Raw genomic sequence first — 55,864 nt, forward strand, 5'->3', positions numbered from 1 at the left:
TTGAGCCACCAGCTGCAGGGTCAGGAAGAAGATCACCAGCACGGTGTTCAGCCCCCAGGCCACGGTCAGCCCGCGCGCGGCCACGCCCAGGTTGGGGTTGTGCGCGGAGGGCGCCGCCCGCCATACCGCCGGGATGATCCAGCCGGTATAGAGCAGCAGTAAGGCAAACACCCCCAGCAGCAGCGGGGTGCGCTGGTTGGCCAGCGCCCAGAGAGCCACGGCCCACAGAATGTTGCTGGGAATGACGCCCTGCAGCCAGAACACACTCCAGAGGCGGGAACGGCCCTGGGCGTCGGGGGTTGGGTGCACGGAAGCGGTGGCGGTCATAAGTCTCCTTCTGGTTAGGAAACGTGCCGGACCAGCCTGCGCTTGGTGGCTGGGAACGTCAACCCGAGTCGCACGTCACGCTTTGGCCTCGGTGCGGCCCAGCCATGCTCGACTCAGACTTGCGCGGAGCCTGTCGCCATCGCCCTTCCCCACCCGCGCCCTTCCCTCCCCCAACCTCGACACCTGTCGCAGATTGCACGGTGCGGGCGGATCACCGCGCCAGCCAGCGCTGGCGGTGCTTAACAGCGTGGGAGAATGCCGAAAGCGTCTCCAATCGAGTGATGTTTGCAACTCTTCTGATTGGCATTGCACAGCGCCACGGGCTCAGATGGCGTGCCACCGGAAAAGGGTGGCCGGGCTTCGAACACCCGAGTTGATGTTGATGTATGCGCTTGCCAGCCGGTGTCACCTTAGTGTGGCGCCGGCTGGCAATCCGTCTGCCGGCTATGGCGGGCGGTACGTGGGGGCTTTCGGGCCCGCCGGACTGACATCAACCCGGTGTTCGAACCACGTACCGTCCGCCACTTTTATGGGTGGCGGCTACCGATTGTCCTGCACGGAGCCTTGCCATGAACGAATCGGAATTCCCCCATCTGCACGCCTACCGCAGCACTGCCCACGAGGACGGTCCGCCACAGACTGCGCCCGCAGTGGACAGGAACACCTTCATTGCCAACCTCAACCGCATCGGCTCCGGTGCGGCGGCCGATGGCCAACCCTGGCCGGAGCGGCATCAGCTGCCCGGGCGCTGCCTGGCCCTGGCCGATGCCGATTGCGCGTTGAGCGGGTTGCGGGTAGTGCTGGAAATGCTGCTGGCGGCGGAGCGCACCCGGCAGAACGGCGAACCGGAGCAGTACGTGGGCGACCGGGTGATGGAGGGGTTGGTCATGGCTTGCCAGTCGTTGTGCGCGCAGGCGGAGGGGCGGTTGCAGCCCGAAGGGTGAACGCCAGGCGCAACGGCCTTCAGCGAGGAACGCTTTCAGCAGGCGTCAATGCTCGCTGAAAGCGCTTCTCAGATCGACGCCGATGATCGGAGAGAAGTCCACCTTGCACAGCTCCAGCTCGAAGAGTTGATCGTGATTATCCAGGCACAGGGTGACTCTCACCGGCACGCCGTCGGCATCGGCAAGCATGGCAGTGGCAATATCACTGCCGAAAAGCTGGGTCGTGCTGGACAGGAACACCACGCCCCCGAATCCGACGACCTCCACGTCCTCCACCTGGGCGAGCGCCAGATCCTTCAACAACCGTTCGGACAGTTCGGTCGTCTCAGGCAGCAGCCTGTGGATGAGAGAGACCTCGTCGGGGGTGAGGAATCTGGGCACGGGATGTCCTTCAGGGCACTGCACCCGCCATCGGCAGATGCTCGATCCGCCATGTCCTGGCGTAGATGAGAATGACGCTTCCGGTCGAGCTGGTCTCGAGACGGAAACACTTCAGGCCGGACAGCGGATAGCCGACCGCCTTCCAACGATCAAGAAGATCAGCAAGTCCCGGCTCGTTATCGTCAACCCTGGCGAACTCAATTCGCTCTTCACCCAGTAAAACTGGCAGAGCGTTCTGCGCGAGCAGACATCCTGTGCAGCATGAGCCGGATAGGAAACAGCCATGACAACGCATCGATGGAGAAGTTCTTCCAGCGACAGTAGCGGGAACATACAAAGCAGAGGATCTAAAGCAATCACGACGAGACACGCGCAAACGTCGCCCTGCACATCGAGATGTTCTAGAACCCAAGACAGCGCCACGGCTCCAGCGACGAGCCGCCCCAATAAAGTTCGAGACGCAGCAGGCACTTGGCGGCTGATGGCTACCCGGGAAACACTGGACGATTAACCTTTGGATCAGGCCCCGCCCAGCTTCTTAACATTCTTCTCCTTCACCACGTCCAGCATCGATTTGACCGCCTCAATTCCATGATTCAGGGCCACTATTAGAGAATCGCAAAGTTTCAGATCATGATCATCCAACGCCGGGACTAGTTCCTTCAGCAACTTCAGCGCTAGATCCGTCTTCCCCAATAGCGCCAATGCAGTTGCATGATTGATATGAGCGTGAGCACCTCTCAAGCCCCGCGTCTCAAGAAATGATGCAAATTCCATCAAGGTCATTGAAGACTTCGCTTCAATAACGTTTCGCAGCTCGATCGATGAAAGAATGCTCTCAACCACATCATCGTCTGCCATTTGATCCCTTCCGATAAACGGCCGATCCGCGATTCGGCTGCTGTAGGAAAGATGCGGCCCAAAGGAGTCAAACAATGGAAATACAAAATTCCATACATAGAGTCCCCTTGGGACGAACTCCAGAACAATTCCTTGTGCCACATAGTCATAGTCACTTCGGAAAAAATATCCGCTTGACCCGCCGATCAGGCCGGACCTTTTCCGCAGAAGGCTGCAAATGTATCGCTTGTTCATCTTATCAACGGCCTTCAGGCTTAAGTTCCACCACGAGAGTTCCCTCGGGGAGATTCTTGACGTACTTATTGTACTGATCCCAGGAGATGTAAGCCCAACCAGTCTTCAGATCGAAGATGGCTTGAGGTGCATCAACTTGGCCGTACACAGCGTCCGCCCGTGAGGACCCCGGGTACCCATACCTAACAACCCTACGGCCAGCGTAGCTCACCTCAGTCGCATACTGAGACGTCGGGCATGTGGTATCCACCAGGCGCTTGAACTCACTATGGATGAGCGTTCCGCGTATCCAAGGCAGTGAGCAACGCCATCCACAGGTGGCGTCAATGGTGGACGCTGCTTGGTTTGCCAGCCTCTGGAGCCGATTTCCGACCGCCTGCAACTCCGGTGAAACAGGTACGGCCTGAGGTATGTATTTTTTATCGGCCAAGCCTAGCGGATCGACACGGCCAGTGGGATCTCCGCTTCCATACGCGAACGAGTTCAGTCCACCCATCAACCCAATCGGATCGCTCTGGGTATACCGCCCCACTGCCGGGTCGTATTCCCTCCGATAGTTGTAGAACAGCCCACTCGCATCCGTCGCCTGTTGGCCCGGGAATCGCAGCGCCAACTCGAATGCCACGCCATCGCCGTCCGGGTCGGTACTCGGAATCTGGTTGCCGAACACCTCGCTCTTGTTGCTCCACTCCCAGATCGCCACATCGCGCGCCGGGTCGATCACCACGCGCGGCGTACCCAGATGATCCGGCTGCACGTAGGCAAGTTCCGGCACGCCGGTAGCCGGCACATTGATCAGCGCCACCGGGTAGTTGTCCAGCCAGATGGCCTGCTGCTGCACTTGGCCCGTGGCCGAGTAGTTGCCCAGCCACTGCCCTGCTTCGTCGTACAAGGTGATCTGCGCTGCGCCGCCGGCCGGGGCGCGCAGCACGCGCTCGCCGCGATGGTTGTAACCGTAGCTTTCCAGCACCGCACTGCCCTGCTTCACCGCGTCCATGCGGCTGGCATCGCTGCAGGTAAACGATCTCCTGCCAGAGCGTGGTATTCCCTGCTGCGTTAGGGCTGCGCGCAGCGCGACGATTCGCTACCGTCCACCGCCCCAGGAACTGCCGCCGACTAATCGAGCCGTCTGAACAGACCACGTCTCCAGAAGATGCTGTGCGCCCGATTCACCACCATTCTTCAGTACAGAACGAATCGCATCCAATCTACTTTGAATAGCATTGGACATTGGGAACTTCAAAAGCGTCTTCAGCGTCGCATCCGCTGCCACGAAATCGCCAAGCCGGATGGCCGATATGTATTTTACCCATTCTGAATAGTCGCTTGTGAAGTCAAGGCTGTCGACATAGAGCAACAAGTCTGCGGCCGTCCTCATTGTCTCAAGCTTTTTGGCATACGCCTCATGCATTCCACAGAAAAAAGCTTTATCCAATTCCGCGCTTGCAATTCTCTGGCCTAGAGACATGTGCAGGTAGGGCAAATCATCATATGTCGGAATTACGAAGGTCCATATATAGGTAGAGGATGGCGCAGGATCCAGCGTGAAGCCTGAGATAACATCGCGCGTATGAAATGCAATCAAAAAGTTGCCAACAACTCGCAGACCACTCCTCTTGGCCTCGCGCTTCATTCTCCAAAGTGCAATGGATTTCATGCTAGGGCACCGACCTTTCCAGAACACCGCAAAGTATAGTTCCCCTCGGCAGATGTGTGTAGTAATTGCGAATTTCTGCTGCGGTCAGACCAGCCGCCCCCGACTTCAATTCGACCACATACTTCGGGTACGCCCTGGGTCCATATATGCCGTCGGCGCGAACTGATCCTGGAGTCCCATAATCTACAACGATGCCGTTCAAGTAGGAAACCTCGGAATCGTACGGACCACCAAGGGCCTTTACATTAAATGCAAACTGCACATGAATTCGCGTTCCACGCAGCGCACTAAAAGGCCATATTCTGTCAAGGGGGGAGGACGGATTCGCCAAGTAGGCAGCACGCGCAGCCTCGCTAAATCCTGACATGCCAGGAAGCGTTCGACAAACCGATGTCTGCTCGCAAAGGCCTAGTGAATCCAAGCCAACAAGAGGGTTGCCTCCCACGTAGGGATAGGTGCTAACTCCTCCCAGCAACCCAATCGGATCACTCTGAGAGTAGCGCCCCACGGATGGGTCGTACTCGCGCTGGTAGTTGTAGAACAACCCACTCGCATCCGTCGCTTGCTGCCCCGGGAACCGCAGCGCAAGCTCGAACACCACACCATCACCATCCGGGTCGGTACTCGGAATCTGATTGCCGAACACTTCGCTCTTGTTGCTCCACTCCCAGATCGCGACATTCCGTACCGGATCGATCACCACGCGCGGTGTGCCCAGATGATCCGGCTGCACGTAGGCAAGTTCCGGCACGCCAGTAGCCGGCACATTGATCAGCGCCACCGGGTAGTTGTCCAGCCAGATGGCCTGCTGCTGCACTTGGCCCGTGGCCGAGTAGTTGCCCAGCCACTGCCCGGCCTCATCGTACAGCGTGATCTGAGCTGCGCCACCGGCTGGAGTGCGCAGCACGCGCTCGCCGCGATGGTTGTAACCGTAGCTTTCCAGCACGGCATTGCCCTGCTTCACCGCGTTCATGCGATTGGCATCGTTGTAGGTGAACGTCTTGCTGCCGATGCTGGTGGTGTTGCCCGCTGCGTCATGGGTGCGCGCCTCGCCATCCACCACAGTCAGGCGGTGGCTGGTTGCGGGATAGGTGTAGCTGGCGGTACCTGCCGAGGTGGTCAGCGCGGTGCGATTGCCGGTGGCGTCGTAGGCATAGGTTTCAATCGGCGTGCCGGTCGCACCGTCCTGGGTCTGGGTCAGGCGACCCAGCGCGTCGTAGGCGTACTTGGCCAGTACCGTCGAGCCAGTGCCGTTCTTCAGCTCGGTGATCGAACCGACCGGATCATAGCCGTAGCCCAGCGACAGGCCACCTGCGGCCGGGTCATGTACCGCCTGCGGGCGGTAGTCCAGATCCAGCGGACGCTGCAGCTGGCGGCCATTGCCGTAGGTCCAGCCGGTCGCCGGACCGAAGGCTGCATAGCTCACGTTGTTCACCACGATCTGGCGCGCCTGGCCGGGCCGGGTCAGGCCGATCTGGCTGATGCGGCCCTGGATATCACGCACGTAGTCGGCCACGCTGCCGTCGGGGTAGGTCAACGCAGTCAGACGGCCCGACTTGCTGTAGGCGTAGCGCAGCGTGCTGGCCACACCATTGACGGTCTGCACCTTGCGGGTGACCTGACCGAAGCGGTCATGGCAGTACTGGGTGCTGCCGTTGGCATGCAGCACCTGCCCCAGGCGCCCCTTGGCAAAGCGCTCGTCTGCGGCGCAGGCAGCCGGCGCCACGTCATAGCTGTAGCCCACATCCAGATTGGGGTCCGGATAGGCGACGCCGATCAGGCGGTTGAGTGCATCGTAGTGATAGGTGGCGGTGACGCCACGCGCATCGGTGGCCGTCTTGCGATTGCCGACCGCATCCACGGTGAAGCTGCTGGCGCCACTGTCCGGGCTGACCTGGCCGGTCAGGTCACCGAACCCGTTGTAGGCGTAGGTGGTGTGCAGTCCCTTCGGGTCGGTGATCTGGGTGACCTGGTCCAGCGCGTTGTACTGGCTGCGGATCTCCGCCGCCACGCCGCCGACGTTCCGCAGGGTCTGCGCCAGACGGTTCAGCGGATCGAACTGCTGGCTGGTCACCCGCTGCAGGGCGTCGGTCACCGTCTGCGGGTTGCCATTGGCATCGTAGGCAAAGCCGGTGGCGTGATTACCTGCATCCTTCAGCGCGGTCAGCTGGCCGAGCGTGTTGAACGTCCTTGCCAGGGTACGGCGCAGGGTGCCGCCAGTATCCAGCGTGTCTTCCTTGAGGCGGTTGCCGGCATTGTCCAGCGTGTAGTGGATCGTGTTGCCTGCGTTGTCCTCGATGTCGGTCAAGCGCAGCGCAGCATCGTAGACGTAGGAAACGCTGCTGCCATCCGGCTCGGTGATCTTCTGCACCTGGCCCGTCGGCCAATAGCTCAGCTGGGTGACCCGATCCTCGGCAGTGGTCGCGCCGCGTGCGGTGATCAAGGTCGGCCAGCCGCGAGCATGGTACGTGTAATCGGTGACCACGCCGTTGGCGTCCTTGACCGACAACGGCCGCCCGAACGCGTCGTAGGCCAAGGTCTCGACCGTCTGGCCCAGTGCATTGGTCACGCTGCGCAGGTCGCCCTTGCGATAGCTGCAGGCGCCATTGGCCGCGCATCCCGCATCATCCGCCGGGTAGTAGGCGTAGGTAACGGCATCGACCACATCCGTGCGCGGACCATCCACGCTCTTCAGCAGCCCTTCCACAGGGCAGCTCCCTGCCGCAGCCACGTCCGCAGCTTCGCAATACGTGTAGCTGGTGATGCGCGTCTGACCTGACGCGATGTCGGTCACCGTGTTGGTTGTCGGCTGACGCCGGGTATTGAAGGACGTTCGGGTTTCACGATTGCCGATGCGAGTGGTCAGTACCGCATTGGTTTCGACGTCGCGCGCCGTGGCCACCACCCGCTGTTCGGGCAGGCCGAACGCTTCGGTCACGGTATGGATGCTGACGGCACGACCGCTCACCGGGTCGGTGCCCTGCGCATAGGTGTGCTTGGTCTGGATGCCGCGACGATCAGTGTAGGTATCCAGACGCCGGCGGAAGTCGACACTCTGGTCGTAGTAGGTTCGGCTGACGGTTCCCTGCGAATCACTCAGGCCGGTTACCTTGCGCGACGGCGCGGTGTCGCCGCCGGGTGTCAGGGTGTAGTCGGTCTGCCGCCCAAGCGCGTCAGTCACGACTGCACCGCCGTTGGGGCTGTAGGCGAGCGTCACGCCATCGGCACCACCCGCATGCTGACTGGAGATCACACGACCGATGGAATCATAGGTAAAGGTGCTGTAGCGCCGGCCGTCCTCGGCGGTGATGCCGGTCAGGTGCTGGGGGAAGTCCTGATTCTCATAGTGATACGTGCGCAAACCGCCACCCGCATAGGCCACCGTGGCAACCTGGTTCTGCGGCGTGTAGGTATAGGTGGCGAGCGCAATGCCTTCGACCAGTACCGAACTGATCAGCGCCTCGTAGTCGTTGGACTGGTAAACGAACTCCAGCGTGCGGCCACTGCTGTGGGTGACGGCCGCAAGGCGATCGCTGTCATCGTAGATGTAGGTCAGCGACGTGCCATCCGGGAAGTGCTTGGCGACCAGACGCCCGTCCGGGCCGAAGGTCGAGATGGAGCCCGCCGAATACAGCGTCCAGTTACCGTTCTGGACGAGGCGATCGCCACTGTCGTCGTCCACCTCATAGGCCTGGCCGATCTTCTTGAATGCACGCTGGAAACCGGTGCCTTCAATGATGCCAACGCTGTCAGCACCATCCAGTGCCAGGTGGGCGCCCAGCGAATGGGTCCAGCCATAACCGAAGCCACCGGAGGACGTGGAAATGCCGGAGTGATAGAAACGCGTCAGTGCGATCCAGCCAAGATCGAAGTCCGGCGCAATCTCATACTTCTCGCCCGTTTTAACATCACATGGGTTGCCGACATTGCCGTCGCAGGTACCGCCGTTGGAGGCCGGGTCATTGTCGGGAATCGGACTCATGTTCGCAGCTGTATCGTTGCGGGACATGGGGCAGCTACCGTTGCCGCCGTCCTTGTCGCACTTTTGCGACTTCGAGGTGATGGTCGCAACGAAGTCCTCGTTGACGCAGGCGTTGTGCTTGTTGGACCACTGCGTAAGCGGAACAGGGCAATCAAGGCGGCGCTTGCGGCCGAAGGCCGCCTGACTCACGTGGGGCGTGCAGGGCGATTCGGCCGTGTTCTGCCCAATCATATGCGTGATCTGATAGAACCTGGACTCGACCACCCCCTCCATTTCGGGCACACCCGAGAACCAGTCTCCCTGTGGAGTCACAGCAGCACCCGGACAGACAGGATTGGTGGCCTGGACGCGCGCGAGATAGCTCGCGACCATCGCCTCTTCGGTCGTAAATTCCGCCGTGGCCAGATAGGTCCAGTCTGGATCCGAAGGTTGCGCCTTCCCCATCCAGTAGGTGATCGACGTGTTTCCGTTCAAGTCCACGACTTTCGACTTGATCTTGTCGACAGACTGCCAGCCGAACTGGAACTCCGGCGGGAACGGGCTGGGCGCCGGCAGGTTCTTGATGGCGGCCACCGCCGCCTGTTGGGTCTTGTATTGCGTCGCATCGCCACCGGGCTGCGAAATGCGCCAGGTGATCTTGCTTTCCTGAGCCTGTGCCACCGCAGGGGCGAAGCAGCCGACGGCAACAATGGCCAGCGCGGCACGCGAGAAGCTCTTCAGTCGTTCCAACACCCCTGTTCTCCTTCCTGGACGAACACAGCGCCGGCGGGAACGAGAACGCGGAGGTGTTCCCCACGTCATGCTTCGGATCGTCCCTGGTCCGGAATGCGGCAGTTGCCACATGCCGCCTTTATCGTTGAGGACGCTCGCACATTCAAGTGTGGAGTCGCGTAACCGGTCACAGATTCAAGCATCCGTGGCCATTCAGCGGCCTACGCCCGGCTCCCATGACTTCTTCTACAGGGAGTCCGTGTTCATAGCTCACAACACCACCTGCACAACTGCCGCACACGCCCTGCTCTTCTCGGGATTCACGCGCGGCTCGCACCGCTACCTGGCAACCGGCCACACCCTCCAGCGCGAGGACCCTGCTTCGGTGGTGGCCGCGATTCAATCGGTCTCCGGCATCTTGAAGTAGCCGTTCCAGGCAACGGCTTCCCCGGTTGTTCCCGGCTACTGCCCACGCAGGCGCACCGCAAAGTACCGCGCCGGGGAAAGGCCAAGCGCCTTCTTGAACATGGTGATGAAGGCCGTCACCGACTCATAGCCCAGCGTCTCGGAAACGCGTTGTACCGGTGCACCACCGGCGAGTTCACGAATGGCGATGAGCAGATGCAGCTGCTGCCGCCAGCGCCCGAAGGACAGACCCGTTTCTCGCTCAATGAGCCGGGTCAACGTGCGCTCTCCCAAGGCCAGGCGCATGGCCCACTGGCTGATGGTGCTGCGGTCTGCCGGGTCAGCCGACAGCGCCGCAGCCAGCGCACGCACCTTCGGGTGATGGCTGACGGGCAACGACAGGTGCTCAGCCGGCATTTGTACCAGCTCGTCCAGCAACACCCGCGCCAGCCGGTCGGTATGGCTGCCATGCGGGTAGTCCAGTGGCGCGTCGGCCAGGTGCAGGATCATCTCGCGCAGCATCGGGGAGATCGCCAGCGTCACGCACTGCGCTGGCAGTTCGACGACGCCGGGCTCGACGAACAGGTAGCACAGGCGCGCGTTGGCGGTGGCGCGGTTGCTGTGCGGCATGCCACCCGGAATCCAGACGCCACACTGGGGCGGCACGATCCACAGTGCATTGGCCACTTCGCAGGTCACCGCCCCATGCAACGCAAGAATGAGCTGGCCCTTGCGGTGCTCATGTACGGGAATTTCTGCGTCGTGCTCGGCCACCTGAAGGCGGCTGGCGACCGCCGGGCGATCGGTCTCGTCCGGGTCCAGGTCAAAGCCGGGGAGCGAAATGCGAGCCATTCTCACATTGACCGGTTTTAGCGATTGGTTGTCATTGTAGCGAAATTCGCCAGTGCGACCGATCACTAGCATGAGCCGCATGCACGCCCCCACCCCATTTCGCCCCAACGTGCGCCAGGCATTTGCACGGTTGAAGAGCCCCGCCCTCAGGACCGACCAAGAGGCGGTGCTGTTCTCGCTCAAATGCCTGCTCGCCGCGTCGCTGGGGCTGTATGTCTCTCTAAGGATCGGCCTGAATCGCCCGTTCTGGGTGATCGGCACGGTCTATCTGGTGTCGCAGCCCCTTTCCGGGGCGACGCTCAGCCGCGGCCTGTTCCGCCTGCTCGGTACCGTGGGCGGGGCCATCGCCACCGTCGCGCTGGTGCCACGCTTCGCCAATGCGCCCCTGGTGCTGAGCGCCGCGCTGGCCACGTGGATGGCGCTGTGCCTGTATCTGGCGATGCTCGACCGCACGCCACGTGCGTACGCGTTCCTGCTGGCCGGCTATACCACCAGCCTGATCGGGTTTCCTGCGGTGATGGTGCCGGGAGACGTGTTCACCATCGCCATCACGCGGGTGCAGGAAATCTCCATCGGCATCCTGGCCGCCACCCTGGTACATGCGTTGGTGCTGCCGCGCCGGGTCTCGATGCGCGTGCACGCGCGGGTTGCCGCCGTGCTGGATGATGCGGAACGATGGACACGCGACATGCGCGCCGGTGCATCGGACACGGTGCTGGCGTCGGACCGCTCGAAAGTGGCAGCCGACCTGCTCGAGCTGCATGTACTGTCGATCCACCTGCCCTTCGACAGCGCCCATGGCGTGGCCCAGGTGCAGATCCTGCGTGCCCTGCATGACCGGATGCTGGACGTACTGATGCTCTCCAGCGCGGTGGAAGATTCCCTCGCCCGGCTGCGCTCACCCCAGGCCAGCGCGATGGATGCAACAGGCTGGCGCGATCTGCTGCAGGCCGGCCTCGCCGCGCAACAGGCCGAACTCGACCTCGCCCACGCCGACTGCCGCGTGCTGCAGGCGCAACTGCACACTGCCCGCCCCGACTGGCACCGGCATGTACCTGCTCGCCTTGCGCGACATGCGCAGGGTGCGGTACTTCACCGGGATCATCGGCTTGCCCTGCGCAGCGCGCTGGGCGCGTTCGTCGGCATCCTGCTGAGCTGCGTGCTGTGGATCATTACTGGCTGGCCGGAGGGCGCCACGGCGGTGTCCATCATCGGCACTGCATGCGTCCTGTTCGGCACCCTCGAAGCGCCGGCACCGCATGTCATGCGCTATCTGCTGGGGTCGTTGATTGGCGTTGCCGTCGGCCTGCTCTACGGTCTGCTGATCTTCCCCGCGCTGTCCGATTTCGTCGGCCTGATTGCCGCGCTCGCGCCTGCGCTGCTGCTGTGCGGATCGTTCCTGGCCCGGCCATCCTTCATCATGGCTGCGCTGGGCGTGGTGCTGACGTTTCCGCTCATCGCGGGACTGGGCGCGACCAATACGGTCAACATCGTCGGCGCACTCAACAACAGCGTTGCATTGTTCGTCGGTACGGCAATGGCACTGTGCAGCATGCAGTTGTTCCAGACCGCCGATGCGGGCCGCAACCGCGCACGGCTGGAGCGTTCGATCCGTCGGGACATCGCACGACACGCCGCCGGACAAGGTGATATGACCCGCGCCTGGCTCAGCCGCATGCTGGATCGAATCGGGCTGCTCGCTCCCAGGTTGCAGGGCCGTTCCAACGCAGCACACGACCTGCGAGCGTTGTTTGCGGACGTTCGTGCGGCACGTGCATCCAGCCAATTCCGCACACTGAACAAGTGCCTGGACGACCCGCACGTTCGGGCGCTTCACGCGGCGCTGATCGAACGCGTCACCGCACATTTCAGGATTCGCGCCCACTCACCACGCAGTGTCGACGCCCATCTTCTGGAACTGGTGGACCGCGTGCGCGAGGCAGCGGCAGCCAGCGCCGAGGCCGATCAAGGGTATCTGCTGCACCTGCTCTGCGGGTTGCGCCGCGACCTGCTGGTCCCCCCGCTCGCCCATCGACACTGACAGCATGCTCCCTGATCTTTCCATTGATGGCGTGCTCATTCCCGGCCTGCTCGCCGTGGCCGCCGCTGCGCTGGCGCTGTCGGTGCTGACCTCACGTCTGCTCGCCAGCCTCGGTCTGTACCGGCTGCTCGTCGCGCGGCCGCTGGTGGGCCTGTCCCTGTTCGTGATCCTGGCGGAGCTGATGATCCGGCTCTCGCCCCTGCTCGAGAAATGAAATGAAACACCTGCTTGCTGTCATCGGGCGCTGGAGCGCAACGCTGGGCGTGTGTGCGCTTGCCGCCATTGCCGCGCTCTCCATCTGGAATCGTTACGAAATGCGCCCGTGGACGCGGGATGGGCGGGTGCGCGCCGATGTGGTGCGCGTTGCATCGGACATGGGGGGGCTGGTGACCCAGGTGCTGGTGCACGACAACCAGCGGGTGAGCGCCGGACAGCTGCTGCTGGTACTGGATCAACCGCGCTTCGCTGCCGCGCTTGAGAAGGCCGACGCAGCGGTCAGCAGTGCACGCGCGACGCTGGCGCTGGCCCGCCGCGAATCGACGCGGGACAACGCACTTGGCAACCTGGTCGCCTCGGAAACACGCGAACGCAATGCTGCCAAGGTCGATACCGAGCTGGCTGCGCTGGCGCAGGCACGGGCCGAACAGCGCGTTGCCCAGCTCAACGTGCAACGCACCGAGGTGCGCGCGACCACCGATGGCATCATCACCAACCTGGACCTGCACGCGGGCGACTACCTGCAACCCGGTGCGCAGGCGCTGGCGCTGATCGACACCCGCAGCCTGCGAATCGAGGGCTACTTCGAGGAAACCAAACTGGCCTGCATCACCGAGGGCGATGCCGCCGTGGCCCGACTGATGGGCGACGACCGCGACGTCCGCGGACACGTGGACACCATCGCCGCCGGCATTGCCGACGATCAGCGCTCAAGCACCCACAACCTGCTGCCGGCCGTGGCGTCGACCTACACCTGGGTCAGGTTGGCACAGCGCATCCCGGTACGCATCCATATCGATGATGCTCCGCCGGATACGCGTCTGATCGTGGGTCGCACTGCGAATGTGACCATCACGCCCTCGGCACGGGGAGCCTGCAAGTGAGCGTGCGAACAGTGCGTGGTGGGCTGCTTGCCCTGCTGCTGCCGATGACGGCCTGCGTGTCCGGCCCCGACTATCACCTGCCGGCGAGCGCTGTCGCAGCCTCCCCACGGGCGGCGCGGGCCTTTGTCTCGGGCCAGGAGGCATCGTTCAGCCACGACGCGCCACCGGATCGATGGTGGCAACTATATGGCGACCCCCAGCTAGACGCCCACGTGCGCGAAGCACTGGCGGCCAATACCGACCTGCGCGCCGCCGATGCCAACCTTCGGCGCGCCAGCGCAACCGTGCTGGAGTACCGCGCGCGCGGCTCCGTGCAGGCCGAAGTGGATGCGTCGGGCACGCTCACCCATGCCGGTGGTTACACCCAGGCGTCGGCCGCACCGCAATCCTATGCGCTGGGCCTCCACCTCTCCTATCCGCTGGATCTCGCAGGCGGCATCCGCCGCGGCATCGAGGCCGCCAACGCAGACGCGGAGGCTGTCGCTGCGGCACGGGACCAGGTCCGCGTGGTCGTCGCTGCTGCCGTCACCCGTGCCTACCTCCGGGTGTGCACCAGCAATCACACGCTCACCGCAACCCGGCAAGTGCTGGCGATACAGCGCGCCACGCTGGAGGCAACCCGGCGCCTGGCTGCAGGTGGGCGCGGAACGGACTTCGATGTCAGCCGTGCCGGTGCCGCCGCCAACCGCAGCGCAGCGGGGATACCGCACCTGCTGGCCGAACGCCAGGCCACACTGTTCGAACTGGCCGCATTGATGGGCAGGCTCCCGGCAGACTATCCCAGGGAGGCCGAAGCGTGCCCGCAGCCCCCTGAGCTGGAGCAGGCGCTGCCGGTCGGTGACGGCTGGCAGCTGCTCCAGCGGCGCCCTGACATACGCGCAGCCGAACGCAGCCTGGCCGCCGCAACTGCAATGATCGGCGCCGAGACGGCGGGTCTCTATCCGCAGATCACCCTGGGCGCCTCTTCGGGCGTGGCCGGCACACCGGCGCATCTGCTGTCGGCTGACGGCTTCGGTGCGAGCACCGGCCCCGTGCTGTCATGGCACTGGCCCAACCGCCGCGTGGCGAAGGCCCGCATCGCTGCGGCCGGTGCCAATGCAGATACAGCTCTCGCGTCCTTTGACAGCATTGTGCTGCAGGCATTGCGCCAGACCGAGACCGCACTTTCTGCCTGCACACAGGAGCTCGAACGCGAGCACAGCCTGGCGCAGGCGCGGATGGACGCAGCGCGGGCCGCCGGGCAGGCACAGCAGCTCTACCGATTCGGCAGGATCGATTTTCTCGATGTGCTTTCGGCCCAGGCCGCGCTGGCAGATGCGGAGTCCGCGTTGGCCACCTCGCGCGCGCAGCGCATTGACCGCCAGATGGATCTTTTCCTGTCCTTGGGTGGTGGCTGGGCCACAACGGATTCAGCCTCGGGCGGGGTCCAGTGACCCGTTGCCTGGCAGCGACTGCAGGCCGCGCCGTCTGTTCAGAAAAGTACCGCCTACACCCGTATTCATTCACATGGATTGCCCTATATTCCCGCCACAGCGCCGCATGCTGCGGCCATGACGGAGGCGTCTCCATGAAGACCACACGTTTGCTTGCCATCGCATTGAGCGCAGCCACCGCGTTGACCGCGGCCCCCGCGTTCGCCGATCCGCCGCACCACGCCCGCGGCAACGGCCCGCCCCCGCATGCGGGCGGCCCGCATAACCGTGATGCGCCGCCGCCGGGCTGGCAGAAGAAGGCCTGGCGACGTGGCGAGCGCCTGTCGTGGGCCGAAGTGGACCGCCGCTACTGGGTAGACGATTACGCGCGCTATGACCTGCGCGAGCCGGGCCGCGACCGGCGCTGGGTGCGGCAGTCGGACAACGAGTACTTGTTGGTGGAGATTGCCACCGGGCTGATCATCGATGCGCTGCATCGCTGAAGCGACCTGCAGCGTCCCCACACGGAGCGATTGACTTCGGTGCGGACAACTTACGACCGGGGTCACCCCGGTTGGCGGCGCCTGTGCCCACTGCGCCCAATGTGCTTGCGTGACGGCCCGGCATTCATGCCGGGCCGCAGTGCGCCGTCAAACTCTCCATGAGGTGCAGGATGCGCAATGGAATGGGACCGAAACTGGTGATCGCCTGCCTGGCGCCCTCGCTGTTGCCCCAGCGGCGGCAACAGCGGCCGCAACGCCGGGCGATCGTGGGCAGGACTTCGTGCAGACACAGGCCATCGCAGCGCGCTGCCAAAAGACCCTGCCCGGCCTGGAACTGCAGCTGCAGGAGGGCCGCAAGCACTGGCTGTCGACACTCGACGCTGCCCAACTGCAGGCCGCCGAGGCCTATGCCAGCAGCCAGGAAGGCAAGGCTCTGGAAAAGGGTGTGGAGCAGGATGCCTCCCGGGCCTTCGGTCGCACCCCCCTGTCCGCGGCAGCGACCTGCGTTGGCCTGCTCGCCGAGTACGGCCCGGCCCATCCGCTGCCTGCCGCCACGGCAATGCCGGCCGACCGGGTGCAGCACTACAGCTGCACTTTGCGCCGATGGCGCTGGCCCGGTTGCAGTGCGCCCGCCTGGAGGACATCGACGTGACAGCCCAGCCCGACGGTTCGGAAACCTGGCAGTACCGGGCCTGCGGCCGGACCGAATCCGTTCGCATGGCCCCGCTCGGACAGAACTGGTCGATGAGCGATGCGGACCGCAATCGCCTGTTCGACGCGCTCACCGGGTAGGTTGGACTGCACGCAAGGACGATGTATCCACCCGCCTACGGACGGTGATGCGCCAGCGCCGCCTCCCATCCTCAGGACCCCATGATGCCCAACGCACGTGTACGCTTCGCCGCCCTCGCCCTCTTGCTCCCGGCATGCCTGCCGGCCTACGCCGCACAGAACGCACCCGCCGACGTCAAGGCCATCGAACAGGTGATCGAATCATTCCGCATCTCGCTGATCAACAAGGACAAGCCGACCTACATGGGCCTGTTCTTCTCCGACAAACCCGAAGACATCGGCTGGCAGTACGTTTCCGAAGATGTGCGCCTGCAGGACATCCGCAAGGCCAAGCCCGATGCGATCAAGGCGCGGCGGATTCCTTCCAACAACTTCATTGCGCTGATCGACGGCGTCGTTGCCTCGCCGAAACCGACGGAAGAGAAGTTCTCCAACACGAAGATCGAGACCGATGGCGACGTGGCCTCGGTGTCGTTTGACTACAGCTTCCACGACGATGGCGTGAAGACCAACTGGGGCAAGGAAATGTGGCAGCTGGTCCGCACCGAGCGGGGCTGGAAGATCTTCTCGGTGATCTATTCGATCCGCGATTCACGCAGCCCGGCCGAATAAGTGATCTGTCAGACTGGTGCCCACCGTACACCCACGCCAGCCAGACCCGATGACACGGATTGCAGACCTCAACGCCGACCAGCTCGCCCACCACGCGCTCAACATCTTCATCGCCCAGGGCCGTCACGTGGAAGGCGCACGCGTGATCTACCGGGCGCTGCAACTGGACCCGCATCATCCCGGTGCGCTTCGCTGCCTGAGCGATTTCCTGGCCCACGAGGGCACCGAGCCCTTCGCGGCAGTCACGCTGGAACACGCCCTGTCCGGTGCCGTTCCACTGAATGGCGATGCGCGCCGGACGCTGGATGACCTGCGTTTCCTCGATATCTGGTCGTGGGGCTTCTCCCGCCACAACTCGGGAGAGACGAACCTCAGTGGCGAAGCGTTCAAAAGCCGCGAGGATTTCGTGTTCGATGGCCCGGCCTATGCGGCCTTCCTCAACACGGTTACCGAGCCGGCCGGTTCGTTGCAAGGCGCCTTCCAGGCCGCGGTCCGCATCTGCGGGCTGATGTCCGGCCTGCTGCGCCATGCGGAGAAGGACAATCCGGCGTTCGATGACGTGCTGCGTTCTTCCGACTTCGTCGAGACCGAGGCGTACCCGGCATGGCTGGCCTCGCCGACTGATGAGCTGGACACCCTCGACCAGACCATCCAGGCGCAGCGCCAAGCCGGCTGAAGGAAAATCCAACGGGCGTCCGACGCTTTCCCGACGCCCGCCTGCACATCCTGTCGTGAGGTCAATTCATGGCAGGACCGGCATGCAGCCACCTCACCCCAGGGATAGCGGCAAGTACCCGCACGGCAAGACCGGGATTCGCCGCATCTTCCATACGCTGATCCATTCGCGCGATGGCTTCATCGCCACCTTCCGTGGCGAAGCCGCCTTCCGGCAGCTGTTGCTGCTGCATGCACTGCTGATCGCCACCGCGTTCCTGCTGGACATCAGCCGGGTCGAACGCGCCGTGGTGCTGGCGGTCTGCTTCATCAGCCTGCTGGTGGAACTGCTCAACTCGGCCATCGAAGCGGTGGTCGACCGCATCTCGCTTGACCACCACCCACTGTCCAAGAACGCCAAGGACATGGGCAGCGCCGCACAGACCACCGCACTGCTGATGGTCGGCACGGTGTGGGGCGTGATCCTGCTGGGCTAGCTCACGCCGAGCCGCCGGGCATGACCCGGCGCGCCCCTGGGCGGAGGTATTACTGCGTGGCCAGGGCGAAATCCAGGCCCGCGCACACCGCCGCCACCTGGGCGTCGTTGCATTCCTGCGGATTGGTGCGCGGGCTGTCCGGGTAGACCTCGGTGGTGGTGGCAAAGCGCGCGTCGGTGAAGCCGGCGCAGGCGCCGATCGAGCGCGACTCGCCCCAGACCACGCCCGGCGACTGCAGCGGCAGGCCGACCAGGTTGCCCTCGGCGTCGGCCGGGGCGATGTGGGTGACCGGGGCGACGGCGGTGATCAATGCCTTCTGGAACTCGGCCTGCGGATCTTCGCTGTTGCCGATCACATAGAAGCCATCCGGAATGGTGTCGCGCTCGAACGGCTTGCCGTCGCGGGCGCAGCGCGCCGGATCGAACTCGTGCAGGTCGCTGTCGGTGGTCTCGTGCAGGTCCAGGTGCACCAGCAGGTTCGGCTTGCGCTCGGCCACCCAGCGCATCAGCGCGGCGGCCTCTTCGATCTGGCCGCCGTCACGGAAGCTGCGGTTGGGGTCGATCGCATCCGGGTTCCAGCGCTGGATGCGCTCGTAGCCCCACGGGCTGACGCACGGCGCCACGATCAGATTCAGCCGGCCCAGGTAACGCTCGGCCTGCTGTTCCAGGAACTGCAGCGCGCCGTGCACGCCGCTGGTCTCGTAGCCATGCACGCCACCGGTGATCAGCGCGGTCGGCAGCGCCGGGTTCCAGTCGTGGTTGACCACGGCGAACAGCGGGTAATGGTCAGGTGCATAGTCCAGCTGACCGTACTGGATTACATCGAAGCTGTCGTCCAGGCGTTCAAGGGCGGCCACCACGTCGTCGTGGTAGCTGCGCTGACGCTGCTGGCGCGCCCGCCACTGTGCGCGTTCCGCGTCGCCCCAGGGCTGTCCGGGGGTGCCGATCGGGTAGAACTGCGCAACAGTCATTGGGTACTCCAAGGGTCGAACGGGATGGGTGCAGCCGGTCATTCTAAGCCTTGTCGCGCCTGCGGGTCCCCTCCCCCGGCCCCGCCTTCATCCAGGCCGGGTCATCTGGTTGTAAAATCAACGGTTTTTGGCCCCTCACCCCTTGATGGCGAAAGCAGCGCAGCCGGTCCTGGGTGGACCGGAATTCCTCCGCCTGCTCGCCCGTCTCAGCGACGGCGCGATGCCGGCCAGCAGTCCCGCCCTGACCGATCGCCTCGGCCAGTGGGTGGACTGGAGCCGTGCCGTGGCCCTGTCCGGGGCGCTCGGCGGACGCCTGCCCGAGCCCGGTGAGGCCACCGAAGCGGCCGAGGATGTACTGGACGACTGCGCCCAGGCCCATGCCAGCCTGCTGGCCTCGATCAGTGAGGACGCCGAGGCCGAGCGCCTGCTGGACCTGGCCGAAGCCGCCGCCGCACCCAATTTCGCCTCGCTGCGCCAGCGCTACCGGGTGCTGCAGCAGGCCATCCAGACCGCCACCGGGCGCCTGCGCGGCCGCCTGCGCGACCAGCTGGTGCAGGTTTCGCCCGAGCTGGCACGGCTGGCCGAGGTCGATGCGGTGATGGAACAGACCCTCACCCCGCGCGAGCACAGCCTGCTGGCCACTGCGCCGGCGGTGCTCAGCGCCCGTTTTGAACGCGTGCACGGCCAGCCCGGCTGGCGCGCGGCCTTCCGCCATGACATGCGCACCCTGCTGCTTGCCGAGCTGCAGCTGCGCTTCCACCCGATCGAAGGGCTGCAAGACGCCCTGCGCTCCCACTGACCGGAACACCATGTCCAGAACTGCTTTCCATGTCGTTGTTTTCCTTGTCGGCCTGCTGGCCGTGTGCTGGATCGGCATTGGCTACGTTTCGGTGCATCCGCTGGGTGCAGCGGTGGCGGCGATCATCGCGGCCTGCTACATCGCCGGTGGCGTGGAGCTATACCGCTACCGCCAGGCCAGCAACGGCCTGCGCAGCGCACTGAGTGACCTGTCCAGCGCGAAGGAGAGCCTTGCGCCCTGGCTTGAACGCGTACCGGTGGGCCTGCGCAACCCCGTGCGCCTGCGCGTGGAAGGCGAGCGCACCGCCCTGCCCGCGCCGGTGCTGACCCCGTACCTGGTTGGCCTGCTGGTGCTGCTGGGCATGCTCGGCACCCTGCTGGGCATGATGGACACGCTGCGTGGCACCGGCCTGGCCCTGCAGAGCGCGACCGACATGGCCGCCATCCGCGGCTCGCTTGCCTCGCCGGTGCAGGGTCTGGCGGTGGCATTCGGCACCTCGATCGCCGGTGTGGCCAGCTCGGCCATGCTCGGCCTGCTGGCCGCGCTGCTTCGCCGTGACCGGCTGCAGGCCGTGCAGCAGCTGGACCGCGCCATTGCCGGCGACCTGCATCCGTATTCGCAAGCCTGGCAGCGCGCCGAATCGCTGCGCCTGCTGCAGGCACAGTCCGCCGCGCTGCCGGCGCTGGTCGACCGCCTGCAGGCGATGACCAGCACCTTCGAACAGCACAGTGCGGCCGCCAATGAGCGCCTGCTGGCCGGCCAGGCCGAGTTCCTGACCCAAAGCCAGGCGCTGCAGGAACGCCTGGCCGTCTCGCTGCAGCAATCGCTGCGCGAAGGTGCCGAGGCCAGCGCCGCCGCCATCGGTGGCGCGCTGCAGCCGATGGCCGAGACCACGCTGGCCGGACTGGCCCACCATGGTGAGGCGCTGCATGCCCGTGTCGAACAGGCGGTGCAGCAGCAGTTGTCTGGCCTGAGCGAAGGATTCGAGCGCAGCCGCGTCGCCACCGAAGCCAGCTGGGCCAAGGTGGTGAGCGAGCAGACCCAGGCACAACAGACGCTGGTGAGCGATCTTCGCCAGCACCTGCAGGCCTTCAGCGATGGCCAGGGCACGCATGCCGAAGCACTGGTCGCGCGCATCGGCGAGCGCCTGCAGGCCGATGCCAGCGGCAATGCCGAGGCCTGGCGCGCCGCCGCCGAGCAGCAGCAGGCACTGAACAGCGCGCTGGTCGAACGCCAGCAGCAGGCGTTGCTGGCCGCCAGCGAGCATCTGGACGCGCGTGCGCAGGCGCTGCTGCAGGCACTGGAACAGCACCACAGCACCAGCCAGGCGCTGCTGCAGGATCACGAACTGCAGCGTTCGCAGCAGTGGCACGCCGCGCAGGCCGCCGCCGCGACCGCGCACGCCGAACTGCAGGCCAGCCTGGACAGCCGCGAGCAGCAGCGCCAGGCGCGCTGGGATGCGGTCAGTGCCGAACTGCAGCAGGCCCACGCGGCACTGCAGGCCCAGCTGCAAGCCGGCGACGAACAGCGCCTGCAGCGCTGGAGCGATGCCTTGCAGCATGTTTCCACCGACCTGGCCGAGCGCCTGCAGGCCAACGGCGAACGCCTGGCCGCGCAGCAGCAGCAGGTCTGCGACACGCTGGCCGAGACCGCACAGCAGATTGGCGAGAACGGTCGCGCACAGGCCAGCGCCACGCTGGCCGAAGTGTCTACCCTGCTGCAGACCGCCGCCGCCGCGCCCAAGGCTGCTGCCGACGTCATCAACGAGCTGCGCAGCACGCTGTCCGAGAGTCTTGTGCGTGACAACGCGATGCTGGAAGAACGCGGTCGCCTGCTGGCCACCGTGCAGACCCTGCTGGATGCAATCAACCACGCCTCGCACGAACAGCGCACGGCGGTGGACGCGCTGGTCGGCGGTTCGGCCGAGCTGCTGGAACGCGTCGGCAACCGCTTCACCGACCATATCGCCGCCGAGACCGGCAAGCTGGATGGCATTGCCGCGGCGCTCAATGGCAGCGCCGGTGAAGTGGGCCAGTTGGCCGGCACCTTCGGCGACGCGGTCGCGCAGTTCGGCAATGCCTCCACCGAGCTGTCCGGCCGCCTGGAACAGATCGGCGGTGCGCTGGATGCCTCGCTGGCGCGCAGCGACGAGCAGCTGGCCTACTACGTGGCGCAGGCGCGCGAGGTGGTCGACCTCAGCCTGCTGTCGCAGAAGCAGGTGATGGAAGAACTGCAGCAGCTGGCCACGCGCCGCGGCAAGGCCGGTAGCGCATGAGCGACGAGCTGGAGGTCGATGGCGGCTCGCACGCCCCGATCTGGGCCGCCTTTGGCGACCTGATGTCGGTGCTGTTGGGCGCGTTCGTGCTGATCCTGGTCGGCGTGGTTGCCGTGCAGCTGGAACTGTCGCAGCGGCTGGACCAGGAAGTGAAGCAGCGCCAGGCCGAAGCCAAGCGACTGCAGACGCTGGAACAGGCGCTGGCGGGCCCGCTGGCCGCCGGTCGCGTGACGCTGGTGGATGGCCGCATCGGCATCAGCGGCAGCGTGCTGTTCGCGCTGAACTCCGACCAGCTGCAGCCGGAAGGCCAGGAGCTGCTGCGCAGCCTGGCCGCACCGCTGGCCGCCTACCTGGGCACGCGCGAAGAGATCCTGATGGTCAGCGGCTTCACCGATGACGCGCCGGTACGCGAAGGCAACCGGCGTTTCGCCGACAACTGGGAGCTGTCGGCGCAGCGGTCGCTGACCGTGACCCGCACCCTGATCGCCGACGGCGTTCCAGCCGATGCGGTATTCGCCGCCGCGTTCGGCAGCGAGCAGCCGGTCAGCTCCAATGCGAGCGAGGACGGCCGCGCGCGCAACCGCCGCGTGGAGATCGCGCCGATTCCCAAGCCCAAGGCCCCGGATGCCAAGTAAGCCGCCCGCACTGGAGGGCCTGCGCGCACTGGTGCGCGACCTTGATGCGGGGTCGCGCTCGCTGCCGCATTACCCGCAGGTGCCGATGCTGCAGCAGGTGCAGCGCGAGTGGTCGGAACTGCGCAGCGAACTGCAGGTGCGCCGTTCGCTGCGCACCGAGGCCCCCGCCGATGGCGGCCCGCTGAATTCGGCGGTGCTGGTGCAGCGCATGCTGGACACCATGCAGGCCACCAGCCCCGGTTATCTGCGCCACTTCATTGACTACGTGGATACTTTGTCCTGGCTGCAGGCGCTGCAGGATGGTGCCGCCAGCGGCGGTGATACCGCGAAGCCAAAGCGCACGCGCAAGCCGCGCAACGCGGGTTGATCGCACATTAACGCCGCCCTCGTTCGGCGCTGCCTGAACCGATAGGCCTGACCTGCCCTGGTAGATGCCAACCTTGGTTGGCGCTCCTGCGACAGAGCAGCGCAGCGTCTGTTCGACGCTGCGCATGCCAATCAAGATTGGCATCTACCAATGCATGCGTCCGCATGCCACGCGCATAGCAGTGTCACCAGACAGTCATCTGTCTAGCGCACCATTTTCACGTTGACCCACGGCGTCTGCAACGCCCGCCGGTCGCATCGGTTGTCTCCCCTTTTGAACTCCATGAGCTCCGCGCCCGTGCGGTGGCTCGTGCCTGCCTGAGTGTCCGTAACATGACGAAGACTTTGTTGGCCGCTGCACTGTCCCTGGCGCTCGCTCCCGCGGCCTGGGCGCAGGATGCTGCCCCGACCTCCACTGGCACGTCCGCCACCGACCTCGATGCGGTTTCGGTGATCGGCAGCGGTGAAGCGCGCCAGGTGCAGCGCATCACCCGCGAGAACCTCGACATCCTGCCGCCGGGCACCAGCCTGCAGAAGACACTCAATCTACTGCCGGGCGTCAACGCGCAGTCGGCCGATGCACTGGGCACCAACGAGCAGTCGATGACCCTCAGCCTGCGCGGCTTCAACTCCACCCGCCTCGGTTACACGCTCGACGGCGTGCCGCTGGGCGACGGTGCGTACAACAACTACAACGGCCTGACCATCAACCGTGCGCTGATCAGCGAGAACATGGCCGACGCGGAGCTGGCGGTGGGCATCGGCAGCCTCGGCACGCCGTCCACCAGCAACCTCGGCGGCACTATTTCCTATACCTCCGACCGCCCGGCCAAGGAACTCGGCGGCCGCGTGGTGCAGACCTTCGGCAGCGATGCCAACCGCCGCACCTTCGTGCGCGTGGACAGCGGCGAGTACAACGGTTTCTCCGGCTACGTCTCCGGCATGAATGCCGTCTCCGATCTGTGGAACGACCAGACCGCCTACAACAAATCCATCACCAAGCAGTTCAACGCCAAGGGCGTGTGGAACTTCGGCCGCGGCCAGATCACCGGCTTCGTCGATACCTCGCGCACCACCCAGGCGGACTACTTCTACCTGTCCAAGGACGAGATGTCGCGCGGGCTGGGCTGGGACTGGGGCGGCTACGCGCCGGACTGGAACAAGGCCGTGGCCAAGGCCTACTGCAACACCGCCAGCTTCAATGCGAAGAAGTGCGACAGCAGCGGCCCGGGCAAGGACGCCGATGGCGCCTTCACCGCCGGGCAGATCCTGCGTGACGACAACCTGTACTATCTGGCCGGCGACTTCTTCCTGGCCGATGGCTTCAGCCTGCGCGCCCTGGCCTACCACCACGATGACCGCGGCGAAGGCCACAACTGGAACAGCGGCGCCTGGTCGAACAAAGGCACCGCGCAGGAGATTCCGATCATCTTCCGCAACACCATCTACACCATCGACCGCGATGGCGGCACGCTGTCGTTCGACTGGGAGCTGGGCGCGCACCGCATCGAAGGCGGCGTCTGGTACGAGCGCAACACCAGCAGTGCCGAGCGCTACCAGACCGCCGTGGATGGCCCGCGCGACCTGAGTGGCATGAACACCCTGCCCTCCGATGTGGGCGTGTTCGCCCAGCGCACGCGCTGGAAGACCCATCAGTTCTTCCTGAAGGACACCTGGCGCCTGCTTGATGACCGCCTGACCCTGGAGTTCGGTGCCAAGAGCCCGCACGCCACCTCCGATGCACAGGCACTGCCGGGCGACGCGAAGACGCCGATCTCGCCGACCTCCAACAACCAGTTCGCCACCGGTTCGTTGAAGGCCAGCAAGAATTTCCTGCCCAGCATCGGCGCCAACTTCCGCCTGACCGAGCACCACGAAATCTTCGCCAGCTACGCCGAGAACATCGCCATGTTCCAGGGTGGGTTCAAGCTGGGCCCGCAAGCGGTCAGCCAGGCGACCTGGAACGCTCAGGGCAATCTGAAGCCGGAGGAATCGCGCTCATTCGAAGCCGGCTACCGCTTCGTCACCGATACCCTGCAGGCCTCGATCGCGGCCTACAGCGTGCGCTTCGACAACCGCCTGCTGCAGTACAACCCCTGTGATTCGCGCCAGCCGGTGGGTCCGACCTGCGGCAACCGCTTCTACAACGTAGGCGGCGTCGACAGCCGCGGCGCCGAGCTGACCGTGCTGTGGACCCCGAACAAGCACTTCAGCTGGTACACCTCGGCCTCGCTGAACCGTTCGACCTACGCCTCCAACTACGTGCAGGCCGGTGTCGAGCAGCAGATCAAGGGCAAGATCCAGACCGACACGCCCAAGCAGCTGCTGGCCACCGAGATCACCTGGCGTGACAACGGCTGGTTCGCCAGCCTGCGTGGCAAGTACACGGGCGAACGCTTCTACACCTACACCAACGACCAGGGTTTCGGCGGCTTCACCGTGTTCGATCTGGCCGGTGGCTACGACTTCGGCCAGGTCGGATTCGCCAAGGGCATGCGCCTGTCGTTCAACGTGACCAACCTGACCGACAAGCGCTACGCCAGCAACCTGGATTCGAGCGTGTTCGCACCCAGCGACCCGGCCGGCAAGCTGTACGTGTTCCATGCCTCGGCACCGCGCCAGGTGTTCGGTACGATCGACCTTCGCTTCTGATCGACCGCCCGGAGTCCACCCATGCTCGCGACCGCCCTGCTGCTGGCCACCCTCTCCGCCAGCGGATACTCCGCACCACATGAGGCCAGTGGTGCGCCCCCACGCACCCTGCAGCTGGGTGGTCGTACCTATGTGGACAAGGGCCTGGTCGCGGCCGGGCGGCTGCCGGCAGGCACGGTGGACTTCCTCGGCGACACGCTGGGCTCGTTCTCGTCGCTGGCGGTGCAGCCCGGCACCTGGAAGCGCACCGCCAGCGGCTACGAAGGCGTGCTGTGGACCCTGCCCGACCGCGGTCGCAATGATCCCGAGGCCGGCCTGTTCTACGACTACGCCGGTCGCGTGGAGCGCATGCAGCTGCGCATCGACGTTACCCCGGGCAAGCCTGCGCTTGGCACGCTGAGCATGGTGCCCGACAAGGGCGTGGTACTTAAGGATTTCAACGGCCAGCCCTTCACCGGTGCCGACCCGGGCGACCACACGATCACCCAGCGCGAGGTGGTGTTGCCCTCGCCGGCCAGCGGCGCAGGCGCGGGCAAGGTCTCGCTGGATGCGGAGTCTCTGCAGTTCACCGCCGATGGCCATTTCTACATCGGCGATGAGTACACCGCCAACGTCTACTACTTCGATGCGCAGGGCCAGCTGCAGGGCGTGATCATGGCGCCGCCGGCGATCCGTCCGCAGCGCGATGGCAAGCCCGCCTTCGGTTCGCTGGCGGCGCCGCAGACTGGGCGCCGCAACAACCAGGGCGTGGAAGGCATGGGCCTGTCCCCCGACGGTACCCGCCTGTTCGTGGCCCTGCAGAGCGCGACGCTGCAGGACAGCGCAAAAGGCAACGCGGCCGGGCGCATCAACACCCGCGTGCTGGTCTACGACGTGACGGCCTCGCCGACGCCGCAGCAACCGATCGGCCATTACGTGATGGCCCTGCCCGCCTATGCACACGACGGCAAGGGCAAGCTGGACCGTACCGCCGCGCAGAGCGAGCTGCGTGCACTGGATGCCCACCGCTTCCTGCTGCTGGCCCGCGATGGCAACGGTCTGGGCAAGGACGGCGACGATCCGATCGTCTACAAGTCAGTGTTGCTGGTGGATGTGGCCGATGCCAGCAATCTGGCCGGCAGCACCTACGAAACCGGCACGACCTCGGTACTGGCTGATCCCACCGGTACCACGTTGAGGGCAGGCATCGTGCCCGCACGCAGCGACGAACTGCTGAACCTGCTCGACCGCCCCCAACTTGCGCGTGCCGGGCTGGACCTGGACACGAAGCGCGGCCCACATGCCGGGTTGCTCTCGGAAAAGTGGGAGGCCATGGACGTGCTGCCAGCGCTGGACCCGCAGCATCCGAACGACGTGCTGTTGCTGATCGGCAACGACAATGACTTCATCGCCCGCCACTGCCGCATGCAGGGCCAATCCTGCGACAGCCCGTTCGACAACGACAACCGCGTGCTGGTGTACCGCCTGACCCTGCCCTGACTGCAACGGGTTGTGCCGGCCGCTGGCCGGCAACCGCCATGTTCGAACCCCTGGTAGTGCCGGCCGCTGGCCGGCATCACGTCCAGGCCGACCACGCATGCGGGTACTCGCCAATCTGCTGGGCAATCCCGGCGCGCACCGGATTCGCCAGGATGTATAGGGCTTGCCGCGCCAGCGACTCCTCAGCCCTCACCGCAACCGGTAGTGCCGGCCGCTGGCCGGCATCACAACCAGACCGACCACGCATGCGGGTACTCGCCAATCTGCTGGGCAATCCCGGCGCGCACCGGATTCGCCAGGATGTATAGGGCTTGCCGCGCCAGCGACTCCTCAGCCCTCACCGCAACCGGTAGTGCCGGCCGCTGGCCGGCATCACGCCCATATCGACCACGCATGCGGATACTCGCCAACCTGACGGGCAAGACCGGCGCGTACCGGATTCCCCAGGATGTACAGCGCCTGCCGCGCCAGCGACTCCTCGGCCCTCACGGCGTGGTCGAAGTAGCCAGGCTGCCACACTGTACTTCGACGACCCGCCAGGCGATTCAGGGCAAGCGCGCTCGACGACTTCATTCGGCGCGCAAGGTCTGGAAGATGAGCTGCACGCAGCTCGAACATCCAGTGGACATGATCCGGCATGACGACCCATGCGAGTGACTGTACGAGCCCGCGCTGTTCGATGTAATGAAGCTGGTCGATTACACATGCCACTGCAGCTTCGCTTTCAAAGAGCCGGCGGCGCTGATATGTGGTGGTTGTCAGAACATAGGCCTGGCCGATGATCGAGCGACGGCCCAGGCGGAGGCGATGGCTGCTCATGTGCCATGGTGGGTCCATCATTGGGCGTTGAGAGTCAGGCCAAGCCTCGACGGGTGTTGGGAGATATCTGAATTTGAATGAGGTTGCCGGCCAGCGGCCGGCACTACCAGGGGCATTGGATCGCCAGCCAGCGGCCGGCACTACCGGGGACCATGGGTTGCCGGCCGGCGGACGGCATTAGCAGGAATCACCCGCGCAGGGTGGCGCCGCCGTCCACATACAGATCGCTCATCGCCACGTGCCCGGCCTGCTCGGAGAGCAGGAACATCACCGAGTGCGCGATGTCCTCCGGGGTGGCCAGTTTACGCATCGGGATGCCGGCCTTGTACGTCTCCAGGTTGCCGGCAATCACCCGCTCTGCGCCATGCTCGTCCTGCCACATGCCGGTCTGCATCGGGGTCAGCGTTGAACCCGGGGCGACGATATTGCAGCGGATGCCCAGCGGCGCCAGTTCCAACCCGAGGCAGCGGGTGAACATCGTGGCGGCGGCCTTGGACGCGGCATAGGCGGCCATGCCGTGCCGCGGCACGCCGGCGGCATTCGAACTGACGGCGACGATCGCGCCCTGTCGCCGTGGTGACATCACCCGCGCCAGCGCACGCCCAACATGGAACACGCCATCGGCGTTGACTGCGAACACCCGGCGCCAATCGGCATCCGCGGTCTCCGCAACAGCTCCCACATGCAGAACACCCGCCACACTGGCGGCAAGGCCAATGGCCCCGATGCTGGCTTCCACGCGATCCACCAAGGCGTCCACCGCTGCGCTGTCGGTCACATCGAGGGCAAACGCCTGCACACGTGCATCCGCGACCACGGGCGCCTCGCGATCGGTTGCCACCACCGTGCAGCCGGCCTCGGCCAACAGCCGAACCAGGGCCTCGCCGATGCCGCCGGCGGCGCCGGTCACCAGTGCCACGCGACCTTCAAAGCCGGTCAACTGCATGTTGCGATCTCCTGTTGCTCATCCCAGTGGCGCAGGCGCGCCGACAACCACGGTGCCAGCTGCGCCACCGCATCGCGTCCCGTCAGCTCGGCATGCAGGAACGGTAGTTCCAGCGCCTGCACCTTGCGCGCGTGCGTGCGCCACAGCGCCGACTGCAGCTGCGGCCGCGTCTGATGATCCCGGCCAGCGCGCACGTGCACCAGCGTGCCGTCGAACGGTTGGTGGATGTGTTCGCGGATCAAGCGATTGGTGCCGGTCACCGCACGCACCACGCCATCGAGCACTACATCCGGCAGGCTGCCGAGCGCACTACCACCGCGACGCAGGAAGGCAAGAATGCGTTCACGGCTGTCCAGCTCCGGATGCGCCTCCGGGTCATGGCCGGCAATCGCCAGCAGCGCACGCAGTGCGGCGATGGCATCCGGTTCCGGCTCGGCCCGCCAGCATTCGCTGGGATAGGCGTCGAGCAGCACCAGTTCACCGACTTCACGCCCGATTTCATGCAGGCGCACCGCCATCGCCTGGGCGAGGATGCCCCCCACCGACCAGCCCAGCAGATGCACCGGTCCCTTCGGCTGCAACGTGACCACCCGCTGCACATAGTTATTGGCCATGGCTTCGATGCTGGACGGCAACGGCTGCTTCGGATCCAGCGCGGGCGACTGCAGGCCATATACCGGGCGTGCCGGCTGCAGGGCGCGCGCCAGCGTCCGGTAGTTCCAGGCGATGCCACCGGCCGGGTGCAGCACGAACAACGGAGTGGGCCCATCAGCGTCAGTCGCAGCCAGCGAGATCACCGGGCCCAATGCGTGGTCGGCCAGCGCCGGCGGTTCGGCAATGCGCGTCGCCAATGCGGCCACGGTCGGCTGCGCGAACAAGGCACCGAGGCCGAAGTCACAGCGCCAGCGTTGTTCGATGGCCAGCAGCAGGTGCACCGCGGACAGCGAGTCGCCGCCGAGACTGAAGAAGTCCGCATCCACTGCCACCGCTGCCTCGCGGCCCAGCGCCTGTGCGAACAGCATTGCCAGTTCCTGCTCCAGCGGCGTGCGCGGCGCCAGTCCGGCAATCTCGCTCTGCGGCGGCTTCGGCAAGGCGTTGCGGTCGAGCTTGCCGTTGGCAGTCACCGGCCACTGATCCACGCCAACGAACGCCGACGGCACCATGTAGTCCGGCACGTGCGCGGCCAGGTGGCTGCGCAGCATCACGGCATCGGCAAGCGCCGCTGGCACATAGGCCACCAACCGGGCATCACCGGGGACATCCTGGCGCAGCAGCACCTCCACCCGCTCCATGCCCGGCAGCTCGCGCAATGCCGCTTCAATTTCACCTAGCTCGATGCGCAGGCCGCGCAGCTTTACCTGATGGTCGCTGCGGCCGAGGTACTCGACCGCACCATCGCCGCGCCAACGCCCCACGTCGCCGGTGCGGTAGATGCGCTCCCCTGGCAGGAAGGGATCGGCCAGGAAGCGTTCGGCGGTCAGGTCATCGCGGCCGAGATAGCCGCGTGCCAGCTGCACGCCGCCAAGGTACAGGTCACCAGCCACGCCCACCGGCAGCGGCTGCATCCGCGCGTCCAGCACGTACAGGCGGGTGTTCCAGACCGGGAAGCCGATCGGTACCGGCCGTGAGCGGTCCTGCGCCGACGCCGGCCAGTAGCTGACGTCCACGGCCGCTTCGGTCGGGCCATACAGGTTGTGCAGTTCGGCCTGCACGCGCCCATGGAAACGATCACGCAGCGATGCGTCCAGCGCTTCGCCACTGGTGAACACGCGGCGCAGCTGCAGGTCTTCGGAGGCCGGCGCGGCAAGGAACGCGTCGAGCATCGACGGCACGAAATGCGCGGTGGTGATGGCATGCGCACGGATCAGCCGCGCCAGCTCGGTCGGATCGCGATGCGCGTCCGGGCCCGCCACCACCAGCGTCGCGCCGCACAGCAGCGGCAGGAAGAACTCCCAGACCGAGACGTCGAACGTGGCTGGGGTCTTCTGCAGAACACGGTCATCGGAACGGATGCCGTAGTGCTCGCGCATCCACAGCAGGCGGTTGACGATGGCGCGGTGCTCGATGACCACGCCCTTCGGCTCGCCGGTCGAACCGGAGGTATAGATCACATAGGCTGCATCGCTGGGCGCCGGATCGGCCCACGGTGCTGCGAAACTCAGCGCGGTCCATTGATGGGGGGCAAGCACCGGCACGCCGTTCGTGCGCGCCGATACCTCTGCCGCAGCCAGTACGCACGCCGGCTGCGCCGAGGCGAGAATACGCGCGAGGCGCTCATCGGGATGGGCAAGGTCCAGCGGCAGGTAGGCGGCACCCGCGCGCAGCACCGCCACCAGCGCGATCACCAGCTCCAGCGAACGCGGCAGCGCCACCGCCACCACGCTGCCCGGACCGACCGCCATCGCCCGCAGCTGTGCCGCCAGCGCGAAACTGCGGGCCTCCAGCGTGGCGTGGTCCAGCGCGACGTCACCGAAAACCAGCGCAGGTGCGTGCGGATCACGGTCCATGCCCTGCTGCAGCAGTTCAACCAACGTGGTCGGTGGCAGCGCATGCGCGGTGGCATTGAAAGCATGCACCACCTGCTGCGCCTCTTCGACGGTGGCCAGCGGCACGGCCTCGATCTCTTCAGCCTCCAGCGCCGCCGACACGAAATGAAGCAACCGCGCCGCGTGCGCCTCGACATCCTCGCGACTGTACAGCGCGGGATTGCCCTCGATCTCCAGATCCAGCAGGTACTGGCCGTCACCACGGAAGCCAAGCGTCAGATCATCCACCGGCCCGGTGCACAGCACCTCCAGCGTCGCCTGCACGCCGGTCAGTGCCAGTGGCTTGTAGAACGGCTGCACATTCACCAGCGGACCGTGCAGGCGCTGCTGCGCGCCGACCAGGCCCAGGTCCCGGCGCAACTGCTCACCGCGGTAACGGCCGTGCTTGCGGCCCTGGCTGAGCTGCCGGCCCAGGCCGCGGGTAAAGGCCTCGACGCTGCCCTCACCGGCCGCCACACGCAGCGGCAACACATTCATCACCATCGCCGGCACACGGGCGGACGCGTTGCCAAGCCGCCCCATGTAAGGCACGCCCAGCACGACCTCATCGGTGGCGCTCATTCGTCGCAGATACTCGGCGGCGAGCGCGGCCAGTACATCCGGCCACGGCTGCAACCAGCGCCCCGAGGCCTGCAACAGCTGCTCTCGGAACCCCACATCCAGCGGCTGCACCCAGCGCAGCGCGTCGTCACTGGCCGCGAGCGTACCGGCCAGGCCCGCGCCCGCCGGCGCGCCCTGCATCTGCTCGCGCCACCACTGCCCGGCCTGCGTGCGACGCGGGTCGGCACGATAGGCGGCATCATCGGCCAGCACGCCCGCCAGTCCCGGCAGTGCCTCACCCGCACGACCGGCATACAAGGCGCATACGCGATCAGTGAACAGCGCCATGCCATAGCCATCGGCTGCAAGGTGATGCACACGCAGATACCAGACCCAGCGCTGCCCACCCAGATCGAACAACACCTGCTGGCTTATGCGGTCGCGGGTCGGATCGACCGCGCTGAGCCGGTCGGCCTGCATCACGGCACGCGCCGCCGATGCCGGCTCGGCCTCGACGGATAGATCGCGCAGCGAAAGCAGCGGCACATGTGCCGGGTCATGCCACTGCAGCGGCTGACCATCGCCCCCCTCGGCAAACCGCAGTGCGAAAGCCTCGGTTTCAACCGCGGCCCGGTTGGCAGCCGCCATGAATGCGGCCACGTCCAGCGCACCGTCGATCCACACCGCATGTGCGGTATTGAATGACGGATTGTCCGGTGCCAGCCGCTGCGCGAACCACAGTCCGGCCTGAGCCTCGGTCAGTGCCACCGGCGTGGCCAGCACAGCGACGTTCATGCGTTCTGCGCGGCCTGCAGCTTCTGCACCACACCCCACCACTGGCGCAGCGTGGTGTGCTCGGCCAACTGCGAGAACTCCAGCGGCAACCCGGTGTTGCCCCAGGCCAGGACCAGGCCGAGCATGCGCATCGAGTCCAGGTCCAGGTCGATCAGGTTGTCGTCGTCACCGATCTCGGCCGGCGTGCACTCCAGCACGCGCGCAACGTCGGCACGCATCCGCTCCATATCCAGCGCATCACCCGTGGCAGCCATCACAGCACCTCCAGCAGCTGATCGGTGGTCATCGGCACGCCACAGGTGCGTGCGATCCAGTGCAGCGCCTGATCGTGATCGGCACGCGAGAAGTCCGCCACCGCATCAGCCGCGATGAAGGCCTCGATATCGCGCTGGAAGGCCTCGACCGCCGTCGCGGTGCAGCCGATATGCGCGTACACGCCGGTGACCAGCAGCTGGTCGCGGCCACGTACCCGCATCAGCGTCTCCAGGTTGCTGCGCTGGAACGCGCTGTAGCGGTGCTTCACCAGCACATGCTCGGCCGGCTGCGGTGCCAGCGCCTCGATGATCGGCTCATGATCGGCACTGCGGCGCATACCCGGGCCCCACAGGTCGGCCTGCAGGCCACGGTCACGGCGGTCCTGGTCGCCATGCTGGGCGGTGTAGAACACCGGAATGCCCTGTGCGCGGCAATGCGCCAGCAGGCGCACGATATTGTCCACCGCCGGCCGCAGCGGCGTACTACCGGCGTCGAATGCCGCCAGGAAGTAGCGCTGCATGTCATGCACCAGCAGCGCAATACGATCACGCTGGGGGCGCCACGGGCCACGCGCCTGCGGCAGTTCGGCGGCGGTCGGCAAGGGGTAATCGGTGATACGGGGCAGCGCCATCAGCGCGTTCCTCCTGTCTGTTGCAGATGACGCGCACGCAGCTGCGCGCGCAGTTCGCGGCGGCTGATCTTGCCGACCGCGGTGGTATCGAAACTGTCGACGAACACGACCTGGTCCGGCACCTTGAACGCCGCCAGGCCGCGCGTACGCATCCAGGCCTTCAGTGCCGGCGCCTTGATCGGCTCCCCCTGCTGGATCACGAACGCGCAGCTGCGCTCACCGAGATACTCGTCGGGAATGGAGACCACGGCCGCGTCGAACACACCAGGGTGGGCCAGCAGGTGATCTTCAATCTCCTCGGCGGAGATTTTCTCGCCCGCCCGGTTGATGTGGTCACCGGCACGGCCCTGCACCACCAGATAGCCACCGGCCAGCTGCTGCACGCGGTCACCGGTTCGGTAGAAACCGTCGTCGGTGAACGAGCGCGCGTTGGCCACCGCATCGTTGTGATAGCCACGGATGGTGTACGGGCCGCGGGTCAGCAGATGGCCCACTTCGCCCTCAGCCACCGGCTGGTCGTGGTCATCGACCACGCGCACTTCGTCGTCCGGGCTGATCGGCCGGCCCTGGCAGGCCACGATCAGTTCCTCCGGATCATCCAGCCGGGTGTAGTTGACCAGGCCTTCGGCCATGCCAAACACCTGCTGCAGGGTGCAGCCCAGGCCGTCGATCACTCGCCGCGCAGCTTCCGGCACAAGCTTGGCGCCGCCCACCTGCAGTACCTGCAGGCTGGACAAGTCATGCTTGCTGCTGGCGGCCGCCTGTGCCCACAGCAGCGCCAGCGGCGGCACCAGGCCACAGCAGGTCACGCGCTCGCGGGCGATCAAAGGGAACGCCGCATCCGGGCCGGGGCCGGGGCTGAGCACTACGCGGGCGCCTGCATACAGCGCGCCGAAGAAGCCCGGCGAGCTCATCGGGAAATTGTGCGCGGCCGGCAGCGCGACCAGATACACGCTGTCGCGGTCGATGCCGCAGATGTCATTGCTGGCGCGGAACGAATAGATGTAGTCGTCGTGGGTACGCGGAATCAGCTTGGACAACCCGGTACTGCCACCGGAGATCTGCAGGAACGCCACCGACTGCGGATCCGGATCGGCCGGCAGCTGGCTGCGGTCGCCCTGCAGCGACTCCAGCGCGGTGAACTCCGCTGCATCGCCATCGATGACCACGTGGCGCAGCGCCGGCACCTCGGCCTGCAGCGCCCGCGCCAGCCCGCGATGATCAAAGCTGTCGTGCAGGTCGGCAGTGATGTAGGCACTGGCCTCGGCCTTGTTCGCGAAGTGCACCAGCTCGGTGATGCGGTGCGCAGGCAGCGCGTATACCGGCACCAGTCCGGCCCGGAACAGGCCACAGATCGTAGTGATGAAGCCGGCGGTGTTGCCCAGCTGCACCAGCACCCGCTCACCGGGCTGCAGGCCGAGTGCCAGCAGGCCGGCACCGATGCGACCGGCTTCGTGCCAAAGCTGCGCGTAGCTCAGGCGGACGTCACCGGCGACCACCGCGATGTCATCCGCATAGCGTTCCGCGCGCTCGCGCAGGAACGCCGGGAAGGTCTCGCCACGCCAGTGACCGGCCTCGCGATAGCGCGCAATCAGTTCATCAGGCCATACCTGCTGCAGTGACAGGCGGGAAGAATCAGCGGAGGTAGTCATGCGGCAGGCTCGATGGCGGGCGCCGATTCATGGACGCCCAGCGCGTTCAACAGGGCAGCGAACTTCGCTGCGGTTTCGGCCACCTCGGCCTCGGGTTGCGAATCGGCGACGATGCCGGCGCCTGCGTACAGGCGCAGCTGCGTGCCCTGCAGTCGCGCGCAGCGGATCGCCACGTACCAGTCGCCATCCCCCTGCGCGTCCAACCAGCCCACGGCGCCGGCGTAGAAGCCGCGCGGCACCGGTTCCAGTTCGCGGATGCGCTGCAGTGCCGCCAGCCGCGGCGTACCGCAGACCGCCGGTGTGGGGTGCAGCTGTGCCAGCAGTTCGGCGGCAGACGTCTGCGGATCCTTCAGGGTGGCATGGATGCGGGTGCCCAGGTGCCACATGCTGGCGGTGGCATGCAGCACCGGCCGTGGCTGTGCATCGATGTGGCTGCAGTACGGTGCCAGGCCCTCGACGATGGCGTCCACCACATGGCGATGCTCGTCATGGTCCTTGGTCGAGGCCAGCAGCGCCTGCGCGGCACGCTCGTCCTCGGCAGCATCGGCGCTGCGGCGTGCTGAACCGGCGAGCGGATGCGACAGCAGTTCGGCACCGCGCTTGCGCAGCAGCAGTTCCGGGGTTGCCCCCACCAGCCACGCCGGCGCCTGGCCCAGCTCCACCGGCAACGGCACCGCGTAGGTCGCCACCGACGGATCCGCGCCCAGGCGTGCCAGCAGCACGTCCGGCGACAGCGCCTGGCGGGTGCGTGCCAACAGGCTGCGCGCCAGCACCACCTTGTGCAGGTTCTGCTCGGGCGCACGCAGGACCTGCACCGCCGCGGCAACCGCTGACGCATAGTCCTGCGGCACAGGCTCGGCCCGCAGGGCGCCGTCCAGCGGCGGTGCGGCCTGCGGTTGCAGTGCCAGCGCAGGCAGCAGGCGCTCGGGCTGGTACAACGCATCGTCCGCGCGCGGTTCGAACGGCACCGCGCCAACCAGCAGGCCCGGACCGCCACGCTGCTGGGCAAAGAACGCCGAGACGCGTTCTGCCAATGTCGCCAGTGCACCGGCCGGCAGCGCGGCGCGGCACCCGCGTGCGTGCACGTGCTGGCCCGCATGCTGCAGCAGGAACAGCGACGCGTCGTCGGTGTTCTCCTGCGGCGCTGGCGCAGCCTCCGGCCACGCGCCCTGCATCAGGGAATCGTTCATGGGGTCTCCTTCATCCGATGCGCTGCGGCCAGCGCGCACAGCAACAGCAGCAGCGCGCCGACCAGCAGGTAAGGCAGGCTTGGCCCGCCGCGATACAACAGCGTGCCGAGCATCGGCCCGGCCACCATGCCCAGCCCCTGCGCGGCCGCCACCGTGCCGGCCGCGGCGCCCTGCTCGTGCGCCTCCACCGCATCGGCGGCCAGCGCCTGGAACGAGGGGAATACGAAACCCATGCCGAACGCGGCCAGCGCGTACGCCGCCGGCAACTGCCAGGCCTGCTGCACGCCCGCCACCGAAGCGAAGCCGATGCCGGAAATGAGCGCGCCGAGGACGATCCAGCGGCGTGGATGTACCTCCAGCTTCATCACCAGCGCCTGCGCCAGGATCAGGCCGACGCCAACCGCTGTGAGTGCAATGCCGGCCATGCGCGCGCCCGCAGCTGCATCCAGGCCGAGGCGGTCGATCGCGAAGAAGCCGACCGTGACCTGCGCGATGGTCACCGAGATCATGGCGATGAACGCCGCCAGCTGTGGCAGGCGCAGGCGCGGGTCGAGACGGCTCATCGGCTGGCGGCGTTGCGCAGAAGCGCTCTCCACCGGCGGTGTGGCCGGCAACCGCCACGCCAGCAATGCCAGCGCAAGCAGCGGCAACAATGCGGCCACATACAGCGCCAGCGACAGATTCGTATAGGCCAGCCAGCCAGCCGCCGCCGGCCCCAGCACCATGCCCAGCGCGTTGGCGCTGCCCAGGCGGGCGAGGAATTTCGCACGCTGCCCGGTCGGTGCCTTGTCGGCGATCAGCGCGGCAGCGGTGGGAGGCACGGCGGCGTAGAACAGGCCGATCAGGCCACGCGCACCGACCAGCACCAGCACCGACACCAGCACCGGCGGCACCGCCTGCAGGGCCACGTCGATGAACACCGCCAGCGCGATGTAGACCACGGTGTAAGCACTCATCGCCAGCATCAGCACGCGCTTGCGGCCGATGCGGTCGCTGAGCTGGCCCCACGGGCGCGCGGCCAGCATCCACAACACACCGGCGGCGGTGACCGAGAGGCCGGCATGCCACTCGGACAAGCCGAGCATGCGGACCACCGGGCCGATCACGGCGACGAAGGACATCATCGCCATGGTGCCGATCAGGGCAGCCAACACCAGCGCCGGCAAGCCGGGAACGACGGGACGTGCGTGCATGAAACACCAGCCGTAACAGGAAAGGATGGCCGGGCGCGTCTGTGCGCCCCGCCCGGCACCCGGTCCTACTCAGGACCCGATGCCATCCTTAAATGATAACGGCTCGTATTTGCATTTGATACCCATTCTCTTGAATGGGCATGTAACAGTGGGTTCAGCGCATTGCACGCAGGCCCAGCAGGCCACGGCGCTTGAACCACCACTCCAGCGGCAGCGTCACCAGCGGCGGGATCGCTGCCAGCAGGGCCAGGGCACTGGCCCACCACGGCCAGCGCAGGCGCATTGCCGCGAACAGCGTCACCGCCACATAGACCAGGAACGCCACGCCGTGCAGGGGTCCGAACAGCTTGACCAGTGCCACGTTGGCCATCGGGCCGTACTTCATCCACATGCCGATGAGCAGGCCGGCCCAGGTCACGGCCTCGATGAAAGCGACCGCCGCGAACAGGCGTCCGGCCGGGTGCATGGGGGAACGTTGGGTCACGCGGAGCTCCAGCATCGGGATATCAAATGCGAATGATACGCAGATGCGAACCCCATGTAGAGTCGAGCCGTGCTCGACTGCTGGAACGTGTCCACCAAGGTGGACACCTACCGGAGCACATCCGGCATAACCTGCTCGCCGATCTCGCGCAGCACCGTGTCCATCGGCCGTCCGTTGTCGACCAGATTGAACATCACATGCGCCACGCCCTGCGCATGCACGCGCCGCAGATAGTCGCGCAGCCCGTCGCGGCCGACCTTCAAGCCCAGCGGCAATGGTTCGGCTGGCGCCTGCGGATCCGCCTGCAGGTCCAGCAGCATCGACTGCACGAACGGCTTGCCTGGCCCGCCGCGCTGCACGAGCGCCTGCTGCCACAGGCCGATGCGTCCTTCCTGCGCAACCTCCTCGCGGTGATAGGTGGCCCAGCCTTCGCTTTCACGCGCGATCCATTGCAGGCTCTGCCGCGCAGTACCCACCACCAGCATCGGAATGCGCGTTGCCGGCGCCGGCAACACGTCGAAACCACCGGTCGCCTGCAGTACGGCGGTCCGTTCATCGGCCTCTGGTGACAACGCTGCGCGCAACAACGTCCAGCGCTCACGGAACGCCGCCGCCCTGCCCTCCAGATCCTCACCGAACGCGGCAAATTCTTCCGGACGGTCACCCGAACCCAGGCCCAGCACGAAGCGTCCGCCACTGATCCGGTCCAGGCTCAAGGCCGACTTCGCCACCTGCAGCGGCTGGCGCAATGGCAGCACGATGGCTGCGCTGCCGACCACGATGCGCTCGGTCGCGGCAGCCAGCATGCCCAGCCACAGGAACGGGTCATCCAGCGCACTCGCTGTTGCATCCGGGCCCTGTGGCACCATCAACGGTACATCGCGGGTCCACAGCGCGGCGAAGCCAAGCTCATCGGCCAGCCGCGCGATCCGCCTGGCTTCATGCGGATCGGCCAGCCCATGTGCGGCGACAGGCGTCATCAGGCCCAGGCTCAGACCCTGTTGCGGAAACAAGGCAGCGTAAGCAGGATTGAAATCACTCATGCCGCCAGCTTAGCGCGCAGGCCTGCGGCGACGATGACGCGCCGCCCACCACTGGAAGAACACTGCATGCCGACGATCCGCCCTGCCCACGTCGATGACCTGCCCGCGATCAGCGCGGTGTGCCTGGCTGCGTTCACTGCAGCGGTGGCGCCTTCGCTCAGCGCGGCCGGCATCGCCACCTTCGGCAGTGTCGCTGCAGCCGATGCGTTTGGTGCACGCCTGCAGGGTGACAACCACATCCTGGTGGCCGAGCAGGATGCGCGCGTAATCGGCATGGTCGAACTGAAGGAGGGCCGGCACCTGGCAATGCTGTTCGTCGATCCCGCGTGCCAGGGCCAAGGTATCGGCCATGCCTTGTTCGAAGCCGTGCTGCCGCAGGTACGCGAGCCGGTACTGACGGTGCGCGCCTCGCTCAACGCAGTGCCTACCTACCTGCGCTATGGCTTTGTGCTGGATGGGGAGGTCGGCGAGTTCAACGGGCTGGTGTACCAGCAGATGGTGCGGGCAGCGGCCTGAAGGCATCCGCCGGGCAATGCCCGACGGGCGTCATGCCCTGCGGCACGCCTGTCATAAGCAAACTGAATCAGCAGGCTTCCCGGCGGTTCCTACAATGGCCTGTCACCCTGCCCTTCGAGATGCTGCCGATGCGCGTCGCGCTTTCCGTGTTGCTGCTGGCCTCGGCGCTGAGCGCCTGCACCCCGGCCCCGGTATCCACCGCCAACTCCGCCGAGGCACCCGCGCCGGCGTCCGCCATCGCCTGGCGCCAGGGCGATGTGGACGATGCCTTCGCCGAAGCCGCCGACAGCGGCAAGCCGGTGCTGCTGTACTGGGGCGCGGTCTGGTGCCCGCCGTGCAACCAGCTCAAGGCGGGCCTGTTCAAGGACCCGGCCTTCATCGCGCTGACCAGCAAATTCGTTCCCGTCTACCTGGATGGCGACGAGGAAGGTGCGCAGGCCTGGGGCGAACGCTTCGGCGTACGCGGCTATCCGACCCTGATCGTGCTGGACCCACAGCGCAACGAAATCACCCGCGTGGCCGGTGGCAATGACGCCGCCGAACTGACCCGGGCCCTGACCGTCGCTGCAGGCCGCCGCAGTGCTGTTGCCGCCACCTTGGCCACCGCGCTGGCAACGCCGGACCGGCTGGCCGCCGAAGACTGGCAGGTGCTGGGCGACTATGGCTGGGAAGTGGACGCCAACCGCCTGGCCGGCGAGCGCAGGAGCCAGGATGTGCTGCGCCAGTTGTCCAGGGCGGCACCCGACGCCGCCCTGCAGCGCCGTTTCGCCCTGCTGGCTCTGGCTACAGCCGAAAAGCCCGATACCTCGCCCACCGAAGTGCGCGAGCTGCTGCAGGCCGTACTGGCACAACCGGCGGAAGTGCGCCGCAACCGTGAGTTGCTCGGCTATGCAGGTGTGCAGCTGGTCAAGCAGGCCAGTGCCGGGCCGGCCACGTCCAACACCCTGGGCCAGCAATTGCTGGTCGCACTGGAGCGCGCCGATGCCGAGCGCGGTGATCGCGCCGACGACGCGTTGTCGCGTGCGCTGACCGAAGTATCGCTGGCCCGCCAGCAGCAGCCCAAGGGCGCACTGCCCGCGGCGCTGGTCGAGCGGGTCAAGCAGCGCGTGGCCGCTGCCGATGCCGCCGCCACCGATGCGCATGCACGCCAGGCCACGATCAGCAGCGCGGTGTACGCATTGCGCGAGGTAGGTGACGACGCGGGTGCCGAGGCACTGTTGCTGGCCGAGCTGAAGCGCAGCGAGCAACCGTACTACTACATGCCCGAACTGGCCGAACTGGCCGAGCAGCGCGGCGACACCGCCGGCGCGCTGGAGTGGCTGAAGCGCGCCTACGACGGTGCGCAGGGCCCGGCCACCCGCGTGCAATGGGGCGTGCTGTACGTGGAAGGTCTGCTGAAGCTGGCGCCGGACGATGCACCGCGCATCGAGCAGGCCACCGCCTCGCTGATCGCCGAACTGGAAGCGCAGCCGTCGGGCTACCACCAGCGCACCCGCCAGCGCTTCGAGCGACTTGCCGGGCAGTTGAAGGCGTGGAGCGGCAAGCATCAGGGTGCGGAGACGCTGGCACGGCTGCAGCAGCGGATGCAGCAGGCGTGCGGTGACCAGGTGGATGGCGCCTGTAAGGACTGGTTGAGCTGAGTTGATGAAAGCGCTGGCGGCGGGTTCGCCGGCCGGCGCTTTTGTTGATCCGTGTGGGAGGGGGCGGGGGCAGCGCATCAGCGCGCCGGTGAGGGTTCGGAAAGCGGGTTCTGGTAGTGCCGGCCGCTGGCCGGCAACCCGACCTTCGCTGAATGCCGGCCAGCGGCCGGCACTACCATGCCTCGGCCTTGACCTCTTGATCTCTTGACCTCAACCATTGTTGAGGTGCGATAACAGTCTCCCCACGGCCAGCCCCTCTGGCCTTCCCCACGGAGATTGCTTCGATGTCGTACTCGCTTCCCCCGCTCCCCTACGCCTACGACGCCCTCGAGCCGCACTTCGATGCGCGCACGATGGATATCCACCACAGCAAGCACCACCAGACCTACGTCAACAACCTCAATGCCGCGATCGAGCAGGCCGGCATCGCCGAGCAGCCGGTCGAGGCGCTGATCGCCAACCTCGATGCAGTGCCCGAGGCGCAGCGTGGCGCAGTCCGCAACAACGGCGGTGGCCACGCCAACCACAGCCTGTTCTGGACCGTGCTCAGCGCCAACGGCGGCACGCCCGATGATGAGCTGGCCGCCGCCATCGGCCGCGATCTGGGTGGCTTCGATGCCTTCAAGGAGGCCTTCACCAAGGCCGCGCAGACCCGCTTCGGCAGTGGCTGGGCCTGGCTGACCAGCGATCGCGATGGCCGCCTGCAAGTCGAAAGCAGCGCCAACCAGGACAGCCCGCTGATGGGTGCAACGGTCGGCCTGTCCGGCAATACCCCGATCCTGGCGCTGGACGTCTGGGAACACGCCTACTACCTGCACTACCAGAACCGCCGCCCGGACTACATCGGTGCGTTCTTCAACATCATCAACTGGGCCGAGGTCGGCCGGCGCTACCGCCAGGCCCGGGCCTCATGAGCGGCGAGACACTGCCGTACGCCGGGCCGTGGGCGGGGGTCTTCCCCGCCCCGGCCCCGGTGCCGTCGGTCGAGATGCCGCCGCGTGCCCTACGGCGGCTGCTCGGCCATTTCCCCACCGGCGTGGCCATCGTCTGCGCGCGCGATGCGCAGGGAAAGCCGGTCGGCCTAACCATCAACTCATTCGTGCCGGTGTCATTGCAGCCGCCACTGGTGCTGTGGAACCTGGCGTTGCACGCGCAGAGTCTTTCCACCTTCCAGCGCGCCACCCGCTTTGCGATCAGCGTGCTGGCGGCCGACCAGGAAGCACTGGCCCGGCGCTTTGCCGATCCGCAGGTACGCAACCGCTTCGACGGCCTCGCATTGCTGGATGACGACGAGGACGCCCCGCCACGCATCGCTGGCGCGGTAGCGCATCTCACCTGTACCCGCCACGCACAGTGGCCGGTGGGCGATCACCTGTTGCTGGCCGGCCGCATCATCGAAGTGCACGAGAACGGAGGCGCGCCGCTGCTGTTCCATCGCGGCCGCTTCCAGCCCGGACCGGCCGAGCTGCTGGTGGAGGTGCGATGATGAACATCGAGGCTCTGGAATGCATGCTGGCCAGCGGCAAGGACGGCGCGCTGCTGCGCTTTGGCCTGGGCAAGGGCTGGCTGGATGCCGGCAACCCGGTGCGCGCAGCGACCCATCTGGGCCGTTGCGTGGTCCTTGATCCGCAGTATTCGGCAGCGTGGAAGCTGCTGGGCAAAGCCTGGCTGGCCAGTGGCCAGCCGCAGGCGGCGCGCGAAGCGTGGCAACGCGGTTTGAGCGTGGCCGGCAGCAAGGGCGACCAGCAGGCACGCAAGGAAATGCAGGTATTCCTGCGCCGCCTGGACCGCGAGCAGGCGGACCTGGCGAAGGCGGGCTGAGTCGATCAGCCCGCGTTGGCCGATGCCGGTGCGGACATGATGTCCGACATCGGCAGGCGGCGCGGCTTGCTCGGGAACGCGTGGCGCAGGATGCGCCAGACCACCTGGCCGAACTGGCGCGGCAGCGAGCCGTTGTTGTAGTGCTGGCCGTAGCGACGGCAGATGTCCTTCACTTCCTTGGCGATGGCCGCATAGCGGTTGGCCGGCAGGTCCGGGTAGAAGTGGTGCTCGATCTGGTGGCTGAGGTTGCCCGACAGCACGTTGATCAGGAAGCCGCCGCTGATGTTGGACGAACCGCGCAGCTGGCGCAGGTACCAATGGCCGCGCGACTCATTGCGCAGGCATTCCTTCGGGAAGGTTTCCGATTCGGCGGTGAAGTGGCCGCAGAAGATGATCACGTAGGTCCAGATGTTGCGCAGGCCGTTGGCTACCATGTTGCCCAGCATCACGGTGAGGAAGAACGGGCCGGCCAGCAGCGGGAAGAACACGTAGTCCTTCAGCACCTGACGGGCCATTTTTCGCGCCACCGGGCGGGTCTGCATCCACATCGCACGGCCACTGATGCGGCCCTTCAGCCAACGGCCCAGGCGCAGGTCCTGCGCGGCCACGCCCCACTGGAACAGCAGCGCGAAGATCGGCGCGATGATCGGCTGCAGCAGGTAGAACGGCTTCCAGCGCTGTTCCGGGAAGATGCGCAGCAGGCCGTAGCCGATGTCATCGTCCATGCCACGCACGTTGGTGTAGGTGTGGTGGCGGAAATTGTGGGTCTTGCGCCAGTTGTCGGCGGTGGCAACGATGTCCCACTCGTAGGTGTTGCCATTGAGCTTGGGGTCGCCGGTCCAGTCGAACTGGCCGTGCATGACGTTGTGGCCCAGCTCCATGTTCTCCAGGATCTTCGACAGCGCCAGCAGCAGCGTGCCGGTGATCGCGGCCGGCCACAGCAGCGGCATCCAGAACAACGGCGAGAACGCCGCCAGGAACAGCAGGCCACGGCCACCCACGCCGAACCAGCGCACGGCGGCGGCCACGCGGCGGATGTAGCGGGTATCGGAAGCGCCAAGGCTGCCGATCACGCGGTCGCGGATCGCATCGAGTTCCTGGCCGAAGGCTTGCATCTCGGTGGTGCTCAGAGCACGGTCGGTAGCGCGGGTCATGGCAACGGGTCCTCAGAGATCCAGGGTCAGGTCGGTGGTCGGCGCGCTCACGCAGATCCGCACCGGCTGCGCCGATTCGGACTGCAGGTCGCCGGTGCGCAGGTGGCGGGTGGCGCCACTGACGCGATCACAACTACAACTGTTACAGATACCCATGCGGCAGCCATGCTTGGGCTTGATGCCATGGGCTTCGAGGCTTTCCAGCAGTGAGCGACCACGCGGCACGCTCAATTGGCGGCCACTGCGCGCAAGCGTCAGCGACACCTCACCTTCGCTGCTGGCATCGCGCAGCGGCGCCGGCGGTGTGAAGGCTTCGGCCTGGAAACCGGCCACCTGGTGCGCCAGACGCTCGCGCGCGGCGGCAACGAATCCATCCGGGCCGCAGGCCAGCACATGGCGCTGCGCCAGCGGCGTGTCATCGCCGGGCACCAGCAGATCATGGGTATCGATACGCGCGGCCGGCGCCTCACCCTCGCGGGTGGTCAGCAGATGCACGCGCAGGTTCGGATGCGCTGCGGCCAGCGCCTGCAGTTCATCACGGAACTGCAGATGGGCAGCGGTGCGCTCCCAGTAGAACAGGTCCACGGGCGCGGCCAGCGGGCGCTGGCAGGCCTCGCGCAACAGGCTGCGCATCGGCGTGATGCCACTGCCGGCCGCCAGCAGCAGCACCGGCGCCGCGGCCGGCAACTGGAATTCGCCGAAGGCGGCATCGAGGCGGAACAGTTCGCCCGGCTGCGCATGATTGACCAGATGCTGGCTGACCCGGCCGCCGTCGATCGCCTTGACGGTGATCGCCAGCTCGCGCCGACCGAGTGCGGTGGGGCTGTAGCTGCGCTGCCACAGGCGCCCTTCAATCTCGACGCCGAGGGTGACGTGCTGGCCAGCGCGCATGCCGGCCCAGTGCCGGTTGGTGCGCAGGACCAGGGTCGCCGCGCCCTCGCCGGCCGGCTCGCGCCGGACCAGGCGGGCCACCGGCTCGCGCAGGGTCCACAGGGGATTGAGCTGGCCCGCCCAGAAATCGAACAGCGACGGCGAGACCCAGCGGTACGGAGAGAACAGGGACGGACGGACGACAGCGCTCATGAGCGAACTATACGGGCGCACATACACCTGTGTATACATGTGTATATTGAACCGGATTGGGTATGATTCAGCCTCGCCCCACCGGAACCCCCATGGCCGCCGCCACCGCCTTGTCGACGCCCGAAGATGCCAACAGCCCGGCCCGCCGTACGGTGAGCCGCGAGGATCTGCTGGCTGCTGCCCTGAAACTGATCGGGCCGCACCGCAGCCTGTCCACGCTCAGCCTGCGCGAAGTGGCGCGTGAGGCCGGCATCGCGCCGAACAGCTTCTACCGGCAGTTCCGCGACATGGACGAACTGGCCGTGGCGCTGATCGATGCGGCCGGCCGCTCGCTGCGCACCATCATCGGCGAGGCCCGCCAGCGCGCCACCTCCACCGCCACCAGCGTGGTGCGGGTCTCGGTGGAGACCTTCATGGAACAGCTGCGCGCCGACGACAAGCTGCTGCACGTGCTGCTGCGCGAGGGCGCGGTCGGCTCGGACGACTTCAAGCATGCGGTCGAACGCGAGCTGCACTACTTCGAGGAAGAGCTGCAGCACGACCTGGTGCGCCTGGCCGCACTGGATGGCGCCGTGCTACATGCCCCGGAACTGGTGGCCAAGGCCATCACCCGGTTGGTGTTCGCGATGGGTGCCACCGCCATGGACCTGCCACCGGAGAAGGATCCGGAGCTGGTTGAACAGATCTCCACGATGATCCGCATGATCATCGTCGGCGCCCGTACCCCCGCCGCGTTCCGCCGCGGCTGATCGAGGTCCCTGGGTCGGATCCCTTTCCGCAGGAAAGGGCTCTGACCCGCCCCCAACTCCATGAAGCCCGCCACGCAGCGCCACGGCGCCGATGAACCGTGGCCGCCATCACAGATCTAGATTGCAGATGCGCAGCTTGAGCATCCTGCACGCGCCATTCACTGCGCTCTCACGCATGCTGAATTATTCAGACCGCTCACTCCATTCAGTTTGGTGAGTTATTGAACGGGGTTTGAATCCGGCAAGTGCCGCTGCAGTCGTTTCAGATTAATTGCATGGCCCAGGCAAGACCCGATCCGCACAGTGCCGCCTCCGGTCCTGCGGATGCAGGTCCACCCCAATAAGCTTCAAGGAGAAACGCCCATGCGCATGATGCAGTTCACGCCGAAGTTTCCTTCCACGCTTGTCCGATCACGGCTGGCACTTGCACTCGCCGGGCTGATTCTCGTGCCCTCCATGGAGGCCGCGGCCGTTGATCTGAACAACGGCGCGTCCGCTACGGTCGTTCCGGGCCATGTCTGGGTCGGGCAGGACTTCACGCTCCGTGGCAATTCGCAGCTGAACGTCGACGGCACTCGAGTCGGCTCAGTAAATTCGCAGGATTCGACACTCACCCTCAGCAACGCATCCGCCGGCCAGGTCACGTTGATGGATTCCGTCGGCGACATCCGAGGCAGCACGCTGGTCGGTCTGAATACCAGTGCAGTACTGTCCAACCCGGCATCGGCGCGCACAGTCATCACCATTTCAAACAGCCGCGTCGAAAGTCCTTTCACGGCTTCGCGCATTTCGGGCGGCGGAACCATCCGTGCCTCATCGACGGCCTTTGCTGGCAATGTGCACGGCGTCGAGATGCTGGCGGGCATTATGGAGCTGCGCAGCGGTTCTTCTGTTGTCGGCGCGCAGGATGGCATCAACAGCCGACTCAACGCCGGCGGCCACCCCCCCATGGGCCCAGATGGGTGGTACGTACTTATCGATGGCTCCTCCGTGGAAGGAACCGCTGGCGCAGCGCTCAGCGCCCAAGCCGTGGGCTCAACTCCGCAGGTCAACCGCTTCATCGTGCAGAACGGCGCCACGCTGAAGGGTGGCAACGGCAACCTCCTGCAGGCCAATACAGGTGCCCGGTTCGACTTTAGCGGCCGAACTTCCACGCTGGCCGGTAACTTCACCATCGCCGATACCGCCACCGGCACGCTGCGCTTCCTTGACGGCCTCGACCTCACCGGCCGCATCCTCGGCCCGGCCGACGTCATCGTCGACCAGGGCGGCCGCTGGACGCTGTCCGGCGACAGCAACACCGGCAACCTTACCCTGGGTGCAGGCAGCAATATCTTCCTCGGTGCCGCGGGTACGGCGGCCTATCCGCAGCTGACCGTCAACGGCAACTACGCCGGCAACGGCGGCACCCTGCACTTCAACACGGTGCTGGCCGGCGACGACGCAGCAAGCTCGCGCGTGCATGTCACCGGCAATACCAGCGGCACCACCCAGGTCACCGTCAACAACATTGCCGGCGCTGGTGCACAGACCGTCAATGGCATTCCGTTGATGCAGGTGGACGGTGCCAGCAATGGTCACCTCGCGCTGCAGGGCCGCGCCATCGGTGGCATGTACGAGTATTTCCTGCGCAAGGGCACTCCGGGCGCGACCAACGGCAACTGGTACCTGACCTCGGCCTACACCGGCAATCCGTGCGATATCAATCCGTCGCTGCCGGAGTGCCAGGGCACTGGTCCGGTGGATCCGGTCGATCCTGTTGACCCGGTCGATCCGGTCGATCCGGTCGATCCGGTCGATCCGGTCGATCCGGTGGACCCGGTCAATCCCGTCGATCCGGTCCCCGTACTGCGTCCGGAGCCGGGCGCGTACCTGGCCAACCAGGCCGCGGCCGTGCAGATGTTCCAGTTGCGCCGCCATGACCGCGGCGAGCCCGGCTTCGACCGCGCCCGCATCGGCACTTGGGTGCGCGCCGGGCGTGACCAGCTGCAGGCGAACGTGGCCGGCCAGGTTGACGCCCGTACCCACATCAACACCCTGCAGCTGGGCAGCGATGTCTGGCGCTGGGGCGATGGCCGTGGCCAGGTCGGCGTGATGCTCGGCACCGGCGAGGCGACCACGCAGGCGGTGTCGACGCTGAGCGGCTATGGCACCCGCGGCAAGGTCAAGGGCAAGTCGGCCGGTGTCTACCTGGGCTGGGTGCAGGATGCACAGAGCAGTGCCGGCCTGTATGTGGACGGCTGGCTGCAGGCGGCACGCTTCGACAACGAGGTGCAGGGCGAAGGCATCGCCCGCGAGACCTACGACTCCAGGACCCGCAGTGCGTCGCTGGAAGCCGGTTACGCCTGGGCCATCCGCAGCAGTGAGGCCAGCACGCTGTACCTGCAGCCGCAGGCGCAGCTGACCTGGACCGACTACGACGGTGACAGCCTGATCGAAAACAATGGCACCACGGTCGAGGATGGCCGCGGCGGCGGCCTCAACAGCCGCCTCGGCGTACGCCTGTTTGGCCAGGGCACGCTGCAGGGCAACCGCGTGCAGCCGTTCCTGGCGGCGAACTGGCTGCGTGGCCAGCGCGATGAGGCCATGCGTTTCAACAGTGAGTCGTTGAGCGCGAAGACGCCGGAGAACCGCTACGAAGTGCAGGCCGGTGCCCAGCTGCAGCTGGGCCAGCGCTGGAGCGCATGGGGTGACCTGCGTGTACAGCGTGGCGACAGCGGCTATCGCAACCACGGTGCCCAGGTGGGCCTGCGCGCCGCCTGGTAAGCCCCTCGCCGCCCCGGGGCCAGACCGGGGCGGCGTTCCTCGATTTCGATCGCACCCTGCCGGGCATGACATCCGGCAGGGTTCTGGCGTTGATTTGTAATGTTATAACACTGTCGTCCGCGATGTTCTGATCCTGCTTTCGGCTTCGTGATTGCACGGACTTATTTATATAGCCATTGCTATATCTATAACCCTCTGCTTTCATATGCGTCAGCCAGGTCGCCCTCGCCGCCTTTCCTCTCCCAAGGACGACGCCCTCATGCCCGTTTCCAGACCCCTTTCCCGCCGGCTGCCTCTGGCTGCCGCCATCGCTCTGACCCTGCCGCTGCCCGCGCTGGCAGCCACACCGAAGCCGACCGAGCTGGACCGTGTGCAGGTCAAGGTCAGCACTGCCACCCGCAGCGAACGCCTGCTGTCCGATGTCCCGATCCGCACAGAAGTGCTGCGCAAGGAAGACATCGCGCTGCGCGCGGCCACTGACTTCTCGCGTGCCGCAGAGCTGATCAACGGCCTGCGCGTGGAAAGCAACTGCCAGAACTGCAACACCAGCGAGGTACAGCTGCTGGGCCTGCCCGGCGCCTACAACCAGCTGTTGTTCGATGGCATCCCGCTGCTGTCCACGCTGGGCAGCGTGTACGGCCTGGAACAGATTCCGGCCGGGTTCGTCGACCGCATCGAAGTGGTCAAGGGCGGCGGCTCGGCGCTGTACGGCCCGGGCGCGGTGGCCGGTGTGATCAACCTGATCCCGCCGCTGCCGGCGCGCAGCGGTGGCCATGTGCAAGCCGGCGTGGATGTGCTGAAAGGCACGCCGCAGAAGAACGCCGATGTGCGCCTCGACCTGGTGGCCAAGGACGCCGATGCCGGTCTGTCGGTGATCGCCCAGCGCAACTGGAACAGCGGCATCGACTACAACGGTGACGGCTACACCGAGATCACCCGTAAGAACCTCAAGGTCGGCGGACTGCAGGCCTGGTATGCGCCCACACCGGGCACACGGCTGCGCCTGGACCTGCAACTGACCGATGAAACCCGCCGCGGCGGCAACCGCCTGGACCAGCCCGAGTACCTGGCCAACATCGCCGAATCGCTGGATACGAAGTACCGCCGAGGCAGCGTGTCGTGGGATCAGGAGATCAATGCCGACGTTGATTTCCGCCTGGCCTATGCCTTCGCCGACATCGACCGTGACAGCTTCTATGGCGGCCTGGGCGATGTGGTCACCGATCCGTCTGCGCCGGGCTATGACCCGTCGCAGCTGGACCCGAACGTGGCCGGCAGCGCGGCCTCGCGGTCGTGGCGCCAGTACGGCCGCACCCAAAACCCGCTGCACTACATCGACAGCCAGTTGAACTGGCGGTTGGGGGCGCACGCGCTGGCCTTCGGCGTGCAGTACAAGCACGAGGCACTGCGCGACGACAACCGCACCGGTGACGGGCAGCGCCTGGCAGTGCTGGAAGACGCTACTTTCCACAACCTGGGCGCCTTCATCCAGGACGAGTGGAGCCTGCGCGACAACGTCGACCTGGTGCTGGGTGCGCGCGTGGACAAGAGCTCGGAACTGGACAGCGCGGTGTTCTCGCCGCGCATCGCGCTGGCCTGGCAGGCCACGCCGAACCTGAAGTGGCGGGCAGGCGTTGCCACTGGCTTCCGTGCACCGGAAATCTTCGTCGAGGACGTACATGTCGATACGCTGGGTGGCGAACAGGTGCGCGTGCGCAATACCGACGGCCTGAAGGAAGAGCGCGCGTTGACCACCCTGTTCGGCTTCGACTGGCGATCTGACCCGGCCAATCCGGTGTGGAGCTGGGATGCCACCGCCTCGTATACGCGCATCCGCGACACCTTCGCACTGGGTGAGATCCAGCGCGGCGATGACGGCCAGCTCAGCCAGCTGCGCTACAACGCGTCCGGTTCCAATGTGCTGGGCGCGGAAACCAACCTCGGCTGGCAGCCGTCGCCACAGTGGCGCCTGACCGCGGGTGCCTCGTGGTACCGCTCGCGCTTCCGCGAACCGCAGCGCATCTTCGACGACACCGGCGACGGCGGCGACACCGTCATCGAAAGCCGCGACTACCTGAAGACGCCGCGCTGGACCGGCCTGGCCCAGCTCAGCTGGATGCCGGCCGAGCCGTGGGAAACCTTCGTCGCGCTGCGCCACACCGGCCCGATGTCGGTGCTGAACAACCGGCTGGGCGAACTGCACCGCACGCGTTCATTCCTGGTCACCGACCTCGGGGCGCGCTGGCACCGTCACCTGGGCGCGCAGGCGCAGCAGGAAGTGTCGGTAGCCGCCGGCGTCAAGAACGTATTCGACCAGCGCCAGAAGGATCTGGAAGTGGGCGCGCTGCGTGACAGCGACTATGTCTACGGGCCGCGTTTCGCGCGCTCGTGGTACGTCAACCTGCGCTATGCGTTCTAAGCCGCTACGAGCGTTGTTGCTGGCCTGTGCCGTGCTGCTGGCCGCACCGGCGATGGCTGCGGACCTGCATGCGCAGGTCTCCGCCTCGCTGATGCGGCCGGAACAGCGCTCGCTGCGGCCGATGCAATGGTCATCGCCACCGAAGCTGGTGGCGTTGTACTTCGGCGCCGACTGGTGCGCGCCCTGCCATGCCTTCGTACCCACACTGCGCAGCGTGCGTGACGCATTGCGCGAGGCCGGCGCCGATACCGAAGTGGTCTACGTCAGCCTGGATGAGAGCGAGGCCGCGCTGCGCCGCTACATGCATGCGCAGGAGATGCCGTGGCCGGTGCTGGACCCGCGCCGTGCCGCGCGCATGCCGGCACTGCAGGCATTGGCTGGGCTGGCACCGCCGAATCTGGTGCTGATCGATGCAGACGGGAATGTACTTGCCAATGGCTGGCAAGGCCGGCGTTACGAAGGCCTGCAGCCCGTGTTGAAGGAATGGACGAAACGGGCGTGTGCGCAGCAGCAGGCCCATTGTCCGCCCGATCTGTAGAGTCGAGCCACGCTCGACTCATTCCATCACCGCGCGAACAGCCGCCGGGCATGGCCCGGCGCTACCGTTACGGCGCCTCGCCCTCAGCCTTGCGCACGAACGCTTCGAACAACGCCAGCGTCTGCTCGCTTACATGGTGCTCGATACCCTCGGCATCGCGCCGCGCGGTATCCGGGTCCACGCCCAGCGCCAGCAGGAAACGCTCCACGGTCTGATGACGCTGGCGGCTGGCATGGGCCAGCGCCTCGCCTTCCGGGGTCAGGAACACGCCACGATATGGACGCTGCACCACCCAGCCATCACGGGCCAGCCGCCGCAGCATCTTCGCCACGGTGGGCTGGGCTACGCCCAGGCGGGTGGCGATGTCGACCTGGCGGGCCTCGCCGCCATCGGCCAGCAGATCCGAGATCAGCTCGACATAGTCCTCCACCAGCTCCATCCGGTGCGCCTCGCGCACTTGCCGGAAGCTCTCGACCTGGCGCTCGGCCTCGATCAAGGGGGTGCTTTTCAGCGATGTCGAATCGTCGGTCTTGCCCACGCCTGCGCCTGTCCTTCCGGGGTGATCCGGTGTTGAACCTGAATTCTGGACCAGTAACGCGATAAAGACGATTGTTTCACATTGCTAATGACTATAGCAGGAGCTATATTCGGACCCATGAACACCCTGGCACCCCGCGACCCTTCGGCCTCCACCCCGGCCAGCCTGGGTGCGCTCAACGCCTCGGTGGCGGTGCCCGACAAGGGCCACTGGTGGTTCCGCCTGCTGGCCTTCCTCGGCCCGGGCTACATGATCTCGGTCGGCTACATGGACCCGGGCAACTGGGCCACCGACCTCGCCGGCGGTTCGCGCTTCGGTTACCTGCTGCTGTCGGTCATTCTCATCTCCAACCTGATGGCAGTGATCCTGCAGGCGCTATCGGCGCGGCTGGGCATTGCCACCGGTATGGATCTGGCCCAGGCCTGTCGCGCGCGTTATCCGAAGCCGGTGAACCTGGCGCTGTGGGCGCTGTGCGAGGCGGCGATCATCGCCTGCGACCTGGCCGAGGTGATCGGCACCGCGATCGCGCTGAAGCTGCTGTTCGACCTGCCGTTGCTGTGGGGCGCGGTGATCACCGCCCTGGACACGCTGCTGGTGCTGCTGCTGATGAACCGCGGTTTCCGTGCGCTGGAAGCCTTCGTGATCGCATTGCTGTTGGTGATCTTCGCCTGCTTCATGGTGCAGATCGCGCTGGCCGCACCGCCGGTGATGGAAGTGCTGGGCGGCTTCATTCCGCGCGCGCAGGTGGTAACTGATCCGCACGCGCTGTACATCGCCATCGGCATCATTGGTGCCACGGTGATGCCGCACAATCTCTATCTGCACTCGTCCATCGTGCAGACCCGTGCCTACCCGCGCACCGATGAAGGCCGACGCAGCGCGCTGCGCTGGGCAGTGACCGACAGCACCCTTGCACTGACCCTGGCACTGTTCATCAACGCCAGCATCCTGATCCTGGCGGCGGCCGTGTTCCATGCCAATGGCCGATTTGATGTGGAAGACATCGAGCAGGCGCACCAGCTGCTGGCGCCGATGCTGGGCGTGGGCGCCGCTGCGACGCTGTTTGCGATTGCGCTGCTGGCCTCAGGCCTGAATTCGACGGTGACCGCCACGCTGGCCGGCCAGATCGTGATGGAAGGCTTCCTGCACCTGCGCCTGCCGCCGTGGCTACGGCGGCTGATCACGCGGGCGCTGGCGATCATTCCGGTGGTGGTGGTGATCATGCTGTTCGGCGACCAGGGTGCGGTAAAGCTGCTGGTGCTGAGCCAGGTGGTGCTGTCGATGCAGCTGCCGTTCGCGATCATCCCGCTGGTGCGGATCGTGACCGACAAGGTGACGATGGGCGCGCTGGTGGCCCCGCGCTGGCTGGGCGGCATCGCCTGGGTGATCGCACTGGTGATCGTGGTGTTGAACGTGAAGCTGCTGGTGGATACCTTCGCCGGCGGGTGACGCCAATGCCGGGGTCGGATCCCTTGCCGGAGGCAAGGGCTCTGACCCAGGTAGTTCCACGCCATGCATGGATGCCCTTGTCACGGTATGGGGGTCAGAGCCCTTGCCTCCGGCAAGGGATCCGACCCCGCCATCTCTGCGTCATAGATGCAGCGCAATGGCGGCTTCAATCTGCTGCGGCGACTGGAACCCGGCCAGGCGGGTGCGTTCGTCGCCGTCACGGAACAGCGAGAGCGTCGGCGTCTGCCGCAACCCCAGCTCACGGAAGAATGCCTCCCCCAGCACTTCCAGCTGCACGCGCAGCAGGGTGATGCCCTGCCCTGCACTGCTGGTCGCCACGCGGTGCAGCGACATCTCCAGCATCCGGCACCCTGGGCACTGGTCCTTGTGGAAATCCACCAGCACCCTCGGATGTTCGGCCAGCAGCTGCTGGAACTGCTCAGGCGTGGTGGCGTCGATGATCTGCATCGGTGTTGCTCCAGTAATGGGCCAGGACCGCGTCGGTCCAGGCCTCGATGGCCGCGGCATGGCGAACGCCATGCGGCATCTGTTCGATCTCCAGCGGCGGGTAGTCGCTGTGGAAGTAGCGGATCAGCCGGTGCACGGCGCCGCAGTAGTACTCCTGCCCCCACTGCGTCTCGCCGGTACCGAACACCGCCAGCTGCCGTGGCCGCTCGCCGCGCTCGGCGATGCCGGCCACCCAGGCTTTCATCTCCGACGGCGTGCGGCCGGCGTTGTCGGTCCAGCAGCCCAGCAACACCAGGTCGGCCTCATCGGCGGCCAGAGGCGGTGCCTGGCGCAGGTCGTCGGCCTCCTGCCAGTGCACCGCATGGCCCGCTGCGCGGCAACGCTCCGCAATCTGCCGAGCGAGCTCGCGGGTGTTGCCGCTCAACGAGGCCACCACCAGCAGGATGCTCAGCGCTTCGCTGGGCTCAGAGGTCGTCGAAGCCGTTGTCGACGTTGGTCTTCTTGTAACTTGCATTGCGCATCTCGAAGAAGTCGGTCTTGGTTTCGGTGAAGTTGTCGGCGTAGGCCTTGATCCACGGCATCACGTTGTCGGTGGTGTCGCTGTACAGGCGCTCGATGCCGAGCATGCCGGCCATCTTGTTGGCGCGGTACTTCACGTAGCGCACCATCTCGTCCACGTCGATGCCATCGATGCCGTCCAGCACCTCCGACGACCACTGCGTCTCCAGCTCGATCGCATGCTCGAACGATTGGTGCACGTAGGCGGTCAGCTCGTTGGTCTGCAGCTCAGGGTTCTCGCCGATGATGGCGCGGATCAGCTCGCTGATGAACTTGGTATGCGCCAGCTCGTCGCGGTTGATGAAGCTGATGATCTTGCCGGTGCCGTTCATGCGGTTCTGCCGCACCATGTTGTAGAAGTAGGCGAAACCGGAATAGAAGTTGATGCCTTCCAGGATCGAGGACTGGATCAGCGACTTCAGCAGGGTCTCGGCGGTCTTCTCGCGCATGAAGTCGTCATACGCGCCCATGATCGGTGCGTTGCGCTTGATGATGGTCGGGTGGGTGCGGGCGATCTCGAAGATGCGGTTCTGGTTCGGCAGGTCGGTGATCGAGGCCAGCACGTAGCTGTAGCTCTCGTTGTGGATCACTTCCTGCTGGCCGATGATCGCTGCATTGGCATGCGCGGCGGGATCGGTGATGTACTCGGCCACGTTGTAGATGAAGCGGGTCTGCGGTGAGTCGAGCGTGGCCAGCAGGCCGATGATGGAGTCGTAGGCGTTCTTTTCGCGTGCGTTGAGCTCGCCGTACTGGCGGGCATCGAGCTTCATGTCGACCTCGTCGGGAATCCAGAAGTTGGTCGACAGCTCCTTGTAGGCCCGATAGAACGACGGGTACGGAATGTCGTTCCAGTTGAGGATGCCGCTGGTGCGGCCGTTGATGATGCCGGTACTGCGATTGGGATGGCGCGGTTCGAGGATCTTGATGCGG

General features: G+C 66.1%; 52 protein-coding genes and 4 pseudogenes (3 of these 56 running past the window's edge). 30 read left to right on the top strand and 26 right to left on the bottom strand.

The features are described from left to right. Positions 1–4, top strand: partial view of a ribonucleotide reductase subunit alpha gene (locus AC3ITW_RS12820; protein ID WP_489389595.1) — the 3' portion only. It extends 401 nt beyond the left edge of the window; 4 of the gene's 405 nt are visible here — the last part of the coding sequence; its start codon lies beyond the left edge, outside the window; it ends in the stop codon at positions 2–4. On the opposite strand, the gene AC3ITW_RS12825 is transcribed toward AC3ITW_RS12820, so the two are convergent. Further along, on the bottom strand, positions 1–327 hold the 5' portion of the coding sequence (locus tag AC3ITW_RS12825; RefSeq protein ID WP_197584709.1) for a hypothetical protein. It extends 3 nt beyond the left edge of the window; the window shows 327 of its 330 coding nt (coding positions 1–327); it begins with the start codon at positions 325–327; the stop codon falls past the left edge of the window. The two genes, AC3ITW_RS12820 and AC3ITW_RS12825, sit on opposite strands and share 7 nt — an antisense overlap. 569 nt (positions 328–896) lie before the next feature. Between AC3ITW_RS12825 and AC3ITW_RS12830 the strand changes: the two genes are divergently transcribed. Beyond that, positions 897–1,271 carry a hypothetical protein gene (locus AC3ITW_RS12830; RefSeq protein ID WP_197584708.1) on the top strand — a complete coding sequence of 125 codons (375 nt, stop codon included), beginning with the start codon at positions 897–899 and terminating at the stop codon, positions 1,269–1,271. Positions 1,272–1,316: 45 nt separating this feature from the next. Here AC3ITW_RS12830 and AC3ITW_RS12835 read toward each other — a convergent pair whose 3' ends face one another. Further along, complete coding sequence (locus tag AC3ITW_RS12835) at positions 1,317–1,652, bottom strand: DUF6984 family protein (RefSeq protein ID WP_006371662.1); 336 nt, start codon at positions 1,650–1,652, stop codon at positions 1,317–1,319. Between the two features lie 220 nt (positions 1,653–1,872). Between AC3ITW_RS12835 and AC3ITW_RS12840 the strand changes: the two are divergent. After that, positions 1,873–2,134, top strand: a pseudogene (locus tag AC3ITW_RS12840) (IS3 family transposase); the annotation flags it as partial. A 37-nt stretch (positions 2,135–2,171) separates the two neighbouring features. Here AC3ITW_RS12840 and AC3ITW_RS12845 read toward each other — a convergent pair. The 4 genes and pseudogenes from AC3ITW_RS12845 to AC3ITW_RS12860 form a co-directional block, all read right to left on the bottom strand. After that, positions 2,172–2,747, bottom strand: a complete 576-nt coding sequence (locus tag AC3ITW_RS12845) for a hypothetical protein (protein WP_232273975.1) — start codon at positions 2,745–2,747, stop codon at positions 2,172–2,174. Between the two features lie 4 nt (positions 2,748–2,751). Then, positions 2,752–3,817: pseudogene (locus tag AC3ITW_RS12850) on the bottom strand (RHS repeat-associated core domain-containing protein); the annotation flags it as partial. Between the two features lie 14 nt (positions 3,818–3,831). Continuing rightward, entirely contained in the window at positions 3,832–4,404 is a 573-nt protein-coding gene (locus AC3ITW_RS12855; protein WP_489389596.1) for a hypothetical protein, read from the bottom strand. A gap of 1 nt (position 4,405) precedes the next feature. Beyond that, positions 4,406–9,118 carry an RHS repeat-associated core domain-containing protein gene (locus AC3ITW_RS12860; RefSeq protein WP_489389597.1) on the bottom strand — a complete coding sequence of 1,571 codons (4,713 nt, stop codon included), beginning with the start codon at positions 9,116–9,118 and terminating at the stop codon, positions 4,406–4,408. Positions 9,119–9,389: 271 nt separating this feature from the next. On the opposite strand from AC3ITW_RS12860, the pseudogene AC3ITW_RS12865 reads away from it, so the two are divergent. Then, a pseudogene (locus AC3ITW_RS12865) lies at positions 9,390–9,524 on the top strand (alpha/beta fold hydrolase); the annotation flags it as partial. A 35-nt stretch (positions 9,525–9,559) separates the two neighbouring features. On the opposite strand, the gene AC3ITW_RS12870 reads toward AC3ITW_RS12865, so the two are convergent. Beyond that, positions 9,560–10,354, bottom strand: coding sequence for an AraC family transcriptional regulator (locus AC3ITW_RS12870; RefSeq protein ID WP_012511286.1), 795 nt, complete (start codon positions 10,352–10,354; stop codon positions 9,560–9,562). A 70-nt stretch (positions 10,355–10,424) separates the two neighbouring features. On the opposite strand from AC3ITW_RS12870, the gene AC3ITW_RS12875 reads away from it, so the two are divergent. From AC3ITW_RS12875 to AC3ITW_RS12920, 10 genes are all read left to right on the top strand, one after another. Continuing rightward, the gene (locus AC3ITW_RS12875) at positions 10,425–12,395 is read left to right on the top strand and encodes an FUSC family protein (RefSeq protein WP_489389598.1); all 1,971 of its coding nucleotides are present in this window, start codon (positions 10,425–10,427) and stop codon (positions 12,393–12,395) included. Between the two features lie 4 nt (positions 12,396–12,399). After that, positions 12,400–12,609, top strand: coding sequence for a DUF1656 domain-containing protein (locus AC3ITW_RS12880; protein WP_489389599.1), 210 nt, complete (start codon positions 12,400–12,402; stop codon positions 12,607–12,609). 1 nt (position 12,610) lies between these two features. Next, complete coding sequence (locus AC3ITW_RS12885) at positions 12,611–13,495, top strand: HlyD family secretion protein (RefSeq protein WP_012511289.1); 885 nt, start codon at positions 12,611–12,613, stop codon at positions 13,493–13,495. Beyond that, on the top strand, positions 13,492–14,928 hold the full coding sequence (locus tag AC3ITW_RS12890; RefSeq protein ID WP_012511290.1) for an efflux transporter outer membrane subunit: 1,437 nt from the start codon (positions 13,492–13,494) through the stop codon (positions 14,926–14,928). The genes AC3ITW_RS12885 and AC3ITW_RS12890 overlap by 4 nt, the downstream gene beginning before the upstream one ends. Before the next feature lie 134 nt (positions 14,929–15,062). Beyond that, positions 15,063–15,410, top strand: a complete 348-nt coding sequence (locus AC3ITW_RS12895; RefSeq protein WP_012511291.1) for an RcnB family protein — start codon at positions 15,063–15,065, stop codon at positions 15,408–15,410. A gap of 280 nt (positions 15,411–15,690) precedes the next feature. Continuing rightward, positions 15,691–16,062 carry a hypothetical protein gene (locus AC3ITW_RS12900; protein WP_489389600.1) on the top strand — a complete coding sequence of 124 codons (372 nt, stop codon included), beginning with the start codon at positions 15,691–15,693 and terminating at the stop codon, positions 16,060–16,062. After that, a complete protein-coding gene (locus tag AC3ITW_RS12905) occupies positions 16,059–16,202 on the top strand; it encodes a hypothetical protein (RefSeq protein WP_012511293.1) in 144 nt (47 codons plus the stop codon). Before AC3ITW_RS12900 ends, AC3ITW_RS12905 begins: the two co-directional genes overlap by 4 nt. Before the next feature lie 81 nt (positions 16,203–16,283). After that, complete coding sequence (locus AC3ITW_RS12910; RefSeq protein ID WP_041864535.1) at positions 16,284–16,814, top strand: hypothetical protein; 531 nt, start codon at positions 16,284–16,286, stop codon at positions 16,812–16,814. Positions 16,815–16,863: 49 nt separating this feature from the next. Further along, positions 16,864–17,490 (top strand): hypothetical protein, encoded by a 627-nt coding sequence (locus AC3ITW_RS12915; protein ID WP_489389601.1) that lies wholly within the window; start codon positions 16,864–16,866, stop codon positions 17,488–17,490. Positions 17,491–17,572: 82 nt separating this feature from the next. After that, entirely contained in the window at positions 17,573–17,965 is a 393-nt protein-coding gene (locus AC3ITW_RS12920; protein ID WP_012511296.1) for a diacylglycerol kinase, read from the top strand. A 49-nt stretch (positions 17,966–18,014) separates the two neighbouring features. Here AC3ITW_RS12920 and AC3ITW_RS12925 read toward each other — a convergent pair whose 3' ends face one another. Next, the gene (locus AC3ITW_RS12925; protein ID WP_006371858.1) at positions 18,015–18,935 is read right to left on the bottom strand and encodes a M14 family metallopeptidase; all 921 of its coding nucleotides are present in this window, start codon (positions 18,933–18,935) and stop codon (positions 18,015–18,017) included. Positions 18,936–19,080: 145 nt separating this feature from the next. Between AC3ITW_RS12925 and AC3ITW_RS12930 the strand changes: the two genes are divergently transcribed. The 6 genes from AC3ITW_RS12930 (at position 19,081) to AC3ITW_RS12955 (ending at position 27,141) form a co-directional block, all read left to right on the top strand. After that, entirely contained in the window at positions 19,081–19,734 is a 654-nt protein-coding gene (locus AC3ITW_RS12930; RefSeq protein WP_489389602.1) for a DUF3348 family protein, read from the top strand. A gap of 10 nt (positions 19,735–19,744) precedes the next feature. Beyond that, the gene (locus tag AC3ITW_RS12935) at positions 19,745–22,009 is read left to right on the top strand and encodes a DUF802 domain-containing protein (protein WP_489389603.1); all 2,265 of its coding nucleotides are present in this window, start codon (positions 19,745–19,747) and stop codon (positions 22,007–22,009) included. Next, positions 22,006–22,644: an OmpA family protein gene (locus tag AC3ITW_RS12940; RefSeq protein WP_014037471.1), complete on the top strand. Its 639-nt coding sequence runs from the start codon at positions 22,006–22,008 to the stop codon at positions 22,642–22,644. Before AC3ITW_RS12935 ends, AC3ITW_RS12940 begins: the two co-directional genes overlap by 4 nt. Then, on the top strand, positions 22,562–23,011 hold the full coding sequence (locus AC3ITW_RS12945; protein WP_489389604.1) for a DUF2894 domain-containing protein: 450 nt from the start codon (positions 22,562–22,564) through the stop codon (positions 23,009–23,011). The genes AC3ITW_RS12940 and AC3ITW_RS12945 overlap by 83 nt, the downstream gene beginning before the upstream one ends. Before the next feature lie 332 nt (positions 23,012–23,343). Beyond that, on the top strand, positions 23,344–25,662 hold the full coding sequence (locus AC3ITW_RS12950; protein ID WP_489389605.1) for a TonB-dependent receptor: 2,319 nt from the start codon (positions 23,344–23,346) through the stop codon (positions 25,660–25,662). A 21-nt stretch (positions 25,663–25,683) separates the two neighbouring features. After that, positions 25,684–27,141 carry an esterase-like activity of phytase family protein gene (locus tag AC3ITW_RS12955; protein ID WP_489389606.1) on the top strand — a complete coding sequence of 486 codons (1,458 nt, stop codon included), beginning with the start codon at positions 25,684–25,686 and terminating at the stop codon, positions 27,139–27,141. 224 nt (positions 27,142–27,365) lie between these two features. Here the strand turns inward: AC3ITW_RS12955 and AC3ITW_RS12960 are convergent. From AC3ITW_RS12960 to AC3ITW_RS13010, 11 genes and pseudogenes are all read right to left on the bottom strand, one after another. Then, positions 27,366–27,485, bottom strand: a pseudogene (locus AC3ITW_RS12960) (REP-associated tyrosine transposase); the annotation flags it as partial. Positions 27,486–27,513: 28 nt separating this feature from the next. Further along, entirely contained in the window at positions 27,514–27,960 is a 447-nt protein-coding gene (locus AC3ITW_RS12965) for an REP-associated tyrosine transposase (protein WP_489389607.1), read from the bottom strand. Positions 27,961–28,147: 187 nt separating this feature from the next. After that, positions 28,148–28,906: a 2,3-dihydro-2,3-dihydroxybenzoate dehydrogenase gene (locus tag AC3ITW_RS12970; protein ID WP_489389608.1), complete on the bottom strand. Its 759-nt coding sequence runs from the start codon at positions 28,904–28,906 to the stop codon at positions 28,148–28,150. After that, entirely contained in the window at positions 28,897–32,787 is a 3,891-nt protein-coding gene (locus AC3ITW_RS12975) for an enterobactin synthase subunit F (protein WP_489389609.1), read from the bottom strand. The genes AC3ITW_RS12970 and AC3ITW_RS12975 overlap by 10 nt, the downstream gene beginning before the upstream one ends. Continuing rightward, positions 32,784–33,041, bottom strand: a complete 258-nt coding sequence (locus AC3ITW_RS12980) for a phosphopantetheine-binding protein (protein ID WP_489389610.1) — start codon at positions 33,039–33,041, stop codon at positions 32,784–32,786. The genes AC3ITW_RS12975 and AC3ITW_RS12980 overlap by 4 nt, the downstream gene beginning before the upstream one ends. Next, positions 33,041–33,673, bottom strand: coding sequence for an isochorismatase family protein (locus tag AC3ITW_RS12985; protein ID WP_489389611.1), 633 nt, complete (start codon positions 33,671–33,673; stop codon positions 33,041–33,043). The genes AC3ITW_RS12980 and AC3ITW_RS12985 overlap by 1 nt, the downstream gene beginning before the upstream one ends. Beyond that, a complete protein-coding gene (locus AC3ITW_RS12990) occupies positions 33,673–35,325 on the bottom strand; it encodes a (2,3-dihydroxybenzoyl)adenylate synthase (protein ID WP_489389612.1) in 1,653 nt (550 codons plus the stop codon). The genes AC3ITW_RS12985 and AC3ITW_RS12990 overlap by 1 nt, the downstream gene beginning before the upstream one ends. Further along, positions 35,322–36,515, bottom strand: a complete 1,194-nt coding sequence (locus tag AC3ITW_RS12995; RefSeq protein WP_489389613.1) for an isochorismate synthase — start codon at positions 36,513–36,515, stop codon at positions 35,322–35,324. Before AC3ITW_RS12995 ends, AC3ITW_RS12990 begins: the two co-directional genes overlap by 4 nt. Then, positions 36,512–37,708 (bottom strand): MFS transporter, encoded by a 1,197-nt coding sequence (locus tag AC3ITW_RS13000; protein WP_489389614.1) that lies wholly within the window; start codon positions 37,706–37,708, stop codon positions 36,512–36,514. The genes AC3ITW_RS12995 and AC3ITW_RS13000 overlap by 4 nt, the downstream gene beginning before the upstream one ends. Positions 37,709–37,862: 154 nt before the next feature. Further along, complete coding sequence (locus AC3ITW_RS13005; protein ID WP_065723493.1) at positions 37,863–38,174, bottom strand: DUF3817 domain-containing protein; 312 nt, start codon at positions 38,172–38,174, stop codon at positions 37,863–37,865. 125 nt (positions 38,175–38,299) lie between these two features. After that, complete coding sequence (locus AC3ITW_RS13010) at positions 38,300–39,235, bottom strand: TIGR03571 family LLM class oxidoreductase (protein ID WP_489389615.1); 936 nt, start codon at positions 39,233–39,235, stop codon at positions 38,300–38,302. A 66-nt stretch (positions 39,236–39,301) separates the two neighbouring features. Between AC3ITW_RS13010 and AC3ITW_RS13015 the strand changes: the two genes are divergently transcribed. From AC3ITW_RS13015 to AC3ITW_RS13035, 5 genes are all read left to right on the top strand, one after another. Continuing rightward, positions 39,302–39,751, top strand: a complete 450-nt coding sequence (locus AC3ITW_RS13015) for a GNAT family N-acetyltransferase (RefSeq protein WP_012511309.1) — start codon at positions 39,302–39,304, stop codon at positions 39,749–39,751. 119 nt (positions 39,752–39,870) lie between these two features. After that, entirely contained in the window at positions 39,871–41,391 is a 1,521-nt protein-coding gene (locus AC3ITW_RS13020; protein ID WP_489389616.1) for a thioredoxin family protein, read from the top strand. A 284-nt stretch (positions 41,392–41,675) separates the two neighbouring features. Beyond that, complete coding sequence (locus AC3ITW_RS13025; RefSeq protein ID WP_489389617.1) at positions 41,676–42,305, top strand: superoxide dismutase; 630 nt, start codon at positions 41,676–41,678, stop codon at positions 42,303–42,305. After that, positions 42,302–42,877, top strand: coding sequence for a flavin reductase family protein (locus AC3ITW_RS13030; RefSeq protein WP_121503492.1), 576 nt, complete (start codon positions 42,302–42,304; stop codon positions 42,875–42,877). The genes AC3ITW_RS13025 and AC3ITW_RS13030 overlap by 4 nt, the downstream gene beginning before the upstream one ends. Next, positions 42,877–43,212, top strand: a complete 336-nt coding sequence (locus AC3ITW_RS13035) for a tetratricopeptide repeat protein (protein ID WP_032129997.1) — start codon at positions 42,877–42,879, stop codon at positions 43,210–43,212. The genes AC3ITW_RS13030 and AC3ITW_RS13035 overlap by 1 nt, the downstream gene beginning before the upstream one ends. Before the next feature lie 5 nt (positions 43,213–43,217). Here AC3ITW_RS13035 and AC3ITW_RS13040 read toward each other — a convergent pair whose 3' ends face one another. Both AC3ITW_RS13040 and AC3ITW_RS13045 read right to left on the bottom strand, forming a co-directional pair. Beyond that, positions 43,218–44,366 carry a fatty acid desaturase family protein gene (locus AC3ITW_RS13040; protein ID WP_046986157.1) on the bottom strand — a complete coding sequence of 383 codons (1,149 nt, stop codon included), beginning with the start codon at positions 44,364–44,366 and terminating at the stop codon, positions 43,218–43,220. A 12-nt stretch (positions 44,367–44,378) separates the two neighbouring features. Beyond that, positions 44,379–45,449 (bottom strand): ferredoxin reductase, encoded by a 1,071-nt coding sequence (locus AC3ITW_RS13045; protein WP_050559890.1) that lies wholly within the window; start codon positions 45,447–45,449, stop codon positions 44,379–44,381. A gap of 92 nt (positions 45,450–45,541) precedes the next feature. On the opposite strand from AC3ITW_RS13045, the gene fabR reads away from it, so the two are divergent. Continuing rightward, complete coding sequence (gene fabR, locus AC3ITW_RS13050; RefSeq protein ID WP_005409961.1) at positions 45,542–46,198, top strand: HTH-type transcriptional repressor FabR; 657 nt, start codon at positions 45,542–45,544, stop codon at positions 46,196–46,198. A 347-nt stretch (positions 46,199–46,545) separates the two neighbouring features. Here fabR and AC3ITW_RS13055 read toward each other — a convergent pair whose 3' ends face one another. Then, positions 46,546–47,064, bottom strand: a complete 519-nt coding sequence (locus AC3ITW_RS13055; RefSeq protein WP_489389618.1) for a hypothetical protein — start codon at positions 47,062–47,064, stop codon at positions 46,546–46,548. Between the two features lie 124 nt (positions 47,065–47,188). Here AC3ITW_RS13055 and AC3ITW_RS13060 point away from each other — a divergent pair, with 124 nt between their 5' ends. The 3 genes from AC3ITW_RS13060 (at position 47,189) to AC3ITW_RS13070 (ending at position 51,921) form a co-directional block, all read left to right on the top strand. Continuing rightward, on the top strand, positions 47,189–48,964 hold the full coding sequence (locus AC3ITW_RS13060; RefSeq protein ID WP_489389619.1) for an autotransporter family protein: 1,776 nt from the start codon (positions 47,189–47,191) through the stop codon (positions 48,962–48,964). A gap of 259 nt (positions 48,965–49,223) precedes the next feature. Then, complete coding sequence (locus AC3ITW_RS13065; RefSeq protein WP_489389620.1) at positions 49,224–51,383, top strand: TonB-dependent receptor plug domain-containing protein; 2,160 nt, start codon at positions 49,224–49,226, stop codon at positions 51,381–51,383. Then, a complete protein-coding gene (locus AC3ITW_RS13070; protein ID WP_285303165.1) occupies positions 51,373–51,921 on the top strand; it encodes a thioredoxin-like domain-containing protein in 549 nt (182 codons plus the stop codon). The genes AC3ITW_RS13065 and AC3ITW_RS13070 overlap by 11 nt, the downstream gene beginning before the upstream one ends. Before the next feature lie 67 nt (positions 51,922–51,988). On the opposite strand, the gene mntR is transcribed toward AC3ITW_RS13070, so the two are convergent. Continuing rightward, a complete protein-coding gene (gene mntR, locus AC3ITW_RS13075; protein ID WP_006372477.1) occupies positions 51,989–52,459 on the bottom strand; it encodes a manganese-binding transcriptional regulator MntR in 471 nt (156 codons plus the stop codon). A 117-nt stretch (positions 52,460–52,576) separates the two neighbouring features. Here mntR and AC3ITW_RS13080 point away from each other — a divergent pair, with 117 nt between their 5' ends. Further along, on the top strand, positions 52,577–53,908 hold the full coding sequence (locus AC3ITW_RS13080; RefSeq protein ID WP_489389621.1) for an Nramp family divalent metal transporter: 1,332 nt from the start codon (positions 52,577–52,579) through the stop codon (positions 53,906–53,908). Positions 53,909–54,049: 141 nt separating this feature from the next. On the opposite strand, the gene AC3ITW_RS13085 is transcribed toward AC3ITW_RS13080, so the two are convergent. The 3 genes in view from AC3ITW_RS13085 to AC3ITW_RS13095 are tightly spaced (at most 25 nt apart) and all read right to left on the bottom strand, a layout consistent with a single transcriptional unit that may run on beyond the window. Beyond that, positions 54,050–54,376, bottom strand: a complete 327-nt coding sequence (locus AC3ITW_RS13085) for a thioredoxin family protein (protein ID WP_489389622.1) — start codon at positions 54,374–54,376, stop codon at positions 54,050–54,052. After that, on the bottom strand, positions 54,348–54,815 hold the full coding sequence (locus AC3ITW_RS13090; protein WP_430541952.1) for a flavodoxin: 468 nt from the start codon (positions 54,813–54,815) through the stop codon (positions 54,348–54,350). Before AC3ITW_RS13090 ends, AC3ITW_RS13085 begins: the two co-directional genes overlap by 29 nt. A 25-nt stretch (positions 54,816–54,840) precedes the next feature. Further along, positions 54,841–55,864 carry the 3' portion of a ribonucleotide-diphosphate reductase subunit beta gene (locus tag AC3ITW_RS13095; RefSeq protein ID WP_024957408.1) on the bottom strand. 17 nt of this gene lie beyond the right edge of the window, so only the last 1,024 of its 1,041 coding nucleotides appear in the window; its start codon lies off the right edge, out of view — the gene reads right to left on this strand; it ends in the stop codon at positions 54,841–54,843.

Source organism: Stenotrophomonas sp. KH_052 (assembly GCF_057838755.1).

Bases quoted from the DNA above. Each gene is read 5' to 3' on its own strand.
- AC3ITW_RS12870 (WP_012511286.1), bottom strand. From the start codon at position 10,354: ATGGCTCGCATTTCGCTCCCCGGCTTTGACCTGGACCCGGACGAGACC.
- AC3ITW_RS12950 (WP_489389605.1), top strand. From the start codon at position 23,344: ATGACGAAGACTTTGTTGGCCGCTGCACTGTCCCTGGCGCTCGCTCCC.
- AC3ITW_RS12945 (WP_489389604.1), top strand. From the start codon at position 22,562: ATGCGAGCGAGGACGGCCGCGCGCGCAACCGCCGCGTGGAGATCGCGC.
- AC3ITW_RS12955 (WP_489389606.1), top strand. From the start codon at position 25,684: ATGCTCGCGACCGCCCTGCTGCTGGCCACCCTCTCCGCCAGCGGATAC.
- AC3ITW_RS13040 (WP_046986157.1), bottom strand. From the start codon at position 44,366: ATGACCCGCGCTACCGACCGTGCTCTGAGCACCACCGAGATGCAAGCC.
- AC3ITW_RS12970 (WP_489389608.1), bottom strand. From the start codon at position 28,906: ATGCAGTTGACCGGCTTTGAAGGTCGCGTGGCACTGGTGACCGGCGCC.
- AC3ITW_RS12915 (WP_489389601.1), top strand. From the start codon at position 16,864: ATGACACGGATTGCAGACCTCAACGCCGACCAGCTCGCCCACCACGCG.
- AC3ITW_RS12910 (WP_041864535.1), top strand. From the start codon at position 16,284: ATGATGCCCAACGCACGTGTACGCTTCGCCGCCCTCGCCCTCTTGCTC.
- AC3ITW_RS12930 (WP_489389602.1), top strand. From the start codon at position 19,081: ATGGCGAAAGCAGCGCAGCCGGTCCTGGGTGGACCGGAATTCCTCCGC.
- AC3ITW_RS12845 (WP_232273975.1), bottom strand. From the start codon at position 2,747: ATGAACAAGCGATACATTTGCAGCCTTCTGCGGAAAAGGTCCGGCCTG.
- AC3ITW_RS12985 (WP_489389611.1), bottom strand. From the start codon at position 33,673: ATGGCGCTGCCCCGTATCACCGATTACCCCTTGCCGACCGCCGCCGAA.
- AC3ITW_RS12980 (WP_489389610.1), bottom strand. From the start codon at position 33,041: ATGGCTGCCACGGGTGATGCGCTGGATATGGAGCGGATGCGTGCCGAC.
- AC3ITW_RS12895 (WP_012511291.1), top strand. From the start codon at position 15,063: ATGAAGACCACACGTTTGCTTGCCATCGCATTGAGCGCAGCCACCGCG.
- AC3ITW_RS13030 (WP_121503492.1), top strand. From the start codon at position 42,302: ATGAGCGGCGAGACACTGCCGTACGCCGGGCCGTGGGCGGGGGTCTTC.
- AC3ITW_RS13085 (WP_489389622.1), bottom strand. From the start codon at position 54,376: ATGCAGATCATCGACGCCACCACGCCTGAGCAGTTCCAGCAGCTGCTG.
- AC3ITW_RS13035 (WP_032129997.1), top strand. From the start codon at position 42,877: ATGAACATCGAGGCTCTGGAATGCATGCTGGCCAGCGGCAAGGACGGC.
- AC3ITW_RS13025 (WP_489389617.1), top strand. From the start codon at position 41,676: ATGTCGTACTCGCTTCCCCCGCTCCCCTACGCCTACGACGCCCTCGAG.
- AC3ITW_RS12935 (WP_489389603.1), top strand. From the start codon at position 19,745: ATGTCCAGAACTGCTTTCCATGTCGTTGTTTTCCTTGTCGGCCTGCTG.
- AC3ITW_RS12880 (WP_489389599.1), top strand. From the start codon at position 12,400: ATGCTCCCTGATCTTTCCATTGATGGCGTGCTCATTCCCGGCCTGCTC.
- AC3ITW_RS13080 (WP_489389621.1), top strand. From the start codon at position 52,577: ATGAACACCCTGGCACCCCGCGACCCTTCGGCCTCCACCCCGGCCAGC.
- AC3ITW_RS12855 (WP_489389596.1), bottom strand. From the start codon at position 4,404: ATGAAATCCATTGCACTTTGGAGAATGAAGCGCGAGGCCAAGAGGAGT.
- AC3ITW_RS12975 (WP_489389609.1), bottom strand. From the start codon at position 32,787: ATGAACGTCGCTGTGCTGGCCACGCCGGTGGCACTGACCGAGGCTCAG.
- AC3ITW_RS13055 (WP_489389618.1), bottom strand. From the start codon at position 47,064: ATGCCCGCCAGCATCTCGACGCCGTGCACATTGCCAGCAAAGGCCGTC.
- AC3ITW_RS13070 (WP_285303165.1), top strand. From the start codon at position 51,373: ATGCGTTCTAAGCCGCTACGAGCGTTGTTGCTGGCCTGTGCCGTGCTG.
- AC3ITW_RS12875 (WP_489389598.1), top strand. From the start codon at position 10,425: ATGAGCCGCATGCACGCCCCCACCCCATTTCGCCCCAACGTGCGCCAG.
- AC3ITW_RS13045 (WP_050559890.1), bottom strand. From the start codon at position 45,449: ATGAGCGCTGTCGTCCGTCCGTCCCTGTTCTCTCCGTACCGCTGGGTC.
- AC3ITW_RS13020 (WP_489389616.1), top strand. From the start codon at position 39,871: ATGCTGCCGATGCGCGTCGCGCTTTCCGTGTTGCTGCTGGCCTCGGCG.
- AC3ITW_RS13010 (WP_489389615.1), bottom strand. From the start codon at position 39,235: ATGAGTGATTTCAATCCTGCTTACGCTGCCTTGTTTCCGCAACAGGGT.
- AC3ITW_RS12830 (WP_197584708.1), top strand. From the start codon at position 897: ATGAACGAATCGGAATTCCCCCATCTGCACGCCTACCGCAGCACTGCC.
- AC3ITW_RS12925 (WP_006371858.1), bottom strand. From the start codon at position 18,935: ATGACTGTTGCGCAGTTCTACCCGATCGGCACCCCCGGACAGCCCTGG.
- AC3ITW_RS12995 (WP_489389613.1), bottom strand. From the start codon at position 36,515: ATGAACGATTCCCTGATGCAGGGCGCGTGGCCGGAGGCTGCGCCAGCG.
- AC3ITW_RS12920 (WP_012511296.1), top strand. From the start codon at position 17,573: ATGCAGCCACCTCACCCCAGGGATAGCGGCAAGTACCCGCACGGCAAG.
- fabR (WP_005409961.1), top strand. From the start codon at position 45,542: ATGGCCGCCGCCACCGCCTTGTCGACGCCCGAAGATGCCAACAGCCCG.
- AC3ITW_RS13065 (WP_489389620.1), top strand. From the start codon at position 49,224: ATGCCCGTTTCCAGACCCCTTTCCCGCCGGCTGCCTCTGGCTGCCGCC.
- AC3ITW_RS13000 (WP_489389614.1), bottom strand. From the start codon at position 37,708: ATGCACGCACGTCCCGTCGTTCCCGGCTTGCCGGCGCTGGTGTTGGCT.
- AC3ITW_RS12940 (WP_014037471.1), top strand. From the start codon at position 22,006: ATGAGCGACGAGCTGGAGGTCGATGGCGGCTCGCACGCCCCGATCTGG.
- AC3ITW_RS12965 (WP_489389607.1), bottom strand. From the start codon at position 27,960: ATGAGCAGCCATCGCCTCCGCCTGGGCCGTCGCTCGATCATCGGCCAG.
- AC3ITW_RS12990 (WP_489389612.1), bottom strand. From the start codon at position 35,325: ATGACTACCTCCGCTGATTCTTCCCGCCTGTCACTGCAGCAGGTATGG.
- AC3ITW_RS13015 (WP_012511309.1), top strand. From the start codon at position 39,302: ATGCCGACGATCCGCCCTGCCCACGTCGATGACCTGCCCGCGATCAGC.
- AC3ITW_RS13005 (WP_065723493.1), bottom strand. From the start codon at position 38,174: ATGCACCCGGCCGGACGCCTGTTCGCGGCGGTCGCTTTCATCGAGGCC.
- AC3ITW_RS12885 (WP_012511289.1), top strand. From the start codon at position 12,611: ATGAAACACCTGCTTGCTGTCATCGGGCGCTGGAGCGCAACGCTGGGC.